This is a genomic window from Phycisphaerae bacterium (assembly GCA_028714855.1).
Classification (GTDB): Bacteria; Planctomycetota; Phycisphaerae; order Sedimentisphaerales; family Anaerobacaceae; genus CAIYOL01.
The window spans coordinates 1-57,671 of the sequence record JAQTLP010000011.1; the positions used below are offsets into that span (position 1 = coordinate 1).

General features: G+C 47.2%; 54 protein-coding genes and 2 tRNA genes. 36 read left to right on the top strand and 20 right to left on the bottom strand.

The features are described from left to right. Positions 1-127 (bottom strand): N-acetyl sugar amidotransferase (locus tag PHG53_09040; protein MDD5381763.1); only part of this gene is annotated, 127 nt, incomplete at its 3' end. A gap of 632 nt (positions 128-759) precedes the next feature. On the opposite strand from PHG53_09040, the gene nifA reads away from it, so the two are divergent. Next, positions 760-2,328 (top strand): nif-specific transcriptional activator NifA, encoded by a 1,569-nt coding sequence (gene nifA / locus PHG53_09045; protein MDD5381764.1) that lies wholly within the window; start codon positions 760-762, stop codon positions 2,326-2,328. A 3-nt stretch (positions 2,329-2,331) separates the two neighbouring features. After that, a complete protein-coding gene (locus tag PHG53_09050) occupies positions 2,332-4,911 on the top strand; it encodes a PEP/pyruvate-binding domain-containing protein (protein MDD5381765.1) in 2,580 nt (859 codons plus the stop codon). Between the two features lie 108 nt (positions 4,912-5,019). Here PHG53_09050 and PHG53_09055 read toward each other — a convergent pair. Together PHG53_09055 and PHG53_09060 are read right to left on the bottom strand one after the other, a co-directional pair. Beyond that, positions 5,020-5,092 (bottom strand) — tRNA-Lys (locus tag PHG53_09055). A 17-nt stretch (positions 5,093-5,109) separates the two neighbouring features. Beyond that, positions 5,110-5,181 (bottom strand) — tRNA-Ile (locus PHG53_09060). Positions 5,182-5,577: 396 nt separating this feature from the next. Between PHG53_09060 and PHG53_09065 the strand changes: the two genes are divergently transcribed. The 19 genes from PHG53_09065 (at position 5,578) to PHG53_09155 (ending at position 21,321) form a co-directional block, all read left to right on the top strand. Then, positions 5,578-8,019 carry an FAD-dependent oxidoreductase gene (locus tag PHG53_09065; GenBank protein MDD5381766.1) on the top strand — a complete coding sequence of 814 codons (2,442 nt, stop codon included), beginning with the start codon at positions 5,578-5,580 and terminating at the stop codon, positions 8,017-8,019. A gap of 107 nt (positions 8,020-8,126) precedes the next feature. Then, positions 8,127-8,522: a response regulator gene (locus PHG53_09070; protein ID MDD5381767.1), complete on the top strand. Its 396-nt coding sequence runs from the start codon at positions 8,127-8,129 to the stop codon at positions 8,520-8,522. Positions 8,523-8,666: 144 nt separating this feature from the next. Beyond that, the gene (locus tag PHG53_09075; GenBank protein ID MDD5381768.1) at positions 8,667-9,716 is read left to right on the top strand and encodes a 4Fe-4S dicluster domain-containing protein; all 1,050 of its coding nucleotides are present in this window, start codon (positions 8,667-8,669) and stop codon (positions 9,714-9,716) included. Continuing rightward, positions 9,713-10,534 (top strand): FAD/NAD(P)-binding protein, encoded by an 822-nt coding sequence (locus PHG53_09080; protein ID MDD5381769.1) that lies wholly within the window; start codon positions 9,713-9,715, stop codon positions 10,532-10,534. Before PHG53_09075 ends, PHG53_09080 begins: the two co-directional genes overlap by 4 nt. A gap of 19 nt (positions 10,535-10,553) precedes the next feature. Continuing rightward, positions 10,554-11,090: a 4Fe-4S dicluster domain-containing protein gene (locus tag PHG53_09085; protein ID MDD5381770.1), complete on the top strand. Its 537-nt coding sequence runs from the start codon at positions 10,554-10,556 to the stop codon at positions 11,088-11,090. Beyond that, positions 11,087-12,190 carry an NADH-quinone oxidoreductase subunit H gene (locus PHG53_09090; protein MDD5381771.1) on the top strand — a complete coding sequence of 368 codons (1,104 nt, stop codon included), beginning with the start codon at positions 11,087-11,089 and terminating at the stop codon, positions 12,188-12,190. The genes PHG53_09085 and PHG53_09090 overlap by 4 nt, the downstream gene beginning before the upstream one ends. Before the next feature lie 9 nt (positions 12,191-12,199). Then, on the top strand, positions 12,200-12,631 hold the full coding sequence (gene nuoB / locus PHG53_09095; protein MDD5381772.1) for an NADH-quinone oxidoreductase subunit NuoB: 432 nt from the start codon (positions 12,200-12,202) through the stop codon (positions 12,629-12,631). An 11-nt stretch (positions 12,632-12,642) separates the two neighbouring features. Further along, on the top strand, positions 12,643-13,083 hold the full coding sequence (locus PHG53_09100) for an NADH-quinone oxidoreductase subunit C (protein ID MDD5381773.1): 441 nt from the start codon (positions 12,643-12,645) through the stop codon (positions 13,081-13,083). Beyond that, positions 13,080-14,297, top strand: coding sequence for a nickel-dependent hydrogenase large subunit (locus PHG53_09105; protein ID MDD5381774.1), 1,218 nt, complete (start codon positions 13,080-13,082; stop codon positions 14,295-14,297). Before PHG53_09100 ends, PHG53_09105 begins: the two co-directional genes overlap by 4 nt. A gap of 1 nt (position 14,298) precedes the next feature. Then, positions 14,299-16,155 carry a proton-conducting transporter membrane subunit gene (locus PHG53_09110; protein ID MDD5381775.1) on the top strand — a complete coding sequence of 619 codons (1,857 nt, stop codon included), beginning with the start codon at positions 14,299-14,301 and terminating at the stop codon, positions 16,153-16,155. A 7-nt stretch (positions 16,156-16,162) separates the two neighbouring features. Next, positions 16,163-16,714 (top strand): DUF4040 domain-containing protein, encoded by a 552-nt coding sequence (locus tag PHG53_09115; GenBank protein ID MDD5381776.1) that lies wholly within the window; start codon positions 16,163-16,165, stop codon positions 16,712-16,714. After that, on the top strand, positions 16,711-17,160 hold the full coding sequence (locus PHG53_09120) for an MnhB domain-containing protein (GenBank protein ID MDD5381777.1): 450 nt from the start codon (positions 16,711-16,713) through the stop codon (positions 17,158-17,160). Before PHG53_09115 ends, PHG53_09120 begins: the two co-directional genes overlap by 4 nt. Positions 17,161-17,164: 4 nt before the next feature. Continuing rightward, positions 17,165-17,533: a sodium:proton antiporter gene (locus PHG53_09125; protein ID MDD5381778.1), complete on the top strand. Its 369-nt coding sequence runs from the start codon at positions 17,165-17,167 to the stop codon at positions 17,531-17,533. Next, on the top strand, positions 17,530-19,044 hold the full coding sequence (locus tag PHG53_09130; protein MDD5381779.1) for a proton-conducting transporter membrane subunit: 1,515 nt from the start codon (positions 17,530-17,532) through the stop codon (positions 19,042-19,044). Before PHG53_09125 ends, PHG53_09130 begins: the two co-directional genes overlap by 4 nt. Positions 19,045-19,062: 18 nt before the next feature. Beyond that, a complete protein-coding gene (locus PHG53_09135) occupies positions 19,063-19,566 on the top strand; it encodes a Na+/H+ antiporter subunit E (protein ID MDD5381780.1) in 504 nt (167 codons plus the stop codon). A 17-nt stretch (positions 19,567-19,583) separates the two neighbouring features. Next, positions 19,584-19,841 (top strand): cation:proton antiporter, encoded by a 258-nt coding sequence (locus PHG53_09140; protein MDD5381781.1) that lies wholly within the window; start codon positions 19,584-19,586, stop codon positions 19,839-19,841. Continuing rightward, complete coding sequence (gene mnhG / locus PHG53_09145) at positions 19,834-20,172, top strand: monovalent cation/H(+) antiporter subunit G (GenBank protein MDD5381782.1); 339 nt, start codon at positions 19,834-19,836, stop codon at positions 20,170-20,172. Before PHG53_09140 ends, mnhG begins: the two co-directional genes overlap by 8 nt. A 29-nt stretch (positions 20,173-20,201) precedes the next feature. Continuing rightward, positions 20,202-20,816: a 4Fe-4S binding protein gene (locus tag PHG53_09150; GenBank protein MDD5381783.1), complete on the top strand. Its 615-nt coding sequence runs from the start codon at positions 20,202-20,204 to the stop codon at positions 20,814-20,816. 7 nt (positions 20,817-20,823) lie between these two features. Continuing rightward, on the top strand, positions 20,824-21,321 hold the full coding sequence (locus PHG53_09155) for a hydrogenase 3 maturation endopeptidase HyCI (protein MDD5381784.1): 498 nt from the start codon (positions 20,824-20,826) through the stop codon (positions 21,319-21,321). 196 nt (positions 21,322-21,517) lie between these two features. Here PHG53_09155 and PHG53_09160 read toward each other — a convergent pair whose 3' ends face one another. Then, positions 21,518-22,024, bottom strand: coding sequence for a hypothetical protein (locus tag PHG53_09160; GenBank protein MDD5381785.1), 507 nt, complete (start codon positions 22,022-22,024; stop codon positions 21,518-21,520). A gap of 198 nt (positions 22,025-22,222) precedes the next feature. On the opposite strand from PHG53_09160, the gene PHG53_09165 reads away from it, so the two are divergent. The 4 genes from PHG53_09165 to PHG53_09180 all read left to right on the top strand — a co-directional run bounded on the left by PHG53_09165 (position 22,223) and on the right by PHG53_09180 (position 25,324). Next, positions 22,223-22,864, top strand: a complete 642-nt coding sequence (locus PHG53_09165; GenBank protein MDD5381786.1) for a hypothetical protein — start codon at positions 22,223-22,225, stop codon at positions 22,862-22,864. 40 nt (positions 22,865-22,904) lie between these two features. Beyond that, entirely contained in the window at positions 22,905-24,032 is a 1,128-nt protein-coding gene (locus PHG53_09170; GenBank protein ID MDD5381787.1) for a rhomboid family intramembrane serine protease, read from the top strand. A gap of 146 nt (positions 24,033-24,178) precedes the next feature. Next, entirely contained in the window at positions 24,179-24,379 is a 201-nt protein-coding gene (locus PHG53_09175) for a cold shock domain-containing protein (protein ID MDD5381788.1), read from the top strand. 387 nt (positions 24,380-24,766) lie between these two features. Then, positions 24,767-25,324 carry a hypothetical protein gene (locus PHG53_09180; GenBank protein MDD5381789.1) on the top strand — a complete coding sequence of 186 codons (558 nt, stop codon included), beginning with the start codon at positions 24,767-24,769 and terminating at the stop codon, positions 25,322-25,324. Positions 25,325-25,621: 297 nt separating this feature from the next. Here the strand turns inward: PHG53_09180 and PHG53_09185 are convergent, their stop codons facing one another. From PHG53_09185 to PHG53_09220, 8 genes are all read right to left on the bottom strand, one after another. Then, positions 25,622-26,902, bottom strand: a complete 1,281-nt coding sequence (locus tag PHG53_09185; protein ID MDD5381790.1) for a M48 family metallopeptidase — start codon at positions 26,900-26,902, stop codon at positions 25,622-25,624. Positions 26,903-26,918: 16 nt separating this feature from the next. Next, positions 26,919-27,476: a LemA family protein gene (locus PHG53_09190; GenBank protein MDD5381791.1), complete on the bottom strand. Its 558-nt coding sequence runs from the start codon at positions 27,474-27,476 to the stop codon at positions 26,919-26,921. A 45-nt stretch (positions 27,477-27,521) separates the two neighbouring features. Next, positions 27,522-28,559, bottom strand: a complete 1,038-nt coding sequence (locus tag PHG53_09195) for a galactose mutarotase (protein MDD5381792.1) — start codon at positions 28,557-28,559, stop codon at positions 27,522-27,524. A 138-nt stretch (positions 28,560-28,697) separates the two neighbouring features. Further along, a complete protein-coding gene (locus PHG53_09200) occupies positions 28,698-30,104 on the bottom strand; it encodes an L-fucose/L-arabinose isomerase family protein (GenBank protein MDD5381793.1) in 1,407 nt (468 codons plus the stop codon). A gap of 18 nt (positions 30,105-30,122) precedes the next feature. Beyond that, a complete protein-coding gene (gene araD / locus PHG53_09205; protein ID MDD5381794.1) occupies positions 30,123-30,812 on the bottom strand; it encodes an L-ribulose-5-phosphate 4-epimerase AraD in 690 nt (229 codons plus the stop codon). Positions 30,813-30,823: 11 nt separating this feature from the next. Then, positions 30,824-32,509 (bottom strand): ribulokinase, encoded by a 1,686-nt coding sequence (locus PHG53_09210; GenBank protein ID MDD5381795.1) that lies wholly within the window; start codon positions 32,507-32,509, stop codon positions 30,824-30,826. A gap of 5 nt (positions 32,510-32,514) precedes the next feature. After that, entirely contained in the window at positions 32,515-34,275 is a 1,761-nt protein-coding gene (locus PHG53_09215) for a sodium:solute symporter (protein MDD5381796.1), read from the bottom strand. A 96-nt stretch (positions 34,276-34,371) separates the two neighbouring features. Next, on the bottom strand, positions 34,372-34,758 hold the full coding sequence (locus PHG53_09220; GenBank protein ID MDD5381797.1) for a zf-TFIIB domain-containing protein: 387 nt from the start codon (positions 34,756-34,758) through the stop codon (positions 34,372-34,374). A gap of 176 nt (positions 34,759-34,934) precedes the next feature. On the opposite strand from PHG53_09220, the gene PHG53_09225 reads away from it, so the two are divergent. Then, positions 34,935-35,717 (top strand): amidohydrolase family protein, encoded by a 783-nt coding sequence (locus PHG53_09225; GenBank protein ID MDD5381798.1) that lies wholly within the window; start codon positions 34,935-34,937, stop codon positions 35,715-35,717. A gap of 35 nt (positions 35,718-35,752) precedes the next feature. Then, a complete protein-coding gene (locus PHG53_09230) occupies positions 35,753-37,330 on the top strand; it encodes a sodium-dependent transporter (GenBank protein MDD5381799.1) in 1,578 nt (525 codons plus the stop codon). 412 nt (positions 37,331-37,742) lie between these two features. Here the strand turns inward: PHG53_09230 and PHG53_09235 are convergent, their stop codons facing one another. The 3 genes from PHG53_09235 to PHG53_09245 form a co-directional block, all read right to left on the bottom strand. After that, the gene (locus tag PHG53_09235) at positions 37,743-38,300 is read right to left on the bottom strand and encodes a hypothetical protein (protein MDD5381800.1); all 558 of its coding nucleotides are present in this window, start codon (positions 38,298-38,300) and stop codon (positions 37,743-37,745) included. 513 nt (positions 38,301-38,813) lie between these two features. After that, complete coding sequence (locus tag PHG53_09240) at positions 38,814-39,668, bottom strand: DUF2971 domain-containing protein (protein ID MDD5381801.1); 855 nt, start codon at positions 39,666-39,668, stop codon at positions 38,814-38,816. Positions 39,669-39,950: 282 nt separating this feature from the next. After that, positions 39,951-40,220: a MazG nucleotide pyrophosphohydrolase domain-containing protein gene (locus PHG53_09245; protein ID MDD5381802.1), complete on the bottom strand. Its 270-nt coding sequence runs from the start codon at positions 40,218-40,220 to the stop codon at positions 39,951-39,953. Positions 40,221-40,362: 142 nt separating this feature from the next. Here PHG53_09245 and PHG53_09250 point away from each other — a divergent pair, with 142 nt between their 5' ends. From PHG53_09250 to PHG53_09260, 3 genes are all read left to right on the top strand, one after another. Next, a complete protein-coding gene (locus tag PHG53_09250; protein MDD5381803.1) occupies positions 40,363-40,728 on the top strand; it encodes an STAS domain-containing protein in 366 nt (121 codons plus the stop codon). A 149-nt stretch (positions 40,729-40,877) separates the two neighbouring features. Beyond that, positions 40,878-41,333, top strand: coding sequence for an ATP-binding protein (locus tag PHG53_09255; protein MDD5381804.1), 456 nt, complete (start codon positions 40,878-40,880; stop codon positions 41,331-41,333). Positions 41,334-41,384: 51 nt separating this feature from the next. Next, complete coding sequence (locus PHG53_09260; GenBank protein MDD5381805.1) at positions 41,385-42,044, top strand: peptidoglycan recognition family protein; 660 nt, start codon at positions 41,385-41,387, stop codon at positions 42,042-42,044. Between the two features lie 330 nt (positions 42,045-42,374). Here PHG53_09260 and PHG53_09265 read toward each other — a convergent pair whose 3' ends face one another. Next, complete coding sequence (locus PHG53_09265; GenBank protein ID MDD5381806.1) at positions 42,375-46,793, bottom strand: hypothetical protein; 4,419 nt, start codon at positions 46,791-46,793, stop codon at positions 42,375-42,377. 407 nt (positions 46,794-47,200) lie between these two features. Here PHG53_09265 and PHG53_09270 point away from each other — a divergent pair, with 407 nt between their 5' ends. Next, the gene (locus tag PHG53_09270; GenBank protein ID MDD5381807.1) at positions 47,201-47,392 is read left to right on the top strand and encodes a hypothetical protein; all 192 of its coding nucleotides are present in this window, start codon (positions 47,201-47,203) and stop codon (positions 47,390-47,392) included. A 354-nt stretch (positions 47,393-47,746) separates the two neighbouring features. On the opposite strand, the gene PHG53_09275 is transcribed toward PHG53_09270, so the two are convergent. Next, entirely contained in the window at positions 47,747-48,640 is an 894-nt protein-coding gene (locus tag PHG53_09275) for a PEP-CTERM sorting domain-containing protein (GenBank protein MDD5381808.1), read from the bottom strand. A 506-nt stretch (positions 48,641-49,146) separates the two neighbouring features. On the opposite strand from PHG53_09275, the gene PHG53_09280 reads away from it, so the two are divergent. Together PHG53_09280 and PHG53_09285 are read left to right on the top strand one after the other, a co-directional pair. Next, entirely contained in the window at positions 49,147-49,791 is a 645-nt protein-coding gene (locus PHG53_09280) for a hypothetical protein (GenBank protein MDD5381809.1), read from the top strand. A 20-nt stretch (positions 49,792-49,811) separates the two neighbouring features. Next, entirely contained in the window at positions 49,812-50,510 is a 699-nt protein-coding gene (locus PHG53_09285) for a nitroreductase family protein (GenBank protein ID MDD5381810.1), read from the top strand. 11 nt (positions 50,511-50,521) lie between these two features. Here PHG53_09285 and PHG53_09290 read toward each other — a convergent pair whose 3' ends face one another. The 3 genes from PHG53_09290 to PHG53_09300 are packed head-to-tail and all read right to left on the bottom strand — an operon-like array spanning position 50,522 to position 54,991. After that, positions 50,522-51,103, bottom strand: coding sequence for a flavodoxin family protein (locus tag PHG53_09290; protein ID MDD5381811.1), 582 nt, complete (start codon positions 51,101-51,103; stop codon positions 50,522-50,524). Between the two features lie 11 nt (positions 51,104-51,114). Next, positions 51,115-52,464 carry an acetylxylan esterase gene (locus tag PHG53_09295; GenBank protein MDD5381812.1) on the bottom strand — a complete coding sequence of 450 codons (1,350 nt, stop codon included), beginning with the start codon at positions 52,462-52,464 and terminating at the stop codon, positions 51,115-51,117. Positions 52,465-52,468: 4 nt separating this feature from the next. Beyond that, positions 52,469-54,991, bottom strand: coding sequence for a glycoside hydrolase family 9 protein (locus PHG53_09300; GenBank protein MDD5381813.1), 2,523 nt, complete (start codon positions 54,989-54,991; stop codon positions 52,469-52,471). Between the two features lie 237 nt (positions 54,992-55,228). Here PHG53_09300 and PHG53_09305 point away from each other — a divergent pair, with 237 nt between their 5' ends. The 3 genes from PHG53_09305 to PHG53_09315 all read left to right on the top strand — a co-directional run bounded on the left by PHG53_09305 (position 55,229) and on the right by PHG53_09315 (position 57,662). Continuing rightward, positions 55,229-55,699 (top strand): hypothetical protein, encoded by a 471-nt coding sequence (locus tag PHG53_09305; GenBank protein ID MDD5381814.1) that lies wholly within the window; start codon positions 55,229-55,231, stop codon positions 55,697-55,699. 99 nt (positions 55,700-55,798) lie between these two features. Further along, complete coding sequence (locus PHG53_09310) at positions 55,799-57,274, top strand: endo-1,4-beta-xylanase (GenBank protein ID MDD5381815.1); 1,476 nt, start codon at positions 55,799-55,801, stop codon at positions 57,272-57,274. Between the two features lie 25 nt (positions 57,275-57,299). Then, the gene (locus PHG53_09315; GenBank protein ID MDD5381816.1) at positions 57,300-57,662 is read left to right on the top strand and encodes a helix-hairpin-helix domain-containing protein; all 363 of its coding nucleotides are present in this window, start codon (positions 57,300-57,302) and stop codon (positions 57,660-57,662) included. Positions 57,663-57,671: the final 9 nt, after the last annotated feature.

Genomic DNA, 57,671 nt, shown 5'->3' on the forward strand with positions numbered 1-57,671 from the left:
TCTTCCTCTCATCCCAGTTAATGGTTTTGCGATTTTCATAGTTACGACACGCCCGACAAACACCTTCTTTATCAAAAATAGAACCGGGCCTCGTATCAGGCATCGCACATTTTTTGCAATAACGCATTGTTAAGCTCCTTTCTTCTAGTAATTATACGTAACTTGTTTTTTAGAGTATCCATGCCGCAATTTTCAAAGAATAGGGCTATATTGGATAGCGAAAGGTCTTTCTTGCCATTCCTGATGAAACGCCAGCACTATTAGCCCTAAACCCAAACTACCAAACCTTCTCAACCTTACTATTATTCACCTTTCAGATTTCTATCTATGGCTGTCATCGCTAGTGCAATTACTCTTTTTATAAGCAACGATTGTGCCAACACTGCTTGATAGGTCGTAACTACTTATCACGCATAGAGATATGATTTGTATTTGGGCGAATGGCAGGCGATATAATGCGACAATTATGTAGCTTATTTCTAAAAAGGTACATTTATGTTATTATTATGTCGATACTGCTGTTTGTTGCTGAGAAACGAAGGTTTTGACGAAGAGAGGTGTTATATTTCCTTGTATTTACTATAGTTAAGTAATATTATATGCGATTATTAATTTTTAGCTGGGAAAAATATTTTGAGATTTTGGTTGAACATGTTACAAATATGTAACATAATTGTTAATAAGAAATGCTCGGAAAGTGGTAAAAATTGGTGAAAAATAGCCTAAAAGTGCGCAAAAACGCTAAGAAATGGTTAACAAATGACAAAAAAAGGCACGCTTTTGCAAGCAAATGAAGTACATAATGTAAAGCAGCTCGAAGCCCTTTATAAGGTCAGTCAGATTCTCGTAACCGGCACTCGCCAGCAGCAGGCGCTGGCTGATATTCTGGATATGCTGGATAGAGATCTTGGTTTGAACAGGGGCACAATTACACTTCTTGTGCCGGACAGTGAAGAAATTAGAATCGAGGCGGCACATAACTTTTCAAAAGAACAAAGCCGGCGGATTACATATCGAATCGGAGAGGGCGTAACGGGAAAAGTTATGCAAACCGGCAAGCCGATGGTCGTTCCGAGAGTTTCCCAAGAGCCCTTGTTTCTGAACCGCTTCGAAAGATGGAATGTAACGAAACAGGAATTAAGTTTCATTTGCGTACCGATTTCCGTCGGCGACGATGTGATTGGGACAATTTCGGTTGATAGGCCTTTCGAAGAAAGGGCGCCGTTCGATGATGAGATGCGCATCCTAAGCATCGTAGCAAGCATGATTGCCAATAATGTGCAATCGCGACGAGAAGCCGCCATGCAAAGGCAAATGCTCGAAGACGAGAACCTGCGGTTACGCAGCGAGCTGGAAGGGAAATTCCGGCCTGAAAACATGACAGGCAATTCGAACGCAATGCGTGATGTGTATCACCAGATTCAACAGGTCGCGAACAGTAATACCACCATTCTCATACGCGGCGAGTCCGGCACCGGTAAAGAACTCGTAGCTCACGCAATTCATTATACCGGTTCGAGAGCAAAAAACCCTTTTATAAAAATTAACTGCGCCGCTTTGAACGAGAACCTTCTTGAGAGTGAGCTATTCGGCCATGAAAAAGGGGCTTTTACCGGGGCAATACAGACTCGAAAGGGAAGACTGGAAGAGGCAGGGGAGGGGACTATATTTCTGGATGAGATTGGGGATTTTTCGCCTACGATTCAGGTGAAGCTGCTTCGCGTTCTTCAAGAGCGTGAATTCGAGCGAGTCGGAAGCAACCGCACATTGAAAACCAGCGCGAGGATTATCGCGGCGACAAATCACGATTTGGAAAAGGCAGTCGAGCAGGGGAGTTTTCGGCAGGACCTCTATTACCGGATAAATGTGTTTCCGATTTTTTTGCCACCGCTACGGTCTCGCAAGGACGACATTCTGCTATTGGCCGACCATTTCACTGAACTTTACTCAAAGAAGATGGGCAAGGAGATACGGCGGATAAGCACATCCGCGATTAATCTGATGGTGTCTTATCAATGGCCCGGCAACGTCCGTGAACTGGAAAACTGCATCGAACGGGCGGTACTTTTGAGCAGCGACGGCGTAATACACGGACATCATCTGCCACCGACGCTGCAAACGTCCGAGACATCAGGGACTATAGGGACAGGCTCCTTAGAGGAAAGGACAAATTTATTCGAGCGAGATTTGATAATCGATGCGCTAAAACGATGCAACGGGAATCTGGCGTTTACAGCACGCGATCTGAAAACAACTGCGAGAATCATAAGCTACAAGGTCAAAGAGCTTGGAATCGACTACAAACGATACCGTAATAAAAAGGGATAATCTATGGCGTGGGCAAGTACAGGACTGGCGGGGCTGGATAAGCTGCTTTGCGATTTGAAAAAAGGCGACAACGTCGTATGGCAAGTGGACAGCGTTGACGATTACCGTCATTTTCTGAATCCATACGTAGCGAAGGCGTTACAGGACAATCGCAATATAGTATATATGAGGTTTGCCCAGCATAGGCCTCTGATAGAGAACCAGCCGAAGATTACGGTTTATCAGCTCGATGCGAGCAGCGGGTTTGAGAGTTTCTCCAAGGGTATCCATACTATAATTTCGAAGGAAGGCAGAGAAGCCTACTATGTGTTCGATTGTCTTTCGGATTTGCTAAGCGCATGGGCAACGGACCTGATGATAGGCAATTTCTTTAAGGTCACGTGTCCTTATCTATTCGAGCTGGACACCATCGCATACTTTGCGATACTACGGAATTATCACTCATTTCAAACGGTCGCCCGCATTCGCGAGACGACACAGCTATTGCTGGATGTGTATAATTTCGAAGAAAGCTATTACGTGCACCCCCTGAAGGTTTGGAACCGCTACTCGCATACGATGTTTCTTCCGCATCTTCAGGAAGGGGAAGATTTTCTGCCGATAACAAGCAGCGTTGACGCCAGCAGAGTTTTGTCCCAGATTTCCCAAAAAGACCGGAACGGCTCAGCAAGGACTTTGGACTACTGGGACCGTTTATTTATGAAGGCCGACAGCATGGCAAAAGCCCCACCTGATTCGAAGGGCGCTAAGGAACTGGTGGGGGAGCTTTGCAGGATAATGGTTGGGCGTGAGAAAAGGATGTCCAATCTCGCAAGGGACAGTTTTTCCGTAGAAGACCTTGTTACGATAAAGAGCAGGCTGATAGGAAGCGGCTTTATCGGCGGCAAGGCCGCAGGTATGCTGATTGCGCAAAAGATTCTGTCGCTGGACAAGTCTTTTGACTGGAGCGGGTATCTTGAGTCGCATGATTCCTTCTACGTCGGCTCAGATATTTTCTACAGCTATATAGTTGAAAACGGCTGGTGGAAACTGCTGATGGAGCAAAAGACGAAGGAAGGTTATTTCAAAGCGGCGCCTGAATTGAAAGAAAACATGCTGCGCGGCAAGTTTCCCAGCCAAATTCGCGAGCGTTTCCAGGAGTTAATCGAGTATTTCGGCCAGTCCCCTATTATCCTGCGTTCAAGCAGTCTTCTGGAAGATTCTTTCGGCAATGCCTTTGCGGGCAAATACGAAAGCCTGTTCCTTGTAAATCAAGGCAGCCCGGAACAGCGTTATTCTGAATTTGAAGAAGCAATTCGCAGAATTTATGCAAGCACTATGGATGAAGGCGCGCTGGCCTATCGTTTGGAAAGAGGGCTTAGCGAGCAGGATGAGCAGATGGCGCTGCTTGTTCAAAGGGTGTCCGGCTCTTACAAGAAGCGATACTTCTTTCCCGACCTTGCCGGTGTGGGAGTATCTTACAATACCTTTGTGTGGAAGCCTGAGATGGACCCGAAGGCCGGTATGCTTCGGCTGGTATTAGGCCTCGGCACACGAGCGGTAGAGCGAGTAGAGGACGACTACCCGCAGACAATAGCCCTCGATGAGCCGCTGTCGAGACCTTACGTGGAAAGGCAAGACGCAAAAAGATTCTCGCAGCATAAAATCGATATACTCGACACGCAAGAGAACTGTTTGAGAGCGATTGACGTAACCGAGGCGATTAATGAAGGCCTCGATATAAAGCTGGATTTGCTGGCGAGCGAGGACCGCGACACTCTGCGGCAAATGGCAGAGCTCGGCGTGAAAGGCCGGCAGGCATGGGTATTGACCTTCGAAAAACTGCTGGCTGAGACTAACTTTGCCCCAATTATGCAGAGACTATTAAAAACTCTGGACAGCCGGTATCAATATCCTGTTGACATAGAATTCACGGTGAATTTCACTGAGGATAATACATTCAGGATTAATCTGCTCCAGTGCAGACCGCTTCAGACCAAGGGTATAAAGGCAGGGACGCATCTGCCGAAAAACATCAAGCCGGAAAAAATCCTTTTCGAATCGCAGGGATATATTATGGGCGGCAGCATCTCGCATCCGCTAAAAAGAATTATCTACGTTGACCCTGCAAAATATGTTGAGTTGTCTATTTCACAAAAATACAGTGTAGCCCGGCTGATAGGAAAGCTGAACTCGCGCATAACCAGCAGAGAGACGGTGCCAACTATTTTGCTCGGGCCCGGCAGATGGGGCACAACGACACCCAGCCTGGGTGTGCCGGTCAACTTCGCTGAAATCAACCGAATAAGTGTATTGGCAGAGATAGCCTACGAAGGGGGCAACCTGATGCCGGAGCTTTCTTTCGGCACTCATTTCTTTCAGGATTTGGTTGAAAGTGACATCTTTTATGTGGCCATTTTTCCGCAGAAGGAAAACGTGGTATTTAACAATGAGAGACTACTTAGAATGCATAATTTGCTGGCCGATGTCTTTCCCGAAGAGAGCAAATATGAAGATGTAATTCGAGTTTACGATGTAGACTCAGAGCAACTACAAATTATGTCCGATGTCGTATCTCAAAGGGTTGTTTGCTTCTTCACCTGATGATTTTATTATCTGTCTGAGCTCTTAGTGGTGTCTGTCCGTGAACTTGGCATAAATGATGATGTGCAAGGAGGAGATGCCACCATCCGGCAAAAGTCAAAACGATATTGGGCGATACAGGAATCGAACCTGTGACCCGCTGATTAAGAGTCAGCTGCTCTGCCAGCTGAGCTAATCGCCCTGCCTGTAAACTAAAACTGGGCCCGCAAGGATTTGAACCTTGGACCAATGGATTATGAGTCCACTGCTCTACCGCTGAGCTACGAGCCCTTTAAATAACTCTAATTATTTTCAGCATAACAGCTTCCATATGGATTTGTCAATATCCTGTTTTTCGGGCATCCTTTTAATTGGGCTTTATTGGTGTCATTTTTGGTGTCAGTCATTCCCAAGAATCAGTTTTATGACAAATTTTGAGGCTCTTGTTTCAGAATAATCTCATAAATTTTAATCTTTGACAGTGCATGAAAAATTTTGTATAAATTAAACAACTATGATGTTTTCGGCTAAGATGCGCGTATGAAAATAAGTAAGGATAGCAATTATTTTATTAGCTGACGTGGCATAAACACGGTTGATTTGAAGACTGGTTGACTGTGCGGCTTTGGCTGGTGAGATAGACGCTGTGCTTATCAAATGACCGTAATATGAAAAGTCGTTTGCTATATGCGAAACTCAGCTAATTCGAATATAGGGGCAGGAAAAAACCAATCGGAGATATTGGAATTTGCTTCGCTGATAGCCCATCAGCTGCAATCACCTATCGGCACTGTTAGTACAATCTTAAATACGCTTGTCAGTGAGGCTGCTGGTCCTCTGACTTCAAAACAGAAAGATTTGCTGGCCCGGGCCAACGCTCGTTGTGAAGAAGGGGTCTCCACCGTTCGGCGCATGCTGGCAATTGTTTCTGCGATGACCAGCCGGGATAAAGCAGGTTTAAGCCATACCGATATAGCTGCGATTGTCCGCAAGGCCAAGGCTCGCTATGAAGAGAAAGCTCTCCAACTGAACGTAACGTTTACTGTGGAAACTAACGTTGACTCGGTATATGTGAAAGGTTCTGAACCTGCTCTGGCAGAGGTACTCAATGCTCTGGTCGATAATGCGTTAAAGTACACATCTGGGAACGGCCGAATCAGGGTTACTCTTTTTGGAAACTCTTATGAACAGATAGTTCATCTTTCGGTGGCTGATTCGGGAGTAGGAATTCCCGAAGGACTGCGTGAAAAAGTTTTTGAACCATTTTATCGTACTCCTGCTGCCAGAGACTCTAGCCGTACAGGAATAGGGCTCGGCCTTTCTTTCGTAAAAGCGGTTATCGAGGAGCTCGGCGGAACGGTACAGGCTGGAAAAGCCGACCTGGGTGGTGCAGAAATTATGCTCAAGCTCCCCATGGTTGAACGGGCCAGCGAGAAGCCGGCAGAAAAAGCTGCTGCCTTCAAAGTAATCATAATTGGTGGTGTAGCCGCCGGTCCAAAGGTGGCGTCCAAGGTCATCCGGTTATTGCCAGAGGCCGACGTTACTGTCATCGAGAAAGGTGAGTTTCTCTCCTATGCCGGCTGCGGCCTTCCTTACTATATTTCCGGTGTTGTGAAAAACCATGCGGAGCTCATGAGTACTCCTATGGGTGCTCTGCGGGACCTGGTCTTTTTCCAGAAAGTCAAAAATGTGCGGGTGCTAAGTCGAACCGAGGCGGTCGAGATTGATCGCACCGCCAAAGAAGTTCGCATTCGAGACCTCAGTAGCGGAGTAGAATCTAACCTTAACTATGATAAGCTCGTGCTCGCCACTGGCGCATCCCCTATACGGCCATCTATTCCAGGTAATGATCTAAGTAACATCTTCTGCCTTCATGGTGTTCGAGATGCAGAGGGAATCAGGGCTGCCCTGTTGGCAGGCAAAGCCCGAGATGTTGTCATTGTTGGAGGGGGTCTGATTGGGATGGAAACCACCGAAGCGTTAGTTAGTAGCGGATGCCGGGTGACAATAGTGGAAATGCTGCCGCATACTCTCCGGATTTTGGATCCGGAAATGGCCAAGCTGGTTGAGCTTCATCTTGAGTCAAAAGGGGTGAAAGTTCTTATTAACACGAAAGTTGAATCATTTCAAGGTGACGGTAGGGTGCAAACCGTTGTTACAGATAAAGGGGCTATTCCTGCGGATATGGTAATCATGGGAATTGGTGTTCGACCGAATGTTGCTTTGGCTCAGCGGGCGGCTCTTGAACTGGGTGAAACAGGTGCCATCAAAGTGGATGAGCATATGTGTACTTCTGACCCGGATATATATGCCGCTGGTGATTGTGTGGAGAGCAGAGATATTCTCACCGGCCGGTCTTGCTACGTACCACTTGGCTCTACCGCAAATAAGCAAGGCCGTGCAGCTGCGGTTAACTTGTGTGGCGGTAACGATGCTTTTCCAGGCGTTCTGGAAAGCACTGCGTGCAAAGTTTTTGATTATTGCGTGGCCCGAACGGGGCTGACTGAATCGGCGGCCAAGAAATTAGGCTACAAGGTTACCACAGCGCTGGTACCTGCCCCGGACAGGGCCAGCTACATGCCGACAGTGAAATTGCTTATGCTCAAGATCATCGTGGACAGCGATACTCGCCGGTTTCTTGGAGCACAGGCTGTAGGTCCGGGCGATGGTGATAAGCGCATCGATATTGCCGCCACGGCTATCACAGGCAGTATGACGGTTGACAAGGTGGCGAACCTGGACTTGTGTTATGCGCCGCCATACTCGCCTGCTATGGATAACATTATAACAGCGGCAAATGTGGCGCGAAATAAACTCGATGGTTATATGGTTGGCGTATCTGCAGAGGAAGTGCATAAAATGCTTGCAGAAAAGAAGGATTTCTTTTTCCTCGATGCACGCACAGTGGGTGAACATGAACAAGTTCGTTTGCCCGGAGCCACACTGATTCCGTTAGCTTCGCTTCGCGGACGGCTGGATGAAATACCCAGGGACAAAGAGATTGTGGCGTTTTGCCAGATATCTTTGCGCGGGTATGAGGCGGCTCTGGTCCTCAAGGCGGCTGGCTTTAATGATGTGCGCGTGTTGGATGGCGGCATGGCTATGTGGCCATATGAGAAAATTCAATGAGTGACAGGAAGATTGAGTATTGACTTTTCAGGAACATTACAATACATTACTACGCCAATTGTTAATACTGAATAGTTATGGTACTGTAAAATGTTTAAGGGTGAAGAATGGGACAGGAAAGAATTTTAATTATCGACGATGATCCTGATATTACCGAGGCGATGAAGGTAGTTCTGGAAAATCAGGGCTATGCCACAGATAGCGCTAAAGATAGTTCTAAAGGAATGGAGCGAATAAAAGCAGCTAAGCCGGATTTGATAATTTTGGACGTTATGATGAATACCACTAGTGAAGGTTTTCTCCTTTCCAGAGAATTAAAGAATGATCCTGAGTATAAACACATACCAATCTTGATGGTAACTTCGGTCAAAGAAAAAACAGGTATAGATTTCGAAACAGCTGCAGGAGACGAGACTTGGCTTCCGGTGGAAGGATTTTTAAATAAGCCTGTAAAGCCGGAAGTGCTTTTAGACAAAGTCAAAACTCTTCTTCACGGGCAATAGAAAACATAGAAACCCTTCTTTTGAGTAAGTGAAAGGTTAGCTATTTGTTGTTGGCAGCAGGAAGAATCGGTGATTGTGTTTTACATATGATGTTTTGTAGCATACAAACACCAGCCAATAGATGTGCTTGATATTAGGTGAAAGATGGAGATGGTTTTTGTAACTGAATTAAAGCCGTTTTTAGATGCCGTTTCCGAACAGATGGAACTTTATGTTCCAAAGAAAAGCGGCGAGTATTATATATATGTTAAATACGACCCTTCCTCCAATAAGGAGGTGGAGTTTAATAATATTCGCGCGTGTATGCCGATAAAAGAATTTTTGTTTCCACTGTGTGAGCTTGCTGCGATTTTTCCCGAGCCGCTTGAGCCGGAAGAAATAAAACCATTTGCTGTCTTCGGGCTTAAAGACTGTGATTTGCGCTCGATTGAAATTCTGGACAAAGTCTTTTTGGAAGATGAATTTAAAGACCAGTCCTACGTCGCCAGGCGGGAGAAAATGTTTATTGTGTCCTCCGATTGTTTTGAGCCTCGCGGCAGTTGCTGCTGCACCCTCTTTGGCGGCCGAAGTTATGCCGAAAACGGTTTTGATTTGAACCTTGCAAGAGTCAAAAACGGCTTCATTGTCGAGGCCGGCTCCGACAAGGGCAGAGAGTTTCTGCAAAAGCACAAGGACATATTTGTTGAAGTTTCCCTTGAAGCATCAACAGAAAGGGGCTCAATCCGAGCACGTACCCACGAGCAGCTTGAAGAAAACAATGCCGAATACAAACTTGATGGTCCCGTTAACGAGATTATGGGAAAGGGCGTGGATTCCGACGTCTTCGATATTGAATCACAAAAATGTGTCGAATGTCAGGCCTGCACACGGGTCTGTCCCACCTGTCACTGTTTTTATCTTTACGACACAAAGCAGAAAGATTATTTTAGCAGAATGAAGATGTGGGACAGTTGTATGCGGCTTGCTTATGCCAAAGTGGCCGGCGGTGCAAATCCGCGTAAAGTGCTCGGTGACAGGATTAAACACCGGCTGATGCATAAATTTTCTTTTTTCTTTGATAGATACGGCATAGATATGTGTGTCGGCTGCGGCAGATGTATCGACGCTGATTCTCACAAAATGGACATCAGGGTAGTTTTGAAAAAACTTAATGAAGAATTAAAGGACAGACCTAAAGTTAAAGTTGAGAAATGAACCGAAATCTATACCAACCCATAAATGGTGAAATCGTTGATATTATAGATGAATCCCCGACGATTAAAAGTTTTGTCGTTGTGCCGGAAGAAGAATTTCGTTTCCAGACCGGCCAGTTCGTGGAGCTGACTATGCCGGGCGTCGGAGAAGCGCCATTCACTCCTTCATCATCACCGGCAGACACCAAAAAGATGGAAATTACCATTATGAAAGCCGGTCGGGTAACAGATTTATTACACCAATGCAAAAAAGGGCAAAAAGTCGGTATTCGCGGGCCGTTTGGTCACGGTTATCCGATTGATGATTTTGTTGGGAAACACGTTTACATTGTTGGCGGCGGCGTGGGTTTGGCGCCAATAAGGTCTTTGTTTTTGACCCTTGTTGACAGGATAAAAGACTTCAAATCTGTAGTTTGCCGGTTCGGGGCCAGAACGCCGGAAGATTTTATTTATAAGAAAACCCTTTTTGGCCCCTGGCAGAAGATTGCAGGTGTGGATATGAAGCTCACCGTTGACAAGGCGGACGATACATGGAAGGGCAATGTAGGTGTGGTAACTACTATCCTTGCAACCAGCGACGTGGACATTAAAAACGCGGTCGGGGTAGTCTGCGGTCCGCCGATTATGATGAAATTTGCCACGCTAAAGCTGGTGGAGTTCGGGTTTGCGCCTCAAGATATTTATCTTTCTATGGAAAAGAATATGAGCTGCGGCGTGGGCAAATGCGGCCATTGTATGATAGGCAAATTCTATGTCTGCAAAGATGGGCCGGTCTTGACCTACGAGCAGGTGGAAAAATATTACGACATTTTCGATTAAGAGCGAAGCAAGGTTTTGTATGGCGGCAAAGCTGATAATTGATTTGGCAAAATGCACAACTCAGGGACAATCCGGTGTGCGGTGTTCATATAAGCATCATCCTGAGAATAAAGGGATTGATTCGCTGCTGGAGATGGTTCGTTTTGCTCTTGTATGCCGCAGGTGTGAAGCAGCACCGTGTATAAATGCCTGTCCACAAGGAGCATTAGAGAAAATACCGAGCAAAAATAATGATGCAGGCGTGCTCAAACGAGCAAATATGTTATGCACCGGCTGCGGCACCTGTGCTATGGCGTGCCCGTTCGGAACAATATATACGGATTTGATACCATATCCATCCAGCGTTTGCGACTTGTCCAAAGGTAGGTTGAAAAAGGGTGAAAAACCGTTATGCGTTACCACCTGTGCGGACAAAAGCATAGACTACAGAGAGGTAGATTTGTCAAAAGAAAGTGATTTGGTGGAAGTCTTTGACGGTATCGTTGTCAAAGTAGCAGGTGGTCAGCTGTGGGAACCATTTTTAAGGAAAGAAAAAAAGGAAAAGACAAATAAATGACTGAGACATCACAGAGTTTGTTCCAGCTTTTATTCTGGATTTTTATTTTTCCGGGTTTTTTATTTTCTGCTGGTCTTGGCTTGATTGTTTCCTGGATAGTTCGCAAGGTCAGCGCCCTTGTGCAGTGGCGTGTCGGCCCGCCGTTTCTTCAGCCTTTTTATGATGTTATTAAACTTACGGGCAAGGAAACTCTCATCCCTCAGGAGGCACAACGAACGGTTTTTACGACAGCGCCGCTTGTTGGTTTGGCCGGAGTGTTATTGCTCGCGATAATTCTCTGGCGGATTACCATCGACCAGACGGCTTTCATCGGTGATATTATCGTGGCGATTTATTTGATGACTCTGCCGTCTTTAGCGTTGATTTTCGGCAGCAGCGCCAGCGCCAGTCCTCATGCCTCGGTCGGAACAGGCAGGGAAATGAAATTGATTATGAGCTATGAGCTGCCGTTGGTTCTGGCTTTTATCGTGGTGATTATAAAAACCGGCGGACAGCTTAGTTTGGTTGCAATTGCTCAGCAGGTACCTGTTTTTAGCATTTCCGGAATGCTTGCATTTCTGGTCGCCTTGTTGTGTGTCCAGGCAAAACTTGGATTTGTTCCATTCGATATAGCTGAGGCGGAAACCGAGCTTGGCAGCGGCGTTCTGATGGAGTATTCGGGAGTTTTGCTTGCCGTTTGGAAGATTGTTCAGGCAATGATGCTCGTAGTGCTGCCTTTGTTTTTAGTAATGGTGTTCCTCGGAGGTATTAGCGCAGACTTTTTATCAGGCCTTGCAACGCCTATTGACAATTTGCCTGTGGTTGGCACTTTGCCTGTGGGCGTAATAGTTTTGATTGCTTTTGTCATCACCGGCCTGCTGGCAAGATTCAGCAAGTATATAGATATATTATTTTTACTTAGTTTAATTGCTGCCTGCATATTAGCGGGGCTCGGCAAATACGTATTAGTAGTGGTTTTGATTATCCTGATAAAGAACACCAATCCGCGTGTGCGGATTGACCAGGCGATGAAGTTTTTCTGGGTTTATTGTGGTATTGCTTTAGCTGCGGCTGTTATCCTGGCTTTAATAGGCAATGCTTATGGCATCAGCTGGCTGTAAGGTGAATTTATGAGTTGGAAAATATGGTCATTAAAAAAATCGCCGTGGGTATTTCACGTTAATACCGGTGCGTGCAACAACTGCGATATCGAAATTGTTAATTTGCTGACACCGAAGTTTGACGTCGAAAGATTTGGTATCAAGCTGGTTGGCTCTCCGCGGCACGCTGATGCTTTGCTTGTAACAGGCGTAGTAACGCGTCAGGCGGCTCCGCGATTGCAGGAAGTATATCGCCAGACCCCCAAACCATGTGTAGTCTTTTGCATGGGTGCCTGTGCCTGTAATACGGGAATATTCAAAGGTGCCTATCACGTGGTAGGGCCGGTGGATAAAATAATCAAAGAAATTGACCCTAATGCAATTATTGCCTACGTTCCGGGCTGTCCACCGAAGCCGGAGGCTATGATATCCGGTGTGGTAAAAGCATTGTCTGCCCTATAACAGGATATAATATGAACATAGAAGAACTAAACAGCAGATTATCAACAATAAAAAACAAACTCATAGCTATCGAGCAGAAGCCAAGAAACAGGATATACCTTTTATGCGAGGCCGAAAATAGCTTCGCCGTCAGCAAATTTCTGTTTGAGGATGTCGGCTGCAGATTCGTGATTGCTACCGGCATCGATGCCGATGACTGTTTCGAGATTTTATACCATTTTGCATATGACCAGTTAGGCTGTTTGATTACTGTAAAAGCCTTCATTCGAGACCGTGAAAATCCGGCGATTGAATCTATTACTCCGTTTTTGCCGGGCGCGGAGTGGATAGAAAGGGAAATACACGACCTGTTGGGAATAAATTTTAAGAATCATCCCAATTTGAAACGACTAATACTGGCTGATGATTGGCCGGAAGGTGTTTATCCGTTGAGGAAAGAAGCGAAAAAATGAAACAAACTGTTAAGAAACCAATTCTTGCGGTTGGCCCGTTTCATCCGTTGCAGGAGGAAATGGAATTTTTCCAGCTTACCGTGGACGGCGAAATCGTAACTGATATTGACGTAAGAATATCCTACAACCATCGCGGTATGGAGAAAATCAGTGAGACGCTGCAATTTGACCAGGTCCCGTTTTTGGTTTCCCGCATTTGTGGTATTTGTTCAGCTTCGCACCCGCTGGCTTACATAAATGCTGTCGAGGATATTGCCGGTGTAACAGTTCCTGAACGGGCACAATATATACGCGTAATCATCAACGAGCTTGAACGCATCCACAGCCATATTCTCTGGGTAGGTCTGGCAGGGCATTTTATCGGTTATGACACCGTCTTTATGTGGGCGTGGAAATACCGCGAGCCGGTGCTTGATTTGCTCGAAGAAATCACCGGCAACAGAAATAATTATGGAAATGTCAAGGTCGGCGGCTGTCGCGAAGATATCTCTGATGATATTAAGCCGAAAATACTTAAAGAGCTGGATAAAATCGAAAAGAAAATGGAGATGCTCACCAAGGCGGTGCTTGACGACCCTGTTTTACACGCCCGGCTTAAAGGTATAGGGGTATTGAGCAAAGAAGACGCTATAAAATACGCCGTAACAGGCCCAACAGCCAGAGGCAGCGGGGTTGCTATCGATGTAAGGCGTGATGATCCTTATGCGGCTTATGGAGATTTAGACTGGAACGTAATTACCCAGCCCGAGGGCGATGTCTTCGCAAAGGCTGTCGTTCGTCTGCTTGAAATCTTTGAATCCATTAAGATGATTAGACAGGCGCTGAAAAAACTGCCAGGCGGCCCCGTTACTATAGAAGTCAAGGAAATCCCTCCGGGCGAAGGATGCGGTCATGCTGAAGCTCCGAGAGGCGAGACGTTCCATTATGTTCGCAGTGACGGCGGCAACAGGCCGGTCCGCCATAAAATCAGAGCTCCGAGCTATGTTAATGTACCCTCGTTCAAGGCTTCGTGCCTTGGCGGGCATATTGCCGATGTCACACTTACACTTGCAGCAGTTGACCCCTGCTACAGTTGCACCGAGAGATTAGCTGTGGTTGACCAGCATAATAACATTACGCACAACTACGAAACATTGTTACAGCGGAGCCGCGAAAAAACAGCACAGATTCAAAAAGTTCTCGGCTCGTCGGGACTAAAGATGGAGGATTTATAAGTTGGATAAAACTTTACTCATCCCTGTTTTTCTGCCTTTGATTGCAGGCTTTGTAATGCTTTTTTTGCCGAATAAGGTGAGATTATTACCCAAGGTATTAACACTAATTATTTCGGCTTTTGTATTTGTACAGGCCATCTGCATATTCTCTCTTGGCCGGCTTGATTATGCCTGGTCTGTTTTTCAAATAGGCAATCTGAAATTAGATTTACTGCTAAGCGCTAAACCTTTAGGGACATTTATGTTGATGTTCGCTATGGGCTTTGGCCTGTTGATAACCTTGTATTCACTCAAATCAATGGCCGGCGCTAAACACTTAAATATCTATTATGGCTCGATTCTTCTTACCATAGGCGGCTCAGCTGGAATACTGCTTTCCAATCATCTTTTGTTTCTGCTTGTTTTCTGGGAGATTGTTACAGCATCGCTGTATCTTTTGATAACTACAGGCGGTAAAAATTCCAACTTTGCGGCAACCAAAAGTTTCGCGGTAATTGGAGCTTCCGATGCCGCCCTGTTGTTCGGCATATTAATGGTATGGATATTTTCAGGCACATTTGTTATCTCGGATATCAGCATTGCGACCACTTCGACTTTTTCCATTATAGCTTTTCTGCTGCTTATGACAGCCGCCATTACCAAAGCGGGTGCAATGCCTTTGCATACCTGGCTGCCTGCCAGCGGCGAGTATGCCCCCGTTTCCGTAATGGCACTTTTGCCTGCTGCAATAGATAAACTCCTGGGGATTTACTTGCTCCTGATAATTGTTCGTCAAATTTTCGTTCTGCAGTCCGGCGCTTTAAATTTAATCCTTGCACTGATTGGCGCCGCTACGATTATTATTGCTGTGATGATTGCGATGGTTCAGCACAATCTCAAGAGGCTGCTTTCCTATCATGCCATCAGCCAGGTTGGGTATATGATTCTCGGCATATCAACGGGAACGGCTGTGGGGATTGCCGGCGGAGTATTCCATATGCTGAACAACGCGATATATAAATGCTGCCTGTTCCTGTGCGGCGGGGCGGTCGAGCAGCAAAGCGGCACTGCCGAGCTTGACAAACTTGGCGGGCTGGGCAAAAAAATGTCTATTACTTTTTCTGCTTGCCTGATAGCTGCTTTAAGTATTTCCGGCATACCGCCATTCAACGGATTTGTTTCAAAATGGATGATTTATCAGGGCGTAATCGAGATGGGGACGACGCAGGCCGGTATCGCGGCAAAATTGTGGCCTATCTGGCTTACTTGCGCTATGTTTGCAAGCGCACTTACTTTGGCGTCGTTTGTTAAACTGATACACTCTGTGTTCCTCTCCCGCCTGCCGCAGGAGTTGAAAAATGTGAAGGAGGTTTCACCTTTACAGACGTTCCCGATGATTGTGCTTGCTGTGCTATGTGTATTTTTCGGAATTTTCTACCACGTGCCGCTTAAACTTTTTATTTATCCGGCTCTGAATATAGAACCGGGCGGCGTGATTTTTGGCAAGTGGGACTCAATTCTGGCCACAACGGTGATGCTGTTTGGTATTATTCTTGGCCTGTTAATTTTATTCGTCGGGTTTTTGGCGAGAAAGGCCAGAGTCGTGCCTACGTGGACCTGTGGTGAGGTTCAAGCCGATGAGCAGATGGCGATACCCGGAACGCATTTCTACAAGACGGTTTCTTCTATGAACGGCCTGAAACAGCTTTACGCCGGCCAGGAAAAAGGCTTCTTCGATTTATACAATCAGGGCGGGAAAGCAGGCCTGGCTTTGACTGGATTTCTGCGGTGGCTGCATTCAGGAATCCTGCCGGTGTATCTGACTTGGGTAACGCTGGGATTGCTGATTATCCTGTTTATACTTTGTAAGATTTGGTGAGGCAAATATGGCCGTATTTTATATTTTGCTGCTGTTTATGATAATTGCTGCGATTATCGCGGTAGAAACTAAAGACCTTTTAAGCTCTATAATATGCGTCGGTGCAATTGGCATCGGAACTTCTATAATGTTCCTGTTCCTTCGTGCGCCTGATATCGCAATAACACAGATTGTCGTGGAGGTTTTGGGGTTAATCATCCTGATTCGTGCCACAATCTCTCGCGACCTTACTTTCATTACCGGGGATAGAGAATTTTTTGGGACAGTTATTTCAGTAGTTATTATCTTTGTAATCTTCCTCGCAGGGATAAAAGTTTTTGAAACTTTACCCGACTTCGGCACGCCTCTCATCACCGAAGTAGCAAATGCTGCTTCTAATACCTATATAAAGGAAGGGTTTGCAAAAACAGGAGCTGCAAATATCGTAGCTTCGGTTATCCTTGATTATCGGGGCTATGATACTCTCGGCGAAGCGACCGTGCTGTTTACTTCGATTATCGGGGCAACAATTATACTCCGCAAAAAAGCTAAAAAGATGCTGGAGGAACCGGACAAATGAAAGGGATGACGGTAATAGTAAAGACTGTTGCCAGTTGGGTCAAAGTACTTATATTTTTGTTTGGTATTTACATCGTTATTTTTGGCCATCTGACCCCGGGCGGCGGATTTGCCGGAGGCGTGATTCTGGCATCCTCTTATGTGCTGCTTATGCTCGCATACGGCAGAGAATTTGCAGAAGAAAATCTTTCTTTGCCTCTTGCTTCAAAGCTAGATTGCGTCGGCGCTTTCCTCTTTGCCCTTATAGCGATTTTGGGTTTTGTTTTCGGCGGCGTTTTCTTCGTAAACTTCCTGGTCGGGTATAGTCAGCCGTTACGACTTATAAGTGCCGGCACCATCCCGCTGTCGAACATTGCGATTGGTTTGAAGGTTGGTGCGTCTCTATTTCTGATAATTCTTACCCTCTCGATATTTAGACCTGATGTATCAACAGGTAAAAAGGAGTAAAACGATGCCTTATGCGTTATGCTTTTTACTGTTTATGGTCGGACTGTATTGCACGGTCGTCAAAAAAAATATAGTAAAGATTGTAATCGGTCTGGCGGTTATGGAATATGCAGTCAATCTTTTCCTGATTATGCTCGGCTACAGAACTGGAGGAACAGCGCCAATCATCGACAAAACTTACCTTGAACCGGTAACAGGACAGATTACCGCCGGCTTTATCAATACCTCGGTCGACCCGCTGCCGCAGGCGCTTGTGCTTACTGCAATCGTTATCGCTTTAGGTTCTCTGGCCTTGATGGTTTCGATGTGCATCAGAATATATGAGAAATACGGCACCCTTGATATTACTGAAATAAGGAGATTAAAAGGATGAATGTTCCGCTTCCTGTTTTCATTGCTATACCTTTAGTGGCCGCATTTGTGCTGCCGGTATTCGGCAGGAAAGGCAAAGGTGCTGCAACAATCTTGGCCAATCTGGCAACTATTTCGCTGCTTGTGCTGGCTGTCGCGTCTATTGGACGGTCCGCCGTATATGAGATAGGCAAATGGTCCATACCGCTTGGAATCAATCTTGTACTTGATGGTTTGAGTTCTCTGTTGCTTTTGACCGTTAGTGTCATCAGTGCCGCTTCCATGCTTTTTAGCGTCAGATATATGGAGCAATACACCGCCAAGTCAAAATACCTCAGCCTGTTTATGCTTATGGTAGCTGGTATGAACGGCCTGGTTCTTTCCGGGGACATATTCAACCTGTTTGTATTTTTGGAAATTGCTTCTCTGGCGTCCTATGCTCTTGTCGGCTTCGGCTGTGAGCATGAAGAACTGGAAGCGTCTTTTAAATATATGGTCCTCGGCAGTATCGCTTCCATATTTATTCTTTTTGGGATTGCTCTTGTTTATGGCAATACCGGCGCACTTAATATGGCCTATATTTCAAAAGCCATTCAGGCTTCGGGGCTAAATGCCGGCCTTGGCTTTGCCCTGTGCCTGTTTATTGTCGGCTTCGGCCTGAAAGCTGCCTTAGTGCCTTTCCATGCATGGCTGCCTGACGCACATCCATCAGCCCCGGCCCCTATCTCCGCTATGCTTTCTGGAGTGTTGATAAAAACACTCGGCGTTTATGCTCTCGTTCGCGTAATTTTCAACGTATTTGGTGTATCTGTTCCAATAAGCTGGGTTTTAATCGTTCTTGGTCTCCTGAGCATGATAGTTGGGGTGTTTTTGGCTGTTGGTCAGTGGGATTTTAAACGTCTTTTAGCATATCACAGCATTTCACAAATGGGCTATGTTATGCTTGGAATCGGATTAGGAGCTCTTATCTTGGCCAAAGGCGGCAATATTGCTTGGGCTTCGCTGGCAATCCTCGGCGGATTATTTCACCTTGTTAACCACGCCGTATTTAAGTCTCTGCTTTTTTTGACGAGCGGCTCCGTCCAGATGGCCACAGGAACGAGATATTTAAAAGAATTGGGAGGCCTTGCCGACAGGATGCCTGTAACACGCGCAACCTGTACCGTAGCATCTGCCTCTATCGCTGGCATACCTCCTTTCAACGGTTTTTGGAGCAAGCTGATTCTCGTGGTGGCCGCGGTTCAGGCAGGTTTTTGGGCGATAGCCGCCGTTACTGTTCTGGTGAGTTTGGTTACCTTAATTTCGTTCCTTAAGGTTCAGCGATATGTCTTCCTTGGCGAATTACCTGAAAATCTTCAGTCCGTTAAGGAAAATAAAAACTCTATGCTCGTTGCTATGATATTTCTGGCTTGTCTATGTGTGCTTATGGGATTGCTTGTGATTGTGCCGTCTTTGAGGGCCAATATTCTTGACCCGGCCGTAAAGGTGCTGACGGACGGACTTTTGTATTCAGCTAATCTAATTAAGACATAGTTTCGAAGGATTGAACTTATGAGGCGTCTGGTTTATTTTATTTTAGGATTTATTATCTGGATTATCTGGACTTGGCCTTTTGTTGACGGCAAAATTGATATCATGGTTGTGGTAGCTGGATTGATAGCTGCTGCCGGCGTTGCGGTTTTGTTCCATGAGATGTTGCCAAAAGAGCACCATGTGTTTTTGTCGCCGCTGCGGCTGTTTTGGTTTTTGGTGTATGTGCCGGTATTTTTCTATTATATGGTAAAAGCTAATTTCGATGTGCTTTATAGGGTGCTTCATCCTGCGATGCCGATTAAACCAGGGATTGTAAAAATAAAAACCAGTCTAAAGACCGGCTCCGGTATTACTGCTCTTGCCAATTCAATAACCCTGACGCCGGGTACTATGACGGTTGATTTAACCGATGACGGTTTCTTGTATATCCACTGGATTAACGTCCGGTCTGGTGACATCGAGCAGACAACAAAAAATATTGCCGGCGTATTCGAATGGTTTATCAAAAGGATTTTTGAATAAAAAAAGAAAGAAAACTTATGATAACAGTATTTTATATCGGCTTATTTCTATGTTGTTTTTTGTGCCTGTATCGAATCGGTCGAGGCCCAACCGCGCCGGATAGAACCGTGGCTATTGATATATTGGGCATAGTCATAGTTGGTTTTTGTGCCCTCATCGGAGTGGAGACGGGAAAGGATTTTTACCTGAACATCGCGCTTGCGTGGGCGCTGTTAAGCTTTATCGGTACTATCGCATTAGCAAAATTCCTGGAGGGCAGAAGCTTCGATGAGTGAGATTATTGGATACATATTGATAACAATTGGGATTTTCTTTGATATAGCCGGCTGTATAGGTTTGGTCCGTTTGCCCGATGTTTATAACCGCTTACAGGCCTCAACAAAATGTGTAACTCTCGGTACTATTTTACTTTTGATTGGCGTCGCCTTGGTCAGTAATGTAGCGGCCTTGAATGCCAAAGCTATAATCTGTGCTGTGTTTATACTGATAACCTCGCCTACGGCCGCACATGCAATCGCCAAAGGCGCTTACGCTTCCGGCGTAAAACTGTGGGAGAACAGCGTTGTCGACAAATACGGAAAGGACATCGGCAAGAAAACGAAATAATATTCAGCCCAGAATACAGGAGTTTGAAATTGCGTTTACCAAAGTTAAGAGAATTGAAAGAAGCAGTAACGGCGGTTTTATCCCCGCGTTTTACTACCAGATTCCCCGCTAAGCCGTGTGTCGTGCCGGCCAATTATAGAGGAAAACCCGAGTTTGACCTCGACTCTTGCATTGGCTGCGGTGCATGTGTAAATGCTTGTCCGACTCCCGAATGCTTAAGCATGGTCGATGACTTGGAAGCGGACCCGCCCGTAAGAAAAATAACCCATCGGTATGATACCTGTATCTTTTGCGGCAATTGCGAGGCCAACTGCACAACGGAAACGGGCATAAAGCTCTCAAAAAAATGGGACTTGGCCACGCTGAATAGAAATGACACCATCGAAACTCACGAATTTGAGTTGCAGTTATGTGAGAAGTGCGGCGAAGTAATAGGAACGAAAAAACACCTCATCTGGCTTTATGAAAAACTCGGCCCCTTGGCCTACACCAACCCTTCATTGCTGATTGCCAAAAGCGGTCAGCTTCATACAAAGCCGCAGGATATTCAGCCTCAGTCAAAATCCGACGGGTCGCCCGAAACAAGTGATTTTATGCGAATCCTGTGCCCAAAGTGCAAATGTGAGCTGAATATCCAATTGTAAAAATGCTATGGCCACCGCCAAACAACTCTTCGAGCAGCTAAACAAACTTCGCGGCTCTAAAACAGTTTTAGTTGGAATCGGCAATACCTTAAAAGGTGACGATGGAATTGGTCCGGTTGTCTGTCAGCAGCTCCGACAGGCGATAGTCTCTGCCGAATTGATTGATGCCGGCACCGTTCCCGAAAATTATATCCAGCGGATTATAAAGAAGGCGCCGCAGAATCTGCTTATTATTGATGCTGTCGACTTCCAGGCCGCACCGGGAACGATAGAAATATTCAGGCCTGAGCGGTTAAACTCATTTGTTTTCTCAACACATGCTCTTTCGCCGCGTTTGTTTGCCGAAATGATTACCCAAAGCATTAAGGTAGATGTGTGTTTTGTTGGTATTCAGCCGGCGCACACTCGGCTGGGCGACCCTATGTCACCGCAGGTATGTCAGGCGGCTCAGCAGCTGACGCAAATGTTGATTGACGTTTTCCCTCCGATACAGCCAGCCCCGTGACTTGCTAACTACTTGTAATCCTCGATTTCAGATCGAAATCGAGCCATAACCTGTTGTCGGGAATGTGCTTACAACCAGTCTTTGGGATTACGAGTCCGCCGCTCTACCGTTGAGCTGCAAGCCCTTACTGCAATTGCCCAAATTATAGCCGCGAATTTCTGGCTTATCAAAAGCAAAAATACGCAAGAATGTTTGTTTACCTGATTGTTTCTTCGATTGCTCGTGCCACGATGTAGTCCGGCAGCTTCCCGAGAGCAGGTTTGTCCTCGTAAGCGGATATAATACTCCCATCTGGGAAAGCCCCGACTTCTTTAATTAGCTCATCGGTCAGTTCCCATATTCTTTCTTCCGTCATCTCAACTTCTGCTTTGGCACGCGCAGCTTCCACCAAGACCTCAAATTCCGCCCGGCTGTCGTACCAGTTCAGCTGCATCTCCAATTCAGCGGCCTCCTGTGCCCTGATGCGGTCAAAGGTATATTGAATCCCAATCGGATTGTAGGTTTCCAGCCGTTCATCCACAAAGGCCAAGCACGCATCCATATACGCAGCGTATTTTTCCTCATCAAAGTTCCCGAATCCCTGTTTTGTAATCTCCTCCTTCAGCAGCTTTTCTATCCTCGCTGCTAAAACTTTCTTATTGGCTTCCAGACGCTCATACAGGGCTTCGTAGTACGCCTTCAAAAGTATGTTTGTTTCGTTCATCTCTCTTTCCTTACGAATGGGCTTGGCTTATGCCGATTTAACCTTAATTAGTTACACCAGCGGTATATTGTCAAGCTGAAATTTGTTCTAAGCTGCGGGGCAAAAAGTAATAAAATATCGTTGGCTATCAGCCGCTTTTAGTGTAAAATAGGTAAAAGATGCTTGTTTAGGTTTTGGAATAAAGATGATGAGGGACGTATGATGAAGAATCTTGTTTACGGTATATTAGCTGTTTTAGCGGTAACGGCCTGTGCATCCACGGCGGCGCCTGAACCGGCTATCGTGCAGGGGCCGGATGATTGGACGATAGATGTAACATTTGGGCACCCGCAGCAAATCGTATTACAGTTGGATGGTGACAAGCAATCGAAGCGATATTGGTACACGATAATAACGCTTACCAACAAGACAAGTCGCGATGTCGATTTTTATCCGAAGTGCGAGCTGATGACCGATACTTTGCAGGTTATACCGGCTGGCAAAGATACCCCGGCAGCGGTTTTTGAGCAGATAAAAAAGCGTCACGAGCGCAAGTTCCCGTTCCTCGAATCTCTGGAAAATGCCGATAACAAAATACTTCAGGGTGAAGATAACACCAGAGATATCGCCGTCATCTGGCCTGATTTTGACCCTGACGCTAAGGAAATAAAAATATTTATAGCCGGTTTGAGCAATGAAACAATCGCTCTTGACCATCCGACGGCCAAAGACGAAACAGGTAAGCCGGCCAAAATTTATCTGCGAAAAACTCTCGAATTAAGCTATAAGATCGGCGGCGACGCGATTTTCAGGTCCAGGACCAAGCCGATTTACCAGAACAAACGCTGGGTTATGAGATAAGAAACAGCCGAAGTAACTCTCTTCCAGAGGAGTCTGAGGCATGTTTGTACCTTACGCTGTAGATGCTCCGTTTGATCGCCAGCCGGTGGCGAACTGGCTGGTAGTGGGGGTGATATTCTTGGTGTTTGTCCTTCAGGTGGCAACTTCCGAAAAGCAGGCATCCGAAAAGTCCCAAAAGGGAATTGATCGCCCGGTAGAAGACGTGCTCAGAGTAAGGACAGATGCGGAGGAAGCTGCCGCAAAGCAGGCGGAAAAAGAAGAAAAACCGGTTTTTACCGGGCCGATGGCGCGGTTTGTCTTGGACGGCTGGGGGACAGGTTTGTTCACATATAGTTGGCTGCACGGCGTCGGCATCAAGGGCTTTGTCAGGGTGATAGGTAATTTGATTTTCCTGTGGGCTTTTGGTAATGCCGTATGCTCCAAACTGGGCAATAAACTCTATCCGTCAATTTATCTCGGGTTAGGATTGCTGGCGGGGGTAATTCACTTGGCTATTGGTTCCGGCCAGGCGTTGGGGGCGGGCGCGGTTATATGCGGTATCGTGGGAATGTATATCGTGCTTTTCCCGGAGGATTCGATGAGCTGTTTCGTTTTACTGCCGCGCCCGATGGCGGTAAGTGTTTCAGGTTGTTGGATGGTTCTTCTTTGGTTTGTTTTTGATATCCTCGAGGCGTTATCGAGCGGCCAAAGCATAACGTATTATGCCCATATTTTGTGCGTGGGGGCAGGGGGGGGGCTGGCGATACTGATGCTGAAGAAAAATTGGCTGGTAATGGAAAGCGACGAGAAGTCGATTTTGCAGATGTTCTCGAAAAAGGAAAACGAGGAAGAACTAGATAAAGAGGGGGAAAAGAAAGGCGAAAAACAGGAGTCGAAAGATTCGCAGACAGTTGAGAAACAATTGACGACGGCTGACGGAGCAAAAGCCGAGCTGAATCCCATAAGCAGCGCGAGCCATTTTCCCGCCGGTGGCGATAGCCGCGTAGGCCAGCCGGCGCCGGCCGCCGCCTTGCAGCAGAAAACTGCTCCCGTGGTGGAAAAACCTCAGGACGATTTTATTCGGTTCAAATGCGAGTGCGGACATAGAATCAAATTGCATAAAAAAGACGCCGGCAAGGCCGGCCGATGTCCCAAATGCTCAAGGTGGCTTGAAGCTCCGAGACAATAGTTTTTTGTTGACAGGCAGCGGCTGTAATTGGTAAAGTCGGGCCGTTATTGAGGAGTATACTTTCATCCCTCGAAGGCATATTCCTATGAAGAAAATATGAGGGAACTTGCATTGCTTGGCCAATAAAGGCCTAAGGAGAAGATATTTTGGAAACAGGTAAAGTAAAATGGTTTAACGAAAGAAAAGGATATGGTTTTATCACTCCCGACAGCGGCGGTAAGGATTTGTTTGTCCATCACTCCAACCTCGCGGAAGGAGCAACGTCTCTTAATGAGGGCCAGGCGGTGGAGTACGAAGCCGCGCAGGGGCAAAAAGGCCCTGAGGCAACTAAAGTCAAGCCCGTCTAAGCGAACTGCGTATTTCAACAACTGAATGAGAAAACCATCGGCCCTGCCCAATAGCGGGGCCTTTTTTATGCGATGTTGTGTCTTTCAGTTCAGCCATCTTTTTTATTTGCTTTGTTGCTTTGCTCCTGCGTAACACTAATACTCCTCATGACGGCTTCCGGAAACAACAGCAACTTTCCCTTGATTTTTCCCCCAAAATATGTTAAAATACCCCCCAGTTTATCAGTAGATAAACACACGTGTCCCGCCCCTCCAAGGGGCGGGATTTCAGCCCAGCAGGGCAAGTCTTCAAGCCAGCAGGCCCAAGTTTGTATCCCGCACCAATTGAGCTTAGCTCACGACTATTCGGTGCGGGGAATAACTAACAACTAAATGGAGACCTTTACAATGTCCACCGAATCCCAACTTCTCGCCAACCGTCTTAACGCCCTAAAATCTACCGGCCCCCGCACCATCGAAGGCAAGGCCGTCGCCTCTCAAAACTCTATCAAGCACGGCCTGTTGGCTGAGTGCGATGTAATCACCTCCGAAAGCCAGGACGACTTCCGTCTATATCGTCAGCAGTTGCTCGATGAGTTAAACCCCGCCAGCCCTATGGAATCCATCCTCGCAGAGCGCATCGTTACCCTCTCTTGGCGATTAAAACGTGCTGGCCGCTTCCAGAACCAGGCCATCGACACCTTGAACGCCGACCAGACTAACGACCCGTTTAAAAAACTTACCCAATCCTTGTCTTTCAACTTCCCCGGCAAATCACCGAGTAGTACTGACAACTCCAACTGCGAACTGCCCCTCGGCCGTTTGGCCGTAAAAGATTTCGCAGATGCTCGAGTCCTTGAACGCCTCTTAATGTATGAACGCCGGCTGGAAAGCAGTCTCTACAAAACCCTCCTCGAATTCCAGCGCATAAACATCGCCAGAAAATTAAAAGACGAGGGCTTCTAAAATGCTTTTAAACATCCGTGTTAATTTAGATAACTTATACTCAATTTTCCGTTTGGGATTTCTTATTTTGGTAATTGGGATTTATTTGAAATTTGATATTTGTCTTTTGAAATTTTCCTCTTCCTTGTGTCTTAGTGTCTTTGTGGCAGGAAATTCAATCAATCAAAACAACAAAATTATGCAAAACGAACCCAATTTTTCAAAAAGTCAAATGTTTATAACCTTATTAAAAACAACGAGTTACAGTGGAAAAATGAAATTGGACACTTGGTTAAAACGAACCCAAACGAACCCAATTTATTTGGCAGGCAAATCGATAATTCTTTTACACCTTGGGCATTGGACCTTGTCGGATTTGAAGTTAGGCGGGATTTTCAATTTCAGGCCGCACAGGCAGGTCAGGAAAACGAACTGGTTTATTTTCCGCATAATATCGCCGACCTGGCGCATCTGTTCGGTGCGCTGTTTATCTTTGGCTTCGGCGCCGGCCTGTCGCAAGGCGATATCCTCTTTGGTCAAGGCGGCGGCGGGGACGATTGTTTTATGATGCGTTATGCGAGTGTAAGAGTCGGAATAATCCTTGAAAGACACGCCGCTGCTCATACTGCGGAGGATTTTGATTCTCTCTGAAATCGGCGGGTGCGTGCTGGTCAGATCAGAAAGTTTCATACTCCTGGCTTTCTTAAAGGGATTGACGATATACATCGGGGCGGTAACTTTATTGGCGGCGGCCAACTGCGGTGACGGGTCGCCGGCGATTTTTTCAAGCGCGCCGGCGAGCCCTTCCGGGTAGCGCGTGAGGCGCGCGGCGCCGGCGTCGGCGAGATATTCGCGCTTTCTTGAGAGCGCGAAATACAACAGATAGGCCATTATGGGCGCAACGATAGCGGCGATTATGGCAATTACGAGCATAATCAACTGTGCCTGTCCGGCGTTTTTGCCGCCGGATGAATACCGGCGCCGAGAACCCATCGAGCTATAAAACATACTTCGCAAAAAAACCTGCGATATTAATACAATCGAGCCGAGCATTATTCCCGCGAGCGTAACGTAAAGAATATCACGGTGGAGGATATGGCTCATTTCGTGTGCGATGACGCCCTGAAGCTGGTCGCGATTGAGCCGGCCCAGCAGACCCGCGGTTACCGCTACCGAGGCGGACTTGGGGCTTCGGCCCGTGGCGAAGGCGTTCGGGGCGGGGTCGGGTATGAGATAGACTTTGGGAATCGCGGGCAGGCCGGCGGCGATTTTCATCTCCTCGACCACGTTGAACAACTGCGGGTACTCGTCGTGGGTGACAAGCTTGGCGTTGCTGGCATTGAGAAGGATGTGGTCGCCGGATGAGAAGCTGACTATCATCAGGATAAACCAGAGTGTTGCAGCGAAAGCCATTCCCCAAAAACCGGCATAATTGGTTTGAATCACCCGAGGCGACTGCATTTGTTGTCGCGGCATCAGGAAACCACCGGCAGGGTCGAAAATCGAGCCGATGACGTAACCCAGCAGTAACAGAACAACTACCATCAACGCCATCAGAATGACGGAGTTTCTCTTATTGGCCCTAATCAGTTCCCACATTGTTATTTTCTAACCATCAAGAAAAGCTTACCTTCGGGACTTCACGCTCGGTAGAGCTTTCAAGCTCGAAGAAATCCCGTTTGCTGAAGCTGAACATATTCGCAACCATGTTGGAGGGGAACATCTGGGTCTTGTTGTTGAAAAACAGGACCTGGTCATTGTAGCTCTGACGGGCAAAAGAGATTCTGTTCTCGGTGCCGGTCAACTCTTCCTGGACAGCGAGGAAGTTTTGATTGGCCTTGAGGTCGGGATAATTCTCGACGACGAGCATAAATTTGCTGAGTGCCTCGCCGAGAGCGCCTTCGGCCTTGGAGGCCTCGGAGACGGATTTTGCGCCCATAGCCTTACTTCTGGCTTCGGTTATGGCTTCGAAGGTGCCGCGTTCGTGCTGCATGTAGCCCTTTGCGGTTTCGACAAGATTGGGAATCAGGTCGTGCCTGCGCTTGAGCTGGACGTCAATCTGCGACCAGGAGTTGTCGACCTGGTTGCGAAGTCCTACAAGTGAGTTGTAAATGCCTATTACGAAAACAATGAGCAAAACAAGGGCAGCGGCTATAACGATTAGTGGTGTCATAACTTTTCTCCTTTAGCGAACAGTTTTAAATCTTAAACCAAACGGCTATCGTGCAAGAAACTTATACACGGTCAGCTGCGTATATTTTTCACCCGGGGTTAAAACAGTAGAGGCGAAATTAGTTTTGTTGGGCGCATCGGGGAAATGCTGCGCCTCGAGACAGAAGCCGGCGTGCTTGTTATAGACGGCGTCTTTTCCCTTGAGGGTGCCATCAAGGAAGTTTCCGGAATAGAACTGAAGGCCCGGCTCGGTGGTGAAAACTTCGAGAATGCGGCCGGTCTTCGGCTCATAGACCGAAGCCGCCGGCGCCAGCGAACCATTGGAGCTATTAAGGACATAATTGTGGTCGTAGCCGCCTTCGACTTGTTTTATGCGTGAGCCGATGGTCATCGGCTTGGTGAAATCCCAAGGTGTGCCTTTTACAGCTTTTATTTCGCCGGTCGGTATGAGGGTCTTATCAACTGGGGTGAAATGGTCGGCGAAAATCTGCATCTCGTGTCCGAGGACGTCGCCTGAATTGTAGCCGGCGAGGTTGAAGTAGCTATGGTGTGTGAGATTGACAACGGTGGCTTTGTCGGTTTCGGCTTCGTAGGTAATCTTTAACTCGTTCTTGTCTGTCAGTGTGTAAACGACTGTGCAGGAGAGGCTGCCGGGGTAGCCTTCTTCACCGTCACGACTTTTGTAAGTCAGTTTCAGTGCGGGGCCTTCTTTGGTTTGCTCTGGTTTTGCGCTCCATACAACCTTGTCGTATCCTTTTTTGCCGCCGTGGAGATGATTCGGGCCGTCATTCGTTGCGAGGGTGTAGTCGACGCCGTCGAGGGTGAACTTGCCTTTGGCGATACGGTTTCCGAAACGGCCGATTAACGCGCCGAAATAGGGGGATTTTTTGGCGTAATCGTCAACGCTGTCGCAGCCCAATACGATGTCGGCAAATTTTCCGTTGCGGTCGGGCACCTGAAGCGACGTTACAATACCACCGTAAGTTATGATTTCGGCTTTCAAGCCGTTGGCGTTGGTCAGGGTGTATAAATCAACGCTTTTTCCGTCATCTGTTTTTCCAAAGAACTGTTTTTTGATGTCCATCTTTTTTTCTCCACATTTAGTAGGTCCATTACAACCGAATACAAATAATACTGCAACAGCAGTTAGAATTGAAACATACCTGGTTTTCATTTAGTTTACTCCTTAAACTTTTCGAGATTCGGCTCTTTGCATAGTGATTTACCTGTGACGATAAACTTCCCAGCCCATATAGCTGCCGAGGGCTTCGGCAATTGCGTCAGCTTTTTGGCATATATTTACGGCAACGTGATGCTCAAAGCCCATCCTGCAGATGTACCGTAAAAGATTCTGGAGGTTGGGGATTCTCATTACGCCGAAGCCGCCGAAGGTGTCGAGTTTGTCATTCGTGAACTGGCCTTCGCCCGTATATGCACTAATAACGCCGCTTGTGTCATCGGTAGTGGTTCTGCAGAAGGTCGCCTCATTAGGAGCTATTCTGCCGACGACCGTACCGTAAGTATTTTCCTTGCCTACCGTACCTGCGATTATCTCCTGATAATCCATCTTGGCATTTTTGAAAAATGACAGGGGGATATTGCTGCAATGGAACAAGACGCACTTGTCGGGGTCGTCGGCGTAGTTATTGTTCCAGTCCAGAATCGCACTTGGTGTGCCGCCTGCCAGCTGGAGAATATACATCCCCAGCAAGCCTGTAATATCAACTTCGCAGGCGCTCGGTGTCAGAGATTCACTCATCATGCTCATAAGCGTACAGGGTACTATTCCGAAGAATTCCTCGAGACTGGTCCAGCACTGAACAGCAGTGCCGTTAATTTCGTTGTCCTTGATCCATCGGTCTAACACTACGCCGAATTTGGCCATCTTCAAAAGGGCATCGGCAGGAATTGATTTTGCTGGAATATATTTCCCGATAGCACTTAGCTTGGCTTTAACAGCTCTATCATTGTCGGAGAGCAATTCAATCTTTCCAAGGACTTCAGATAAATCCAGTGTTTCTACTGTAATGTCTGAAAGAGCCAGGAGTTTTTCGCTGTAGCGGACGGTGTTAAAAGCCGCCGGCCTGGCGCCGATGGCGCCAAAACGCACGTTTTGAAGACCTTTGACGATTCGGCAGACGGAAGCAAAATCATCGATGTCTCTCTTGAATTCAACCGATGCAGCTTTAACAGTATGTGATTTTGTCAAAGTATAAGGGATACCAGCCTGCCTGAGATTATTGCAAACGCTGATTTTACCGCAGAAAGAATCCCGCCTGTCGGCTATGGTCATTTTACCCGAAATATCCGGCTCAGCCTGAATTAAAATTGGCACCTTAAGCCCTGAGCGTTTGATTGTTTCTGCAACACCTCTCTCGTCACCGAAATTAGGGAGCGTTACAATTATGCCGTCGATATTTTCGGAGTTCTTCGCAAAAAGGGCGGCGCATTTTTTTGCATCGGCAAAAGTTTCAATGGCACCGTATTTTGCATCCTGCATTGACAGAGACACCGTGTTGAAATCGTTTTTCTTAAGGACGTCGAGTATCTCTTTGCGTCCCGATTTCGCCAGGTAGTCTGGGAAAAACCCTCTGTTGCCGACGATAACACCGAAGGTGGTTTTCTTCATTTCCGTTCCTTTACGAAATTATTTTTGTCCATAATAAGCATCTTTGCCGTGTTTCCGCAAGTAGTGTTTGTCCAGGAGCACCTTATCAATCTGACCTTGTTTCGGATTGATGTTTACAGTTCCCAGGGCTATCTCTGCTATTTGCTCAAGCACGACGGCGGCTTCAACGGCATAAGCGGGGGTTTTGCCCCACGTGAATGGGCCGTGGCTTGCTACCAAGACGGCCGGGGTCTGCATTGGGTCTAAACCGGCGAATCTTTTAACAATGGCCTTGCCCGTGTTCAGCTCATAATCGTTTTTTATCTCGTTAGCTGTCATTAGTTTGGTGACCGGTATCGGGCCATAGAAATAATCGGCGTGGGTGGTTCCGAAGCAGGGTATTTCCCGACAGGCCTGTGCCCACATAGTTGCATAAATAGAATGTGCGTGACATACGCCTCCGATGGTCTTGAAATTTCTGTAAAGCTCAAGATGGGTCGGCGTATCAGATGAAGGTGCGAGACTGCCCTCGACGATATTTGCGTCTAAATCAAGCAATACCATTTTGTTGGGGTTGAGCTCGTCGTAAGGGACGCCGCTCGGCTTGATGGCTACTACGCCGGTGCCGCGGTCTATTCCGCTTACGTTGCCCCAGCTATAAATTGTCAGCTTTTGTCTATTAAGCTCGATATTAGCTTCGCAGACTGCTTTTTTTAATTCCTCATGCATTTGAATAACTCTTAACAATTCACTTTGTCTTTTATATCCAAGAGATATTTCATTACATTTGCCATTTTGCCTGAATAACTCTCCAATCCGAAGCCATCGTGCAGTTGTTTGTACAATAAATAGAGCTGTTTGTAAACCTTGTGGTTTTCGGGATTAGGCCTGTAGGCGGTATCTTTCATTCCGCACATAGCGGCCTGAGCATCGGCGAAATTGTCGAAGCCGCCGGATTTTTTCCCAGCCGCTACCGCACCGGCTATGGCTGAACCGAGGGCGCAGGTCTGAGCAGAGCGGGCTATTTTCATTTCTCTGCCTATCACGTCAGCATAAATTTGCATCAGCAAAGGGTTCTTCTCAGCTATTCCGCCGCAGTTGATGACCTCATTAATTTTGATGCCGTATTCTTCAAATCTGTTAATGATGGTCAGAGCGCCGTAAGCAGTTGCCTCAATCAGCGCCCGGTAAATCTCCACAGGAGTCGTATGGAGTGTCTGGCCCAGCAGCAGGCCTGTCAGCCGCTGGTCAACAAGTATCGTTCTGTTTCCATTGTTCCAATCGAGGGCCAGCAGGCCAGATTGGCCCGGTTTTAGTTTTGCGGCCTCTTTGGTGAGGGCTTTATGCGAGCTTGCTGTGGGACCTCCCGGCTGAATATAATTTACGAACCAGTTGAAGATGTCACCGACGGCTGATTGGCCGGCTTCGAGTCCCCAGAAGCCGGGCAGGATTGAACTGTCGACTATTCCGCATATACCCGGAATGTCGGCTAAATCTTTATCAGCGGGCCAGACCACCATATCACAGGTGCTGGTGCCGATGATTTTCACTAATTTGCCGGTGCTTATTCCCGAGCCTACACCGCCCAGATGAGCGTCGAACGCGCCCATCGCCACCGGTATTCCTGCTTTCAGACCGAGCTTATTCGCCCAATCTTTCGTGAGGTTACCTGCCTTTTGGTCAATGGCGTATGTTTTGTCGCCTAAAGTATCACGGAGCTTTCCGAGTTTCGGGTCGAGCTTTGCGAGGAAATCTTTGGCCGGGTATCCGCCCCAGTTGTCGTTGAACATAGCCTTGTGACCGGCGGCGCATCTGCAGCGTTTGATTTTCTGCGGGTTTGTGGTTCCTGTCAGCAGCGCCGTCATGAAATCGGCGTGCTCAACCCAGGTATAGGCGGCGTCGAAAACTTTAGGGTCAGCACGAAGGCAATGCAGAATCTTACTGAAGAACCATTCCGACGAATACGTTCCGCCGCACTTGGCCAGATATTCGGGGTGCTCCTTCTCAGCCAGTTCTGTAATTTCAGCAGCCTCGGCGTGGCCGGTATGGTCTTTCCACAGCCAGGCGTGGGCGTTGGGATTCTTTTTGAATTCGTTCAGCATCGCCAGTGGTGTTCCGTTATTATCAACCGGCAGGGGGGTTGAGCCGGTCGTATCGATGCCGATACCTATGATTTGACCTGCATCGAATTTCTTAACGGTTTTCTTCGCTTGAAGTATGGCCTTTTTAATCGTAACTTCCATACCTTTTACATAATCCGCGGGGTTTTGCCTCGCCAGGTTGTGGTCGGATTGGTCAAGAATAATACCGGCTTCGCCTGTTTCGTATTCGTGCACGGCGGTACCCAGCTCGTTGCCGTTAGTAACGTCAACTATCAGGCATCTTACTGAGTTAGTTCCGTAATCTAAACCAATCGTATAGGCCATAGATACTACCCATTAAAGTATAGATATGCAGCAAGAATCAGAACCAGCACTGCTATAGAAACCGCAACATCGGGCCAGCCCCAACTGCCTCGTGACAGACGGCGATGCTCATCGTTAAGCGTACCATATGTCAAGCCGCTAATCCGTTCATAGGATGGTATAGACGTCAACCAACTAACCGCTATCATCACAATCACACAGACAATGAATATCAAGAGACTGTAGTATTGGAAATAGATGTTGCTAATAATCCAAAGGAATGAGTCTTTCTGGTACTGAAACCCTTCAACCAGCTTGAGAGGGGTATCAACAGCCAAACGAAATGCGCCCAGCAGAAAACCGATGATCAGCGCAGACAGGCACCCTTTGCTGTTCAGCCGTTTGCTGAATACCCCCAAAAAGAAAACCACAAATATCGGCGGGGCAAGGTATCCCTGGACACTCTGCAGATAGTGGTATAGTCCCTTGGCTCCCTGAATCACAGGCACCCAAAGCAAACCAATAATTACCATAACAATGGTAGCAATACGACCCATCCAAACCAGTTTATGCTGGGAAACATTGGGCCTGAGTTTCGAATAGAAGTCCATTGTGAATAAGGTCGAGGAGGCATTAAAAACACTCGACAGTGAACTCATCAGGGCAGATAACAAACCAGCCACAACAAGACCTCTCACGCCCGGAGGAAGTATGTGCTTAACTAATAAGGGGAAAGCTGCTTGGCATTTTTCACCGTCAATTTCTCCGGCTGTATACAAAGCCTGCTGAAGCTCTGCAACCCTGCCGCTCTTGGCCAATGCGAAGCATATCATACCGGGAATAATGAATATGAACACCGGCGAAAGCTTCAGAAAGGCCGCCCATATGCTGCCTCGTCGTGCCTCACGCTCATTCGGTGCACCCAACGCACGCTGAACGATATACTGGTCCGTGCACCAATACCACAACCCAATGATAGGGGCACAGAAAAGCATTCCAAGCCAGGGGTAGTTGCCATTGAAGTACCACGCGATTTTTGTCTCGCTCATCACCGGCTTCCAGGTACCTTCCATCCCAGCAGGTATAAGCGGTTTCCACAAATTAAACATATCCGAGCCGCAAACCTGTCGCAATTCTTCCCAACCACCAAGGGCCTTAAGGCCGAATATAGTCACTACCGCCGAGCCGATTACAAGCACAGCGGTTTGAACTGTATCCGTATAAACTACAGCTCTCAACCCGCCCAGAACGGTATAAATTCCAGTGAGAATGATTACAAGAAACGAGCCAATCCAGAAACTGTCCATCACTACAAATCCTAAATCAAGGTGCACTTCCGGAAGAAGCGTTCTAAAAACGATACCACCTGCGAAGACACCAACCGCTATCTTAGTCAGCACGTACCCAACCAGTGAAATGACCGAGAGCACCAAGCGGTTGGCCGGAGAAAAACGGCGCTCGAGGAATTCGGGCATCGTGAACACCTTGCTGCGAGCATAGAACGGAACAAACACCCACGCCAGAACCAGCAGGCACCAGGCGTGCAGCTCGTAATGAGCCATAGCTACGCCATCAGTACAGCCTGAGCCCGCAAGACCAACTAAATGCTCGGAACCGATGTTCGACGCAAAGATGGAGGCACCTATAACCCACCATCCAAGGTTTCTGCCGGCAAGAAAATAGTCGTCAGCAGTGTCCCTGTTTCTCAGGATAACCCACCAGACAACGGCCAAAATGATACCAAAATACATACCGATCGCAATCCAGTCCAATGCTTCTAATCCCATTTTTTTCTCCTTGTGTATTAAACCTTAGGACTTTGCAACAAACAGTATTAAGCACTCTCCGAAATTTGCGGAGCCGAATATCAAGAGAAACAGAAATTACTCGGGGAAAATATCAGCTAACAACTTTTGAATTTTATTGTCTTTATCCAATTTTGCTCTATCTAAGGTATTTTGCAGTTCTCCATGGTCAAACCACAGGCCATCACCTATGGCGCATTTGTCTATTAGCATAGGCGGCGTGGACGGGCCAACGACGATTTTTTGCATTTTTTTCAGACATATAGGGCATTTTCTCCGTTTTTCAGTGCAGCTGGAATCAATTTTGAGGGAATCGAGCAATTGTTTGGTCTGCTGTGAATTGCCAAGCAGAAGTTCCAGTTCGCCGGCGTCGAGCCAGATGCCGCCGCAGTCGGTGCAATAGTCAACTTCGACCTCGGCAAGCTCGAGGACAATCATCGCGTTTTTACAAACCGGACAATCCATAAAGTATTCCCTGCTTGATTGTAATAAGGGAATCTAAGCAGTCGGAGTATACTATATTTATCGCGTCTTTAGGTCAAGAAAAACCCGAATAAAGAGAAAAGATTTGCACTTGACGCAGCCGATATAATTGATTATTGCTAATTGATTATTATTCGATACATTAAAGGTACCGGAATATGATAGTTGATTGCCATACACATATAAATTGTGCCGCAAAGAATGTCGAGGTCTCCGAACACTTAGCAGCGGCGGAGACGGTAGATATCTGTATAGTATTGCCTACCCCGGAAGATTCAAGTGAAGATGCCAACGAAATAGTATCTGATTACGTCGGCAAACATAAAGAAAAGATGGTTGGCTTTGCGGTTGTAGAGCCTACCAAAGATAAAATAAACGTTAAAAATCTGTCTGCTTTGACGGATAAGCTGGGGCTTAAGGGGATGGTTTTATACTGTTCACAGTGCGGTTTTCATCCGGCCCACAGCAGGGCGATGAAATTCTATGAATCGGCACAGGAACTTGGGCTTCCTGTTTTCTTTCATAATGGCGGGGCTTTGGGACCTGAGGCCGTTTTGGATTACGCCCAGCCGTATCTTTTGGATGAGGTCGCAAGAGAGTTTAGCGCCTTGAAAATCGTCATCGGGACTATGGGGTCTCCTTTTGTCGAGCAAACATTGTCTATGGCGGCCAAACATAAAAATGTCTATGCGGATTTGACGATAAAGCCCAGCAATGTCTGGCAGGTTTATAATATGGTAGTAGCGGCACACGAATGCGGGGTAATGGATAAGTTGTTGTTCGGCAGCGGCTTTCCGTTCGGCAAAGCTAAAGAATGTATAGAAACGCTGCTCAGCTTTAATAAGCTCCTGGCTGACACAAATTTGCCGACGGTTCCGCGAGATAACATTCAGAGTATCGTCGAGCGTGATACTCTGGAGGCGCTCGGGATAAAAAAGTAACCGCCGAAGTGCTGAAATAAACAGTGGGTCTTTCTTTGCAAGAACAAAGAAAAAGAGAAAGATGGGGGAGCAGGCTCGGTATCATATTGGCTGTAGCGGGAAGCGCTATCGGCCTTGGCAACTTCTTAAGATTTCCTGTTCAGGCGGCTAAAAACGGGGGCGGGGCGTTTATGATTCCGTATTTCGTGGCCCTGCTTCTGGTCGGGCTGCCGCTGATGTGGATTGAATGGACCATCGGCAGGTTCGGAGGTGGATTCGGACACAGCACCGCCCCGGGAATGTTTCATACTCTCTGGAACAAAAACAGGTTCATCAAGTATTTCGGCGTCATCGGCATCTTCGGCCCCATCGTTATCTTTATCTCCTACGTGTATGTTGAATCCTGGCTGCTCGGCTACAGTGTCTTTGCGCTGCTCGGAAAGTTCAATTCGCTCACGACAGAAGAAAGCATAACAGCATTTCTGCAGGCGTATCAGGGACTGACAATGAAAAGCAAATTTTTCATCGGTCTGCCCCCGGCATACTTTTTCTTCCTTATAACTTTTATCATAAATATTTTGATAGTTTATAAAGGTGTCAGCAAAGGTATTGAAAGAGCCTGCAAATATGCTGTGCCGGTTTTGTTTCTATTTGCCATTATACTTATCGTAAGGGTTTTAAGCCTTGGCACACCTGACCCGGCTAAACCGGATTACAACACCATCAACGGCCTTGGTTTTCTGTGGAATCCAGACTGGTCTGCATTAAAGAGCGCAAAAGTCTGGCTGGCAGCGACAGGACAGATATTCTTTACACTAAGCTGCGGCATCGGTGTTATTCTGACTTATGCAAGTTATCTTACCAAGCAGGACGATGTTGCGATGTCCGGCTTAAGCGCAGCGGCCACTAACGAATTTGCGGAAGTAATACTCGGCGGCAGCATCGTAATACCGGCTGCTTTTGCTTTTTTCGGCTCCGCGGGCGCTGAGAAAATCGCCTCCGGCGGCGCATTTAATCTCGGATTCGTTACTATGCCGCTGGTTATGCAGAAAATCGCCTTCGGAAATATCTTTGGCTTTATGTGGTTTATGCTGCTATTTTTAGCAGGTGTTACTTCTTCGATATCGCTTGCGCAGCCGGCAATAGCGTTTATGGAGGATGAGTTTAATTTTTCAAGGAAAAAGGCAAGCCTGGTCTTCGGGCTGGTTACCTTTGTGCTGTGCCAGCCGGCTATTTTCCTAATCAGCAGGGGGGTTGTCGATGAGCTGGACTTCTGGGGCGGCACATTTTGCCTGGTTCTGTTCGCCACAATTGAAGCGATTCTTTTTGCTTGGGTTTTCGGAATGGAAAAGGCCTGGACGGAAATGCACGTCGGTTCGGATATTACAATACCGCGAATATACAGGTTTATCATTAAATTCATCACGCCGGCGTTTTTACTTCTCATTTTGGGTTTCTGGCTCTGGCAGGATTGGGCGTCCATAATCCTGATGAAAAATGTGCCGAAGGAAAACGTCCCGTTCGTATTGGCGACACGTATTGGATTATTGATATTCTTTGGCGTGCTGGCATTTTTAGTCTGGCATGTCTGGCGGAAAAAACAGAAGGAGGGAATGCGGTCCGATGCGTTTTGATGGCTGGATATTTATGGCTGTAAGCTGGCTGGCGATTCTGACGCTGTTTTCTTATTCGCTCATCCGCATTTTGCGCTCCAAAGACAGCAACAAGCCGGAACAATAAGCATACTTGGTTCTTTTTAAAAATTGGGTTCGTTCCGCCTTCGCCAAAAGGCTTCGGCGGGTAAATTTTGGCTTTGTTTGGGTTTGTTTTTTAGAGTTCATAGTTCGTTGTTCATGGTTGTTAGTTATTGTCAAACAAGGAGTTAGGTTCATTTTTGGCATTTTGGAAATTGGCTTTGTTTGGCATAATTTTGTTTGTTCATTGTTCATAGTTCGTAGTTGATAGAAAGTCTCCGCTTCCGTCTTCGCTTCGCTACGACGGACAAGTCCGCCTAAAAAGGTGTTTTGTATCTTCATTTAGTAAATTTTATAATCCTTCATCTTTTAGTTTTCTGGCGATATTGAGACGCTGGAATTCGAGGATGGTTTTGAAGAGACTGTGCTCGATTCGGCGTTCATACATTAAAAGGTGGTCGAGAACCCTTTCATTTGAGAAATCCTTCACGGCCAAACGGCCGAGGGCCAAACGGTTATCAGAATCGGAGGGGGTTGGCTGCGGTTGGTTCAGGGTTTTGAAAATCAGAGATTGGGTAAGTTTTTTTAGCGGGTCGTTGGTCTGGTCGGAGTGCAAGCAATCGATGGCCTGGTTCTGGAAGCGGCCAGCGCGTTTCAAACGCCAAGAGAGGGTAACGATACGTTCAGCGAGAATGGATTCCATCGGGCTGATGGGATTTAGCTCGTCGAGCAACTGTTGGCGGTAGAGGTCGAAATCGGCCTCGCTTTCGGATGTGATTACATCGCTTTCAGCCCTTAAGCCGTGCTTGACGGCGTTTTGCGAGACGGCGGTCTTGCCCTCGATGGAGCGGGGGCCGGTTGATTTTTGAGAGTTAAGACGGTTGGCGAGGATTTTAGCTTGTGTAGACATGGTAAGCTCCGCTTAGTAAATAGTTGTTTGTTCATAGTTCATAGTTATTGGTTAAAAACCAATTACTAACTATTATTTGACTTGGACCAACTGGACCTGAAACCTTGCCCTACTGGGCGATATGCGTTCGTCTGCTGACAAACTGGCGGGTATTATACCAAATTTCAGGCAAAAGTCAACGAAAATTGGCCACAGATGAACACAGATTAACACAGTTTTTAGACGCTGATTGCGCTGGTTACGCAGAGAGGAATACCTAAGATACTTAGGTATTCTTTTGTTGACTTGTTTGCTGTTGCTTCCGGAAGCCGACCCAGGCCGAAAAACCCCCGACAGAAAAGCAAGTAAGCAGCAATCGAGGGCAGGCTATGCTGGGGCAGGCCGGCTGTAAACGTTAGAATCGCGCCTTCGGCGGACAAGTATCGGGTCAAGGCAATAAATTCTTCGGGGGAAAGTATGCCAAGTAATACGGTGGCGGTGGTGCTGTAGATTAGAATTAAACTAATTGGGCAGTTAGGTTGAATCAGGTAATTTACATTTGATAAGCAGCATATGTGGACTGCTTGTACTCCAATGTGCTTTTAGGCATTCGATTTTTAGATTTTCACACATCTGCTTAATCAGGTGAATATTATATAGTTTATCTGTTCTATCTCCCACAATTACCCCCTTCAACGATGCACTGATATCAAGGCATTCAAGCTTCTTATCAGGGTCAAATACAACCACCCGGAATTCCGCTTCATCTCTATAATCAATATTCTTGCGAAAAAATAATTCTCCCGCATTATCTGTCACATATTTATATGCGCACTCTCTGGCCCCTTTTTCCCTGAGTAAACTCATACAAAAAGATGGGCGACTATCATCCTCTTGTAAATACGTAACATAATTGGTCTTATATTTTTCCATTTGAGTTTGTAGGGCCTTTTCTAATTCTTCTTTTGATAGAATCAGACAGATGCCGTAATGATTTTCTCCATATTGTGACCACATACGAGATCTATCCCAGCCCTTTGAATAGAAATATTTATCTTTTTCGGAACTGCCATCACTTAGAATCAAAGTGGGCGTTACATTCGAACAGAAACTCATCACTTTACATTCAAACCTTAATATTCTGTTGATGGCATCGTGGGCTTCATTTAATAGTATGTCATGTGATTCTTCGTCAGGTGCGAATGTTCCATGGGAATTAAATAGCTTGAACTTATATTCTCTTGGGTCATTCATATCATTTAAAATAGAAAGTTTAAATTTCTTTGTATTCAATATGTGCTTTATGGCTATTGACGTTTTTGTATAATGAAAAAGGGCGTCCGGGGTTTCAATATATTCTTTTAAATTCATACTTTCATTTTCTCGCAAATTTATGTACCTCCTGGAAATCCAGGGCTACCATACTTATTTCCTTATTATTTATAAAGATGTTTGCTGTTCGGCAATGTTGACGGACAAAGGTGTGATTCTCCGCATCTTCCGGTCTTAAGTTTCTATCGGATTAACTATAAATCCTCCCCAAGGGCATGTCAACGCTCAAAACCAAATGGCAAAAGTTAGGGATGGAAATAAGCAATCCTTACGCGAGCAACCCCACGGCCAGAGTAACCCCTGCCGCGAGCGGCAGGGCTAACCGATTTTGAGAATGCTTCACTTAGGCTTGAAGCCTTTGAGTTTGCCGCTGGTGTATTTCTTGCAGGCCTTTTCCAAATCGACATCGCTGATATTCGCGAGCGTGCAGAGCCAGGCAAGCACGTCGGCAAATTCTTCTTGCCTGTTTTTGGCATCTTTGGAGACAAGGGCTGTGGAAAGCTCGCCGACCTCTTCGATAAACCACATAAACGTGGCGGGGATTCCTCTTTCGCGGTCGCGTTTTTCGTACTTTTTCGAGATCAGTTGTTGAAATTCTTTAATATGCATATTGTCCATTATCCACGATGAACTTCAGGCGGCAAGGGTTTTTCTGCTGAAAACATACAAAATTACAGAAATTCAAAACTTGACATCAGCGACCTCGTAGTATATTTTGAACGGTTTAATGCCTTTTTAGCAGGAGATTATTATGGCATCGATGAAGCCGAGAATAAGTGTCGAATACGCCGAGAACGCGGCTATTGTTACTTTTACCGATGAAAAAATTCTCGAAGAGAAGGATGTCCAGTTGCTTCAGGATTCTATTATGTCCGTTATCGAGCAGGCGGAGCGGATAAACCTGATTTTAGATTTTTGCAATGTGCGGTTCCTGTCGTCGGCCGTTTTAGGGCTTTTAATCAGAATCAGCAAAAAGGTTTATGAACGCGACGGCCAATTAAAACTTTGCAGCATAGACCCGAAAATCTATAAGATTTTCAAAATAACCCGGCTGACAAAAATTTTCGATATATACAAAGATATAGAAAGCGCAACTGAGAGCCTCGTTGCAGATTAGGCGGCAATCTCTTTCCTGGCCGGTGTTGTTATCTGTTCTCTGCAGTTTTAGCGAAGGGGGAAACAAAACCGAAATTTTGTTCATAAGAATGGTGAATTAGCCGATAAATAGAGGTCGGCGTGGATAATAATTTGAGATAGTATAAGTTCATGGCATCTAGAGCACCATTTACCCGCTCAATGGCTATTGCAAGCACACCTCTGGCTATTACCGAGGTGTGCAAGTGGATTTTACCTAAACTCAAAGCCAGCAATTTTAGCCATGAAGATATTTTTGCAGTCCATCTTGCCCTGGAAGAGGCATTGATTAATGCCATCAAGCACGGCAATAAAATGGACCCCGCCAAAGAGGTTAAAGTTGACTATTCGCTGAGCTCCGATAAAGTTGAAATTTCTATGACGGACGAGGGCGAAGGATTTGACCCGGAAGTCGTGCCGGACCCGCGACACGGTAAAAATCTTTATAAGAATGACGGAAGGGGATTGCTTCTTATGCAATCGTATATGGATGTGGTTGAATACAATAAACGCGGCAATAGCGTGCGTATGGTCAGATATAAAGAAAAGCCCCATTTGCCGGAAACTCAAAAGCAGTCACAGGCATAATCAGCGGTAGGATGCTGATAACTTGATAATAGAAAGAGTGGATAGTTAAAGATGTATAATAGAATTCTTATTGCGTGCGGTTGTTTGGTCGTTCTGAGCGGTTGTATGGCTAACGAGCCGATGCCTCAGATTACGTATGACGATGACTATAAAAGTATCGAAACCGTTAAACCGAAGCTTTCAACGCCGAGCCCAAGCCGGACAGTTTCAACTGGAAATGCCCTTGTTTCGCAGGATTGGGTGCCGCCTTCGTCGGTGGAAAAGAAATGGACTGCTATAATAATACATCATTCGGGAACGAAAAACGGCGATTCTGCTATATTTGACAAGTGGCATAGGGAAAATAACCATTGGCAGGGCGTTGGATATGATTTTGTTATAGGTAACGGAAGTAACAGCGGTGATGGGCTGGTTGAGGTAACGTACCGGTGGCAAAAGCAGGTTACGGGGGCTCATGTTGGGGGTACGCCGGGGAACTGGGCGAATAAAGATGGGATAGGAATTTGTCTGGTGGGGGATTTCAATAAGACACAGCCGACAAACTCGCAAATGCAGTCGCTGGTTAAACTTGTGCGCTTTTTGCAAAGCCGGTACAAGATACCTAAAAACAAGATTTACGGTCACAAGACCACGCCGGGGGCGGGGACAGTAACGGATTGTCCTGGGAAGAATTTTCCGATGACCTGGCTGAAGTCACAGGTTTTGCCGTAAGTTTTGCATACAGCAACAGTTATATCATTCGCAAAATCACACTGTCTTGACACAAAAACGGTCTTTTTAGGCTTAAATTGAGCCTACTACGAGGTGTTAACATACGGCGATTAGGCAAGATGGGTAAGGGGGAAACATGCTAAAAAGTGGTAGAAGTTGGTAAAAATGTACGCGAAATTGGTACAAATGTATGTGGAATCGCTACAAAGTGAGACAAAAAGTGGATGAGTGGAGGCGTGAACGATTAGATGAGTAAAAAAGAATTAAGTTGCCCAAGTTAACAGGGAGCGGAAGACAGACGACAGATTACGGAATACAGTGACACAGGTGTCAGCTTCTTAATACCATAAGGCAATCTGGGCAGAACAATTGCCCTGAGTCAATTTTTACCAGCTTACTTTTCGGAACATTCTTTTTGCCGCAGCATTCGCAAGTTCCATTCTCTGCGGTGATATCGAGAATTTTGATTCGCGGCTTAGCTTCGGTTTTTTTCCGCTCTTTGTCTTGGACTGTTGCTGAGGGGACACCGGCTTCTAATCCGGCTTTTTTCTTAGCCCTGGCCTGAGCTTTTGTTTTCTTCTTGAGTTCATCCGTTGTTTCTGTGACCGTCTTGACCTCTGGTTTTGACTTTTCTTCTGGTTCGTCGGCTATCGCCTGAGAGTAAACCTCTGACTTCTCGTCAACTTCTACTGGGGCTTTCTCTTCTTTAGCTTCAACTTTTGCCCTCGTCTGTGCTTCCGCTTCGGCTTTTTCTTGTGCTCTTATTCTGGCTTCGGCTTCGGCCTTTAGTTTTTCTTCTGTTTCGGCTAGCGCTTCGGCATAGGATTTGACCTTGTCTTCAGCTTCAATTCTGGCGATGGATTCGGATTCGGTGTTGGCTTCGGCTCTTGCTCTGGCCTCAGATTCGGTCCTTAGTTTTTCTTCTGCTTCGGCTTTGAGTGCGGCTATAGTTTCAAAGTGGACCCTCGACTTTTCCTCAACCTCAGCTCTGGCTTTTTCTATCGCCTCGGCAAAAGCTGCGGCTTTTTCTTCGGCCTTTGTCCTTGCTTGTGCTTCAGCGTCGGCTATGGCTTCGGTTCTTGCTCTGGCCTCAGATTCGGTCCTTAGTTTTTCTTCTGCTTCGGCTTTGAGTGCGGCTATAGTTTCAAAGTGGACCCTCGACTTTTCCTCAACCTCAGCTCTGGCTTTTTCTATCGCCTCGGCAAAAGCTGCGGCTTTTTCTTCGGCCTTTGTCCTTGCTTGTGCTTCAGCGTCGGCTATGGCTTCGGTTCTTGCTCTGGCCTCAGATTCGGTCCTTAGTTTTTCTTCTGCTTCGGCTTTGAGTGCGGCTATAGTTTCAAAGTGGACCCTCGACTTTTCCTCAACCTCAGTTCTGGCTTTTTCTATCGCCTCGGCGTAAGCTGCGGCTTTTTCTTCGGCCTTTGTCCTTGCTTGTGCTTCAGCGTCGGCTATGGCTTCGGCTCTTGCTCTGGCCTTTGCTTCGGTCTCGGCTTTTTCTTCCGCCCTTGCCCTGGCTTGTGCTTCGAGACCTGCTTTTTCTTCAGCTCTGACTTTTGTCTCAGATTCGGCCCTGAGCTTTTCTTCTGCTTCGGCTTTGAGTGCGGCTATTGTCTCGGAGTGAACCCTCGATTTTTCCTCAACCTCAGCTCCGGCTTTTTCTATTGCCTCGGCGTAAGCTACGGCTTTTTCTTCGGCCTTTGTCCTTGCTTGTGCTTCAGCGTCGGCTATGGCTTCGGCTCTTGCTCTGGCCTTTGCTTCGGTCTCGGCTTTTTCTTGTGCTCTTATCCTGGCCTCAGATTCGGTTTTCAGCCGTTCTTCTGTTTCGGCTTTGATTTCGGCTATTGTCTCAGAGTAAACCCTCGACTTTTCCTCAGCCTCAGCTCTGGCTTTTTCTATCGCCTCGGCAAAAGCTACGGCTTTTTCTTCGGCTCTTGCTCTGGCCTTTGCTTCGGTCTCGGCTTTTTCTTGTGCTCTTATCCTGGCCTCAGATTCGGTTTTCAGCCGTTCTTCTGTTTCGGCTTTGATTTCGGCTATTGTCTCAGAGTAAACCCTCGACTTTTCCTCAGCCTCAGCTCTGGCTTTTTCTATCGCCTCGGCAAAAGCTACGGCTTTTTCTTCGGCTCTTGCTCTGGCCTTTGCTTCGGTCTCGGCTTTTTCTTCCGCCCTTGCCCTGGCTTGTGCTTCAAGACCTGCCTTTTCTTCGGCCCGGATTTTTGTTTCAGATTCGGCCTTTAGTTTTTCTTCTGCTTCGGCCAGCACTTCGGCATAGGATTTGATCTTGTTTTCAGCTTCAATTCTTGCGATGGATTCAGATTCGGCTCTGGCTTCGGCCTTTGCTGTTTTCTCGGTTTCAGCCCTTAGCTTTTCATCCGTATCGGCTTTGAGTGCGGCTATCGTTTGGGAGTAAGCCCTTGACTTTTCCTCGGCATAAGCCTTGGCTTTTTCTATTGCTTCGGCATAAACTGCGGCTTTTTCTTCTGATTCTGCTCTTGCTTTTGCTTCGGCTTCGGCTTTTTCCTCTGCCTTTGCTCTTGCTTGGCGCTCAGCATTTATATCCTCTCTGGCTTTTGTTATTGCCTCGGCATAACCACTTCTTTCTGCCTTGGCCTTAGCCTTAGCCTCGAGTTTAGCAATAGCTAAAGCCGCTTTTTCAGCTCTGGCCTGCACCTTTTCTTCCGCTCTTATCCTAGCATCAGATTCGGTCTTTAATCTTTCTTCTGCTTCGGCCAGCGCTTCAGCATAAGATTTGGCCTTGTCCTGGGCTTCAGCTTTAGCCTGTGCTTCAGCCTCAGCTTTGGTTTCTGCTCTTACCCTGGCCTCAGATTCGGTCCTTAGCTTTTCTTCTGCTTCGGCTTTGATTTCGGCTGTTGTCTCAGAGTAAACCCTCGACTTTTCCTCAGCCTCAGCTCTGGCTTTTTCTATTGCCTCGGCAAAAGCGGCGGCCTTTTCTTCTGCTTTTACCCTTGCCTTTGCTTCGGTCTCGGCTTTTTCTTCCGCCCTTGCTCTGGCTTGTGCTTCAAGACCTGCCTTTTCTTCAGCTCTGACTTTTGTCTCGGATTCGGTCCTTAGCTTTTCTTCTGCTTCGGCTTTGAGTGCGGCTATCGTTTGCGAGTAGACCATCGACTTTTCCTCGGCCTCTGCCTTGGCTTTGTCTACCGCGGCTTCAACTCTTGCGACGGATTCAGATTCGGCCATAGCCTTGGCCTTTACTAATTTCTCGGCCTCGGTCCGCAACTTTTCATCCGTCTCGGCTTTGAGTGCGGCTATTGTCTCGGAGTAAACCCTCGACTTTTCCTCGGCGTCTGCTTTGATTTTTTTTATTGCTTCGGCAAGAGCTGCGGCTTTTTCTTCGGCTTGGGCTTTTGCCTGTGCTTCGGTTTCGGCTTTTTCTTCCGCCCATGCTCTGGCTTGTGCTTCCAGAGTTGCCTTTTCTTCAGCCCTAGCTTTTGTTTCAGATTCGGCTCTTAGCTTTTCTTCTGCTTCGGCTTTGATTTCAGCTATCGTTTCAGAGTAAACCCTCGACTTTTCCCCGGCATCAGCCCTGGTTTTCTCTATCGCCTCGGCAAGAGCTGCTGCTTTTTCTTCGGCTCTTGCTCTGGCCTTTGCTTCGGTCTCGGCTTTTTCTTCCGCCCATGCTCTGGCTTGTGCTTCCAGAGTTGCCTTTTCTTCAGCCCTGATTTTTGTTTCAGATTCGGCCCTGAGTTTTTCTTCTGCTTCGGTCAGCGCCTCAGCATAGGATTTGGCCTTGTCCCGGGCTTCAGCTTTAGCCTGCGCTTCAGCTTCAGCCCTGGTTTCTGCTCTTACTCTGGCCTCAGATTCGGTTTTCAGCCTTTCTTCTGCTTCGGCTTTGATTTGGGCTATTGTTTGCGAGTAGACCATCGATTTTTCCTCGACGTCAGCCCTAGCTTTCTCTGCCGCCTCGGTGAAAGCAGCGGCTTTTTCTTCTGCTTCAGTTCTTGCCTGCGCTTCGGCCTCGGCTTTGGCTTGGGTTTGAGCTTTTACTTCTCTTTCAGACCTTAGCCTTGCATCAGTTTCTAATCTGGCTCTTTCCTCAGCCTTGGCTCTTAATCTGACCTCGGCTTTTAGCTTTTCTTCTGCTTCGGCTTTGATTTGGGCTATTGTTTGCGAGTAGACCATCGATTTTTCCTCGGCGTCTGCTCTGGCTTTGGCTATTGTCTCGGCGAAAGCAGCGGCTTTTTCTTCTATTTCAGCTTTAGCCTGTGCTTCTGCTTCGGCTATCTCTTCTGCCCTTATCCTGGCTTCAGATTCGGCCTTTAGTCTTTCCTCTGTTTCGGTTATTTTTTCTGCATAGGATTTGACCTTTTCCCGGGCTTCAATTTTAGCACTGCATTCAGATTCGGCTCTTGCCTCTGCCTTTGCTGCTTTTTCGGTTTCGGCCCTTAGCGTTTCATCTGTCTCGGCTTTGAGTGCGGCTATCGTTTCAAGGTGGACCCTCGATTTTTTCTCCGCATCCGCTTTGACTTTCTCTATCGTTTCGGCATAGGCGGCGGCTTTTTCTTCCGCTTTTATCCTGGCTTGGCGCTCGGCCTTTGCATTCTCCTGAGCTTGTGCTATTGCGTCGTTATAGTCCCTTTTTTCGGCTTTTGCCTTGGCCTTGGCTTCAGCATTTGCGAGGGCTCTGGCTTTAGCTTCGGCTTTAGCTTCGGCTTTTTCCTTTGCTCTGGCCTCAGCCCTGGCTCTTTTTTCGGCTTTGGCTATGGCTTTTGCTTTCTCTTTGGCTTTTTTCAAATTTAGACAAGGGATTAGGGGGTGAGCGGGCCAATGTTTTTGCCCACATATATTGCAAGTCGGCACAAATTTTTCATCCGAGGATGCATTTGCCTCCTGAGCAGCTCCAGGAGCGTTCTGCGTTTTGCTTTCAGCGGTTTTATTAGTATTTATATTGAACATTCAGTTATAATTGTTGTTTAAAGATTCTGTTTTTCTGATGTTTCTTTATCGGTAAGCAGTGAAGCGAAGACATTACCTCGGTCAGATACAAACCTGTACAGTCTAAATGTTGTATGGTGAACTTTGGAGACATTAGAAAATACCGTCAAATGTCAGTTTTTTCGGCCAATATATATATAACAACAAGAATCAATTTTTATATCGGCTTCCTCCCTGAAGCAGGGACTATGTAGGTTATCCGATTGATGCCTGATTGTCAAGAAAATTACACCATACAGTTTTTAGAGGGCAGCGCATACAATAACAGCAGCATCTTCACAGTCGCCGGCTGGTTTAATACAGACCAATCAACAGGGATGCAAACAATTGTCGCAAGATTCCGGCTATTACTACGGCTGGAAGGTCGCGGACCGGTCATTTGTGCCGGTGGGATATAGACTATTGGCATCGGGTTTATAAATGCCCTGTGCAACTCTAATCTCGAAGCCTGAGTTTGCTGCAGTCAAGGCATCCTGAAGGTATTTATAAGCATCGGCCTAACTTGAGCCATTGTTAGCTCCGGCTGCGCCGGCGTAGATTGTTCCTGCCATACAAGGAGCGGTTAAAAATAGATATGCCAAACCCAAAATCAGCTTTCTCATATTGCCAGTCTCCTAAATACAAGAACAATTCAGAATACATAATTTGAGCGGAAATGTCAAAGGGAAAAGAGGGGGCAGGGTAGGGACAGAAAACAAAAAGGGCCGGGAGTAGAAACTCACGGCCCATTATTCAACAACACAAGCTGGAGTTTACTTTCTGCGTTTTCGCAGGAGAGCCAATCCACCCAAACCTAACAGAGCAATTGTCGCCGGCTCAGGGATGACCATAAAGCCATTAAGAGGCATGAGCATTGCGCCAGTCCAGTCGGTAGGATCTATCCACCCGTAGATTGAGATAGCGCCTTCCGAGCTGGTGGTAATCTTGAAACTGACGCAGTAGTCCGTACCTCCAATATAATTGTTGTTATCGTTAGCCGGTGCCATCATAAAAGTTCTGCCGCCATCTGTTGCGACGAGGTCGGCCAGTTCTTGAGGCATACCAGATTCACCAGTAATAGGCTCGGGAACAGGCTGTATCGGGCTGTAACCATTGGGATAACCATTGTAAGTCAGCCAAGCCACCGGGTTGATTGTGCTCCAACACCCGAATTTGGAGTCTGGGTTATTTGAGGAAGCGGCCCAGGCTTGCCTCATATCAAAGGACCAGAGTCTTATCCTGTATTCTGTTTCTGGGGCCAGGCCGGTAATTGTGAGCTTCAAGTAGTTCATACCAAACATTTTTCCAGTCGCATTATATTCACCAGTTCCTGCAACGTATGCAAAACCGCCGCTGCGGCTGCTTGAACCGCCGTTGTTGTTCGGGGTTTGGCCTGTTTTGAAAGCATCGAGTTCGATGTGTGGAATTTCCCACGGAGCTTCGAAAAAAGGATTAGCGAAATCCTGGCCTACCGGCCCGGTCCAAGCATAACCAGGGCTCCAAGGCTGCCATCCAACTTTCGGCTGCTGGTTATAGACAATGTCGACCTTCAAAGGATTAACGCCAGAATTACCGTACTGGTCAAATCCTATGTAGGCGGCCGATGCCGACACACTTAATCCAACTACAACTAACGCAACGCTAAGAACAATTAATTTGTTACACATAATCCACTCCTCCTTTTTCTTTATTTAAAAAACATTTTTTCGTTTTGACCACAAAGCCAAAAAATCAACATCTCGTGATTCGATACGCATCTGTAATTCAGCGCCGGGTGTGGATTCGGCCGGTTACACACCGGACGACCGTCGCTATATTGGGTGTGTCCGTATAACATGATTTTTGCGAAATGAATTTCATCCTCCTCCTTGTGGAATATAGATTAAAGAATCCGCCAATTCGCTTAATTCGTTTGTAATTCTACCAGAATTACCCATTTCCCTGTCAAGGGAAATTTTACTGGATTTCAGAAAAACATTCAAAAAGCAGACGGAGCGAATTAGAGGATTAGCAAATTAGAGAATTGGTGAATTTGCCGGACATTTCGGACAGGCAGGCGTGTTTTCGAATTGGGTGGAATTGGCGGAATTTGGTTGACAAAATGGTCTAAATCGTGCAGGATTTTTAAGGTGTTATAAGTTTTGTTAACCTTATTTTGAAAGGGGATAAAATTATGAGTAAAAGAGCAATCATTTTCATTTGTCTTGTACTTGCTATGGCTACAGCGGCATCGGCGGTCGAGAAGATAACATACGTCGATGCGAACGACGGAGAGAAAGGCAACACGAAATTGGCAGCGGGTGGAGTGTTTAAGCCCACAACTAATAACAGCGGGATGGATAACCTTTGGCGGTTTCGGACAGGATTAGCAAATCCGAGCGGTTCGGGTACGGTATACGAGGCAGGCGGGACGTTCAGCGAGATAGATAACACAGAAGATTGTCCTCGCTTAGTGACAACGGTCAGCGGTTTGCCGGAGGGGACCTATAAGGTGTATGTTTATTTCTGGAGCGATGAAAACAGCTGGCGCATCCGTGCGGATTTGAAGGGTAAAGATGCACAACTGCCGCTTTTCTGCTCCAAAGCGGCCGATGGAGACGCGGCACCAATAGGCGCCCCGGCAGCAGTCCTTGCCAAAACGGGAGACTTCAAGGCGTCGCCGTTATTGAGCCAGGGCAATAGGACGTTGTGGCAAGCGTATCTTGGCGAGGTGAAGGGGACGACGATAACGGTGTTTGTCGATGACGACCCCGCACATAAGACACATAATAAACGGACGTGGTATGACGGCATCGGCTACCAAGCCGTGACACAATAAGAAATTGAATGGAGGCCAATATGAATCGCAGGACATTTTTGAAAAGTGTGCCGGCACTTGCGATGCTGGCATCGGCAAAGACAGGTTTTTCCGCAGACGCAAACACGGCGACCAGTGCTGCACAGCCGGTCGTCGCAGCGGAAGGGGTAATCAAACTTCTTCAGCCTGATTTGAAGAAGGGCGCTGCGACGATGGAGTCGCTGAGTAAAAGGAAAACAGAACGGAACCTTTCGGAGAAGAAGCTGACGCTACAGCAGTTGTCAGAAGTGCTTTGGGCGGCAGACGGCGTAAACCGGCCGGACGGCAAACGCACTGCGCCGGCGGCAAGGGCCAAGTATGCCGTTGATATTTACGCTGTGCTGCCGGAAGGCGTTTATTTCTATGATGTGGCAAAGCACGAGCTTGCGCTGGTTGTGAAAGGTGATTTCCGAAAAGAGAGCGGTATGCAGGATTTTGTTTATATCGCATATCTGAATTTAGTTTATGTTCTTAACTTAAAGAACTGGCCGGATGAATCGCGGCCAATGCCTCAATCAAAGCGAGACCGCTGGATAGCTGTTGAATTGGGGTGCATTGCGCAGAACGTGCATCTGTATTGCGCATCGGAAGGATTAGGGACGGTAATCCGGGGGATGATAGACGAAAATAAATTCAGCGAAGTGATAAAGGTAAAGCCCGAACTGATACTAATGGCCCAGACGGTAGGGTGTGTAAAATAAGGGCGGATTGTTTAAATGCTATTTTGCTTTAGCATTGCGGCGAGGTTAAGGGCGAGGTTCTTAACTGTTTCCATGCCCCAGGCGTCATCTTTTGCATCCGCCACGATGGTCGCTCCTGAATGCGAATAGTCGGAGCCATCGCTGATTGCCTGCATATTCAGCTGGAGCAAAAAGGTGTGAATATTTTGCAAGGTGATCTCCTGACCTCCATTTCTCGCGAAACCGCAGGCGATGCCTCCGCCGATTTTGCCGGCCATAGGGAGAGACATACCGTAAGTGTGGCGCATCACGACACACCGGTCCATCATTATTTTCAGCTGGCCTGAAACCATACCGAAATAGACGGGGGAGCCGATTAACAGGCCGTGACACCATTTGAGGGCGTCGATTATCGCAGGCATATCATCTTGTTGAAAACAGGAATTGGTTTCCTTGCACTTCCAGCATCCTATGCACGGTTTAATATCTTTTCCTGACAGAGCGATGTATTTAGTGGTGAAGCCCTGCTGCTTTAATATGTCGAGGGCGTATTGAACGGTGTAAGCGGTGTTGCCGTCGGCGTGAGGGCTTCCAGAGATACCTAAGATATTCATTGTGCTTTCCTTTATTTGGGTGCGGGCGATTTTAAGTATCTTTGTGCAAACGTGAGGAACGTTGGCCAGTTCGGGGCGGGGGTATGTCCGCCGGTGTGCTGGCGAAAGGCGATGTTACCGTCGATAAGCGGCGTGCCAATCGGCGGGAACGCGGCAGTCCCTAAATCATTTTTGCCGAGGAGCTTATAGACCGGCCCTGCGGCGGCTGCGGCCATAAACATACCTTTGGCATCGACCCATCCATCACCATTGGTCGCTCCGGCACTAATGAACACGGGGCGTGGGGCACATAAAGCGATAAGCTCGTGAGAGTCCACCGGCAAATCGTTCCAGTTAAGGGGACCTGCGTATTTAAGAAAGTTGCCGGCCATCCAGTGGTATTCACCTGAGCCGGCGAGGTTTTCGACGATTTCGCCCCAGTTTCGGCGGTGAAGTTTTGCGCCGCCTTCGCCGGAGGAGCTAACAAAAGCGACAGCGAAACGCGAGTCATAGGCCATTGTGACAAGCGCTGCTTTTCCATAACGCGAATGTCCTTCGAGTCCGATTTTTTTGGCGTCAACGGATTTGTCGGTTTCGAAATAGTCCAGAGCACGGCTGGCTCCCCAAGCCCAGGCGCGCAGCGTACCCCAGTCATCCGGTTTGCGCGGCCGGCCCTTGTTGCAAAGTCCGATGATTCCCTGCGTCAGCCGCTCTCCGCTGTCGGCCTGAATGCTGGTTGGAGTGATGACGGCATAACCCCAGCCCTTGGCGAGGACCAGCTGCTTCCAATCGGGTTCGCCACCACCTCGCAGGATTCTGTTTCGAGAACCGCCCCATCCGAGTTCCATTATCACCGGTACAGGACCAGCGGCTCCAGCCGGGGTGGTCAGCGTCAATTGGATGTCAACGACAATAGACGGGTACGAGGAATTATCAACGTGACCCATTAGGTGCTTAGTGATGGTCGGCACGGCACCATTTGCATCTTTAGTCACGGCGGCCACCTTCCATTTTACCTTAGGCGTGTTTTTGGGGACCCGGCCATAGATTTCCCTGTCGAAATCCTCAACGATTTCCGGTCGGCGCTTGTTCCACCAAATTTCAGGCGTCGTGACTTTACGGCCATTCTTCAAAACCAGCGGGTCCGGCAGGTTCGGATAAGGATTGGCCTTAGATTCATCGTAATTGGCATAATTTTCAGCCTTGGGGTCCATTCCGTTTCTGCCCGGCCTTAGAGACGTTATGTGCAGGAGAGTCATCATCCTTTTGTGGTCCTGTTCGGCAGTCAGCTGCACCGGCGGAGGCAGTGCGGCGAAAAGATCGCAGATGGGTGACGCGAAGGACAATAGAACAATGATTTTCAATGGTGTCATGAGTTTCATAATATTAGTTTCCATTTAATAAATCGTTTGCGGCGTTTACGAGAAAGATATACGCAGCAGCGTTGCCGATGGTATACTCGTTCTCAGCCCATAAGAAGGGCCAGTCTTCTTTGTTTTCGGGGAAGTCTGGTTTAATGATAAGCACGCCCGGGACGATGCCGCCGGCGATAAACGAGTAGTCGGCGCGATTGTTCCCGTAAGCGATTTTTTTGGAGTGGGTTCCGACGGCCGAGACGAAAGAGATGTCGGAGGCGGGATGGCAGCCATAAATATAATTCAATCCGCTAAGGGTGTATTCGGGGCCAATGATGTCAGGAAAGGCCTTGTGCAGGTAATAATTAGTTATAGCGGAATAGATGACCAGGCCGCTACCTGCCCAGCCGCGAGTTGAGATGGGGACGCCGAAGGGGTTTTGCTCGTAAAATTTATCGAGCTGTTTTTTATAGTTCCTGGCGAGTGACTCTAATTTTTCCGAGTAGGATTTATCCATATATGGTATTGCGCGGATGGCTACAGGGGCGCGAAAACTGAAACGTTCGTCATTAATATCAGGGATTAGCTGGTTTACTCTTTCAGCATATTTAGCGTTTTTTGTGCATATCAGAAGTTCAACGGCTGCGGAAAGCTCCTCAGCTTCCATCTGGCCGCCGGTGGTGTTTCCGAAACTGAATAAATTCGGCTCGTGGGCGTGCTCCTCGTCCCAGACTTTTTTAGCGGTTTCCAAACATTCGTCGGCGAGGGGGTCATTGTATCCTCGCAAGGCGCGACTTGCGGCCGCCAATGCAGCGATAGAGCCGTAATTGAGCGGAGTTGATTTACTGGTGAATGCCCATCTGTCATCGGGAGTGCCGCTGGTGAAACCATCGGATTCGTGCGGCTGCAGTTCGGGATTGTAAATGAGGTTGTCGGTCATCGTTACGCCGTCGCCGAGATGGGTGTATTGTGAGAGGTCGGAGACAATGATGCCGTTAATGGCGTGGCCAACAGCCCTGTGCTGGGCGATGAGGGCGAGAGTGCCGTGTTCTATCTGCTGAAGCAAGTCGGGTATGCCATCCGGATGATGAATATCGACGAATCGGATTTTCTGGTCGATAGCAGTTTCGTCTCTTTTCAGGCGGAAGGATTCCCAAGTGTGAGCCAGATTTGATACGACGTTATAATGAGATGGAGTTCGGATATCAAAATCGCCTGCATCGAACCAGCCGCCGACGTTCAAGCCGGGGATATGCTCACCTGGTTTGTAAGGTGAATCCGTTGTGGGGCCCTGAGAGTACAAATCAAAATGCTTGTGATTTACCGGCGCCTGAAGGGCATCATCAAGATGCGCTGCACCGTGCCATACTTTATAAGCCTCATTTACGAACATGTGGTCCATCTGGACAGGGAGATACACATCAAGGGTGGGGTGCCAGGCGTTTTCATAAATATCCGGCGCAATCCTGAAGGGCTTTGTGCGGACGCTGCCGTATTCGATTGCATACAGGCCGGTTTCCTTTACCGGCGTGAAATCAAAAGTGGAATAATTATATCTAAGGAATTTACCCCAATTTTTTGTCGGGGCTTTATATATTTCGATGGATTCGCCGGTCTCTGTGATTTTCAACAAACGTGCCGAGGGCAGGGGCGTATCGTTTTTGTCTAATTCGATGACAGCAACTTTATTTTGGCTGGGATGATAGCCGAGCTGTGAATGTGCGATGACCGGCGGACGGGTCCAATTGGGAATGGTATTGGCGGTAAGGAACCACTCGATAACTTTGCCGGTTTTAGCTTTGGGGACGAGGGTGCGGACAACGAACCAGCCGTTTTGGGCTTTATTGCGGCCATCGAACAATAAGAGGTCATAATCTTTGGCTTTGATAGTGACACGCCTTGCGGGGTCTTCTGGGGCGAGGACTAGAGTTTTGCCTTTGGCAATCGGGTCGGGTTCTGTGGTACCCGCTTTGTCAACGGTCATCGGGCCGGAAGGGTAGAGTGGGAAGGCACCGCCGACGCTATCCATCAGATATGCTTTTTCGAAATAAGCGGAGGGCAGGAATTCGAGATTGAGACCGGCACGACCGACGAGGGCCTGCGGAAGCGGCTTTTCAAGATTGACGCTTAGAAGTATTCCTCCGTTGTGCGCCTCGGCTTTTATCGTGTAATTGAAGTCATAGTCGGGATAAGTTAAAGATGCTTCGATGCTATTATTTTGCTTATTTACTTTACGTTCTACAAATTCAGGTTTGGGGTCCCATTGTTCCGGGGTCGGGTTGAGGCGGATATCACCATTTGTCGCGGTCCGGACCTCGTGGTGGATAATTTCAACGCCGCTTAATTTAGAATCATCAAAAAAGTTGACGTCATACCAATTACTGAAGACCATCACATTAAGCCCGCAGGTTTCAAAATAGTCGAGGTCATTCAGTTTTAGGCCATCCGCTTTTGGGGTGTCTATGGTGCGATGTGTCTGGTCACAGCCAAGAGATAAAAAGGCGATTGCGGTGATTAGAACAAGCGTTAATGCTATTAAACTTTTAGAATACATTTTAGCGTCCTTAACGGAATAATTTTATGAGCAAAATAAGCCCTTCGGAGGCAATATGCAACCATTTTTTGCTAACGAAGATTCCTGGATGGGCAGGGGACAAACAGGTCCCATAAGTCGGTTGTCGATATTAGAAGTTTTATTTTGCGGCAAAAATCGGCCAGTTAAGAAAAGTTGCGTGCAGAATATACCGAAGTTTCGGGTTAGAACTATTACTTAATAGAAGGGGTCTATTGAATGGATACAGGAAACTGGCTGGAAACACCGGGTTGTGCGTTAGATGAGCAGATAGCGAAAGAGATTTTTGACATTCTGCCCGAGCGAGGTCCTATCGTGGTGATTATGGACAGAGAAGGCCACAGGTGGGTCAGCGACCCTGAGAAATTTTCCAAGCTGAGTGTCCGTGACTCTTTTTGGAGTAAACTTTGCGTCAAAATCGACGACGGGGATGAGCCGGTTGTAACACAGGCGGACGATTACGGCATTGTAGCAGCAGAATTAGCCACCGAGGAAAGCAAGTGCGGATACGTTGTTATTATCCTGCCGCAATACAGCTCCGAATCGACGTTAGTTAATATTAACCTGGTAGAAACATTGCTTAATCAGATAGATTTGATAGCCAAGCTGATTGAGAAAAATAATCAACTTTGCGAGCTTCAGAGAAAGCAACTCAGCTCGTACACGCAGCAAGAAACATCCTCAAATTGACATATCCGCCGGAGACGGGATAAATTTAATTGTGTTTAAGCTTGTAACTGCTATAATTCGGCGACAAGTTACACAGGACAGATTTATTTTGAGAGACAAATGAGATTTCAGGTTTTTAAAAACGGCAAGGTCGTAGATAAATTCGCGCTGTGCGGAGCCTATATGTTCGGGAGCGACGGGATAGCCATTCGCCGGGCGCAGATCACATTCAAAGACGGGATAATCGAGTGTGAGAAGCCGTCCGGAGAAACAGCAGGGCTGGCGTTGTTATGGCCGATAGATGGTTTTGGGAGGGTACTTTTGCCGACGACCTTCCTGCCTGAAAGAGAGCAGCCATATAATTTGAATGTCGAGATAACACGCGCGAAGTTAATGCAAATCATTAACAAGCGGGAGGACTGGTCATTTTTCAATCAATTAGAGGATTTGACGGATTTCGCCAAAGAAGCGCAGGACTTATTTATCCAGGCGATTCAAAACATTTCCGACGCGCCGCTGGCAGCTGAATTAGCGGACAAATCCCTTGAGAAAGCCATAGTCTTATCCGAGAAGCTGGCTGGGAAACAAGCCGACACACTTTTTGAGGCGCGAAACAAGGGCCACGGCTTCGGCAAAGGGTGCTTCGGCTGTCAAGTAGACACCAGAGAGATTAGCAATCCCAAGTATCTTGAGAAGCTGCTCAAATTATTCGGTTCTGCAATAATACCTATAAACTGGGCCCAGATAGAGTCTCATAAAGGCACTTACGATTTTTCAACGGTTGATGCATGCGTTGAAGCACTTAGTAAAAAGAAACTTGCAATCGGTGCTGGACCGTTACTTTGCTTTTCGAAGGGATATTTGCCCAAGTGGCTGCTGCGGAGCGGAGCGGAGTTTGAAAAGATTCGCGAAGCTGCGTATCAATTCGTTTTAAGTATGGCTACTCGATACTCAGGCAGTATTCACGCGTGGCGAGTTATAAGCGGTCTTAACGTATTTAATCACTTCGGGTTCAGCTTCGAGCAGGTTTTGGAAATGACGCGAGCGGCCAATATGGCCGTAAAACAAGGCAGCGACAGGGCCCTGAGGATAATAGAAATCAGCAATCTGTGGGGCGAATATTATGCAACAACACCTAATACCATTCCGCCATTGGTGTATGTTGATATGGTAGTTCAGGGCGGGATTAGTTTTGACGCGTTCGGGCTGACTATGCCGTTCGGCAAGAACCAGGCCGGTATGCAGATTAGAGATATGATGCAGATATCGGCAGGATTGGATTACTTTGCGTTCGTAGCCAAGCCCTTATGTATAATCAATGTGGAGGTTCCGAGCCAGGACGGCAGCGGATTATATGATAGCGAGGTTGCCGGGGTATGGCACGAGAAGTGGGACCAATCACGGCAGGGACAATGGATTGAGCAATTCTATAAGATAACCCTTAGCAAACCATTTGTCGACATGGTAGGATATTCGAACCTTGCCGATACAGATGACAGCACTATAGCCAACAGCGGTTTGTTGACGGCCGAGCTCGAACCCAAGGAATCGTTTCAGACCCTGAATAAGCTTCGCAGCGCTATTTTCAGAATGTAGGTAAAAGGTGAGTTGAAAATTAACCGTGACAACCGATAGTTTTATCCAACGAGCCGATACGCTGCAGAACAAGATTCAATCATTTGCGTTCTGTTTAGCATTAAGCGCAGCTGTTTTAATATCTGTTTGTTTTACGGTTTCTATCGCCGGCGGATTCGAACATCCTGGCGAAATCAGGATAGAGAGCCAGGTGAATCCGAATTATGCGCCGCGGGCAAGTTTAGCGAGATTACCCGGTGTAGGTAATAGACGAGCCGAGGAGATAGCGGCTTATCGGGAGAATTTCAGCGATAGAAAAGTGTTTCGAGATTGCGAGGATTTGCAGAAAGTCAAGGGCATAGGGCCTAAAACAGCGGAAGATATATGCGAATGGCTGAAGTTCGAATAAGAGTAACCA

What these genes read in the sequence shown, in the direction of transcription:
- nifA (MDD5381764.1), top strand. Translation starts at nt 760, where the DNA reads ATGACAAAAAAAGGCACGCTTTTGCAAGCAAATGAAGTACATAATGTA.
- PHG53_09050 (MDD5381765.1), top strand. Translation starts at nt 2,332, where the DNA reads ATGGCGTGGGCAAGTACAGGACTGGCGGGGCTGGATAAGCTGCTTTGC.
- PHG53_09065 (MDD5381766.1), top strand. Translation starts at nt 5,578, where the DNA reads ATGCGAAACTCAGCTAATTCGAATATAGGGGCAGGAAAAAACCAATCG.
- PHG53_09070 (MDD5381767.1), top strand. Translation starts at nt 8,127, where the DNA reads ATGGGACAGGAAAGAATTTTAATTATCGACGATGATCCTGATATTACC.
- PHG53_09075 (MDD5381768.1), top strand. Translation starts at nt 8,667, where the DNA reads ATGGAGATGGTTTTTGTAACTGAATTAAAGCCGTTTTTAGATGCCGTT.
- PHG53_09080 (MDD5381769.1), top strand. Translation starts at nt 9,713, where the DNA reads ATGAACCGAAATCTATACCAACCCATAAATGGTGAAATCGTTGATATT.
- PHG53_09085 (MDD5381770.1), top strand. Translation starts at nt 10,554, where the DNA reads ATGGCGGCAAAGCTGATAATTGATTTGGCAAAATGCACAACTCAGGGA.
- PHG53_09090 (MDD5381771.1), top strand. Translation starts at nt 11,087, where the DNA reads ATGACTGAGACATCACAGAGTTTGTTCCAGCTTTTATTCTGGATTTTT.
- nuoB (MDD5381772.1), top strand. Translation starts at nt 12,200, where the DNA reads ATGAGTTGGAAAATATGGTCATTAAAAAAATCGCCGTGGGTATTTCAC.
- PHG53_09100 (MDD5381773.1), top strand. Translation starts at nt 12,643, where the DNA reads ATGAACATAGAAGAACTAAACAGCAGATTATCAACAATAAAAAACAAA.
- PHG53_09105 (MDD5381774.1), top strand. Translation starts at nt 13,080, where the DNA reads ATGAAACAAACTGTTAAGAAACCAATTCTTGCGGTTGGCCCGTTTCAT.
- PHG53_09115 (MDD5381776.1), top strand. Translation starts at nt 16,163, where the DNA reads ATGGCCGTATTTTATATTTTGCTGCTGTTTATGATAATTGCTGCGATT.
- PHG53_09120 (MDD5381777.1), top strand. Translation starts at nt 16,711, where the DNA reads ATGAAAGGGATGACGGTAATAGTAAAGACTGTTGCCAGTTGGGTCAAA.
- PHG53_09125 (MDD5381778.1), top strand. Translation starts at nt 17,165, where the DNA reads ATGCCTTATGCGTTATGCTTTTTACTGTTTATGGTCGGACTGTATTGC.
- PHG53_09130 (MDD5381779.1), top strand. Translation starts at nt 17,530, where the DNA reads ATGAATGTTCCGCTTCCTGTTTTCATTGCTATACCTTTAGTGGCCGCA.
- PHG53_09135 (MDD5381780.1), top strand. Translation starts at nt 19,063, where the DNA reads ATGAGGCGTCTGGTTTATTTTATTTTAGGATTTATTATCTGGATTATC.
- PHG53_09140 (MDD5381781.1), top strand. Translation starts at nt 19,584, where the DNA reads ATGATAACAGTATTTTATATCGGCTTATTTCTATGTTGTTTTTTGTGC.
- mnhG (MDD5381782.1), top strand. Translation starts at nt 19,834, where the DNA reads ATGAGTGAGATTATTGGATACATATTGATAACAATTGGGATTTTCTTT.
- PHG53_09155 (MDD5381784.1), top strand. Translation starts at nt 20,824, where the DNA reads ATGGCCACCGCCAAACAACTCTTCGAGCAGCTAAACAAACTTCGCGGC.
- PHG53_09160 (MDD5381785.1), bottom strand. Translation starts at nt 22,024, where the DNA reads ATGAACGAAACAAACATACTTTTGAAGGCGTACTACGAAGCCCTGTAT.
- PHG53_09165 (MDD5381786.1), top strand. Translation starts at nt 22,223, where the DNA reads ATGATGAAGAATCTTGTTTACGGTATATTAGCTGTTTTAGCGGTAACG.
- PHG53_09170 (MDD5381787.1), top strand. Translation starts at nt 22,905, where the DNA reads ATGTTTGTACCTTACGCTGTAGATGCTCCGTTTGATCGCCAGCCGGTG.
- PHG53_09180 (MDD5381789.1), top strand. Translation starts at nt 24,767, where the DNA reads ATGTCCACCGAATCCCAACTTCTCGCCAACCGTCTTAACGCCCTAAAA.
- PHG53_09185 (MDD5381790.1), bottom strand. Translation starts at nt 26,902, where the DNA reads ATGTGGGAACTGATTAGGGCCAATAAGAGAAACTCCGTCATTCTGATG.
- PHG53_09190 (MDD5381791.1), bottom strand. Translation starts at nt 27,476, where the DNA reads ATGACACCACTAATCGTTATAGCCGCTGCCCTTGTTTTGCTCATTGTT.
- PHG53_09195 (MDD5381792.1), bottom strand. Translation starts at nt 28,559, where the DNA reads ATGGACATCAAAAAACAGTTCTTTGGAAAAACAGATGACGGAAAAAGC.
- PHG53_09200 (MDD5381793.1), bottom strand. Translation starts at nt 30,104, where the DNA reads ATGAAGAAAACCACCTTCGGTGTTATCGTCGGCAACAGAGGGTTTTTC.
- araD (MDD5381794.1), bottom strand. Translation starts at nt 30,812, where the DNA reads ATGCATGAGGAATTAAAAAAAGCAGTCTGCGAAGCTAATATCGAGCTT.
- PHG53_09210 (MDD5381795.1), bottom strand. Translation starts at nt 32,509, where the DNA reads ATGGCCTATACGATTGGTTTAGATTACGGAACTAACTCAGTAAGATGC.
- PHG53_09215 (MDD5381796.1), bottom strand. Translation starts at nt 34,275, where the DNA reads ATGGGATTAGAAGCATTGGACTGGATTGCGATCGGTATGTATTTTGGT.
- PHG53_09220 (MDD5381797.1), bottom strand. Translation starts at nt 34,758, where the DNA reads ATGGATTGTCCGGTTTGTAAAAACGCGATGATTGTCCTCGAGCTTGCC.
- PHG53_09225 (MDD5381798.1), top strand. Translation starts at nt 34,935, where the DNA reads ATGATAGTTGATTGCCATACACATATAAATTGTGCCGCAAAGAATGTC.
- PHG53_09235 (MDD5381800.1), bottom strand. Translation starts at nt 38,300, where the DNA reads ATGTCTACACAAGCTAAAATCCTCGCCAACCGTCTTAACTCTCAAAAA.
- PHG53_09245 (MDD5381802.1), bottom strand. Translation starts at nt 40,220, where the DNA reads ATGCATATTAAAGAATTTCAACAACTGATCTCGAAAAAGTACGAAAAA.
- PHG53_09250 (MDD5381803.1), top strand. Translation starts at nt 40,363, where the DNA reads ATGGCATCGATGAAGCCGAGAATAAGTGTCGAATACGCCGAGAACGCG.
- PHG53_09255 (MDD5381804.1), top strand. Translation starts at nt 40,878, where the DNA reads ATGGCATCTAGAGCACCATTTACCCGCTCAATGGCTATTGCAAGCACA.
- PHG53_09260 (MDD5381805.1), top strand. Translation starts at nt 41,385, where the DNA reads ATGTATAATAGAATTCTTATTGCGTGCGGTTGTTTGGTCGTTCTGAGC.
- PHG53_09270 (MDD5381807.1), top strand. Translation starts at nt 47,201, where the DNA reads ATGCCTGATTGTCAAGAAAATTACACCATACAGTTTTTAGAGGGCAGC.
- PHG53_09275 (MDD5381808.1), bottom strand. Translation starts at nt 48,640, where the DNA reads ATGTGTAACAAATTAATTGTTCTTAGCGTTGCGTTAGTTGTAGTTGGA.
- PHG53_09280 (MDD5381809.1), top strand. Translation starts at nt 49,147, where the DNA reads ATGAGTAAAAGAGCAATCATTTTCATTTGTCTTGTACTTGCTATGGCT.
- PHG53_09285 (MDD5381810.1), top strand. Translation starts at nt 49,812, where the DNA reads ATGAATCGCAGGACATTTTTGAAAAGTGTGCCGGCACTTGCGATGCTG.
- PHG53_09290 (MDD5381811.1), bottom strand. Translation starts at nt 51,103, where the DNA reads ATGAATATCTTAGGTATCTCTGGAAGCCCTCACGCCGACGGCAACACC.
- PHG53_09295 (MDD5381812.1), bottom strand. Translation starts at nt 52,464, where the DNA reads ATGAAACTCATGACACCATTGAAAATCATTGTTCTATTGTCCTTCGCG.
- PHG53_09300 (MDD5381813.1), bottom strand. Translation starts at nt 54,991, where the DNA reads ATGTATTCTAAAAGTTTAATAGCATTAACGCTTGTTCTAATCACCGCA.
- PHG53_09305 (MDD5381814.1), top strand. Translation starts at nt 55,229, where the DNA reads ATGGATACAGGAAACTGGCTGGAAACACCGGGTTGTGCGTTAGATGAG.
- PHG53_09310 (MDD5381815.1), top strand. Translation starts at nt 55,799, where the DNA reads ATGAGATTTCAGGTTTTTAAAAACGGCAAGGTCGTAGATAAATTCGCG.